We start from the raw sequence: 51,957 nt of genomic DNA, 5'->3' as shown, positions 1-51,957 counted from the left end.
GACTCGGTCCAGGTACTGCTGCTCGGCGGCGAGCTTCTGCTCGTTGGTGCTTTGCTGGTCGGCCAGGATCTGATCGCGCAGATCTGCCTGCATGGACAGCTGCTTGTCGTGCCACTTTTTGAGCGCTGCTTCAGCCTCGGCGATCTTTACAAGCTCCCCGGAGGGTCCACCTACCGAGGAGTCGATGCCGCCGAACTCTGGCGCCTCGGTAACCGTGGCTTTCGAGATGGCATCAGCGCCAGCGCGATAGTCGTCCGACGATAGCTTGCCGGCACGGTTGGCCGTTTCAAGCACCTGCATCCGCTCTTTCGTCGTTGCGAGCAGGGCTTGCTCTTTGGTTTGAAGGCTAGACATCAGGCCGTCATAGGCCTTTCTCGCGTTGAGCGCGTCGAGCTCGATGGCCTTGCCCTGAAGCATGACCTTATTCTTTTCCGAAAGCTTCGACAGTTCGCCCGTGGTGAGCTCGTAGCGAAGACGCCCTATCTCGGTGGTTTCACCGTAAAGCTCGACCTGCTGGGTAAGGTTGTCCAGGGTTTGCTTGTATGCATTGTTGAGCTGCTCAGCTTGCCGCTGGATGTCCTCCGAGGCTTTTTTGGCTTTTTGTTGGGCCTCCTCAGAAGCCTTGGCCGCCGTTTCAGAACCCTTGATCGCGCCGGCTAGGATGCGCCAGCCCTCGGCAGTACCGGGGTCAACGCCCTCCCGCTCAATCCTCCGGTTCACCTCGCCAACCAGGTCGCCGCCATCCCTGACGGAGTTCAAGCGCTCAACGAGGGTTTTGGTGTAGGTGTTCCAGCCCTCAATAGTCTTCTTGTCGGGCCCCGCGATCTTCTTCAGTCCGGCGCCAGCCTGGCCGGCTGCGGTGGCCACATCGTTCAGGCGAGCGGTGAGCATATTGGCGACGTCGCCGTAATCGCCAGAGGCTTTGATCGCTTCGCCGTACGCTGATGCAGAAGCATTGATAGCCTTGGTCATCTCCTCGTTTGGGCCGATTGCCGCGACCAACTGCTGGCTAGCCGAGTCGATATCCAGGCCGCCGGCAATGCGGCGATTGAAGTCCGTCACCGCCCTGTCGCGCTGGAATGGGTTGGCCGAGTAGGTATCGCCCCACTTGTCATTGCCTTGGGCAGCGGCGCGGATCTCGCGCAACGCCTTCTGTGCCGCCACTTGCGCATCGGCCTGCTGCTGGATAACGCCGCCGAGCTTGTATCGAGCCTGCTCTCTACCGAGTGCCGCAAACTCCTTGCGCAACTCCTCTACGGGCCGTTTGAGATCGACGGTAGCCTGGCGGGCTTTATCGCTGTTATCACTGAACAGAAGGTAGCTGGCAGCCACGGCACCGACGGTCAGTGCAAGTCCGACAGGCCCACCCATAACCCCAAGAAGAGCCGCCCCAGCACGCCCAGCCAGCGACGTCGCTGCTGATTGGGCGGACTGAGCCGCAGTTTGCGCAGCGGCGGCCTGCGCATCTGCAAGCCTGGCGATCCGCAAGCGGCTGAGAGCGGCTGCATGCCCATCAGTAAACCTTGTCGCCGCAACTTGCGCATTTGCAGCCACCGTCTCGGCTGCTGCCCGTCTGACCGCCATATTGGCGGCATCAAGCTGAGCCCTAGAGCGCCCTATTTCAGCTGAGTTTGCTTCCCGAATAGCAGTAACCTGGGCCCACAGACTCTTGATCAAATCACCCGCTTTCAGGCTGCCATACGCCGCACCAACAGTAAGCGCCGACGCCGCAAGTACGTCCATGTTTTCGGCAACAAAGGTAACGGCACGGGCAAGAATCTTGGTACTGCCGGTCGCGCCGTCCATCCCGCCCACCCAAGCCTGGAATGAGTTGCTGACGGTTGTAGTGGCTCGACTAACCGAGCCAGGTAGATCCTTGAATTCCCCCTGAAGGGTACCAAGCTGGCTAATCAGTGCCGGCACCACTTTGTCAATGGTAAGTAGGCCTTGGTCTGCCATTGCCTTGAGGTCTTTACGGGCAACGCCCATGCCGGTGGCAAGCGCCCGGATTACGCGATCACCGTTTTCGTTAACTGAGTTGAACTCCTCGCCGCGCAATACACCCTGACCCAAAGCTTGGGAGAACTGCGTGATAACAGAGGAGGCTTCTGCTGCACCAGCGCCGGAAAGCTGAAGCCCAAGGGCCAACGCTTCGGTGACACCCAAAGCCTCGCTCGATGAGTAGCCAAACTCGCGCATCGATGCGGACGAACGACTGAATAGACCCGCGTTGTCGGCAAAGGCAGTACCGGTGCGCTGACTGATCTCAAATAGCGCCTTTTGGTTTACAGAAAAATCCTCAGTGCTCGTGGAGGCCTGCTTCAGTCGAGCATTTACCTGATTCCAGCTGTCAGCCTGGTGAATGACATTGCCCACAGCAAGAGCGCCGGCCATGGCCTTTGCGTAGCCTCCCACTGAAGATGTAAGCGCCTGCATCGCAGAGCCCTGGGCTCGAACTGCTGCCTCCTGGGATCTCCACGAACTAGTCGCATCACGGTTTCCAGAAGTGATGGTTCGCAGATAGCTCTGCCCCATGCGGCCAGCCCTTGCCATTTCACGCTGATATGCGCTCGTTTCGGCTGAGACGCTGACGATCAGGGAGCGAAGGGTTTGCCCTGCCATGCTTTTCTCCAGACATTAAAAAACCCGCCTTGGCGGGTTATTTGGTTCTCTCACTACTGAGAATTTCAGAATTCTGATCGATGTAGAAACGCCATCGATTCAGGCAGTCGGCAAAAACAACTATTTTATTAGGCGGGCTACTCATCTGCTCAGAGAGCCCCACGTATTCAACTTTGTCGCATTTCATCTGTTTGGCTGACTTTATCAGCGCCGCTCGCTCAGCGACTTTTATTCGCTCAACGCCATCATCGCCCCACTGCTGATAAGTCTTCGGGTAATGCTCTTTGGAGTAAACTGAAAGAGCGGACTCATCGATCACAACTTCTGAGTCCGGCCTTTCCGAATTTCCACAGCCTGCGATAACGACAGCAACTAAAACCGCGCACTTCCTCATGACCATCTTCCTTGCAAAAGAGAGAATCTAGCATGAGGATGGGACCTCGGACGGCGGGTTACCTACGTCACTCGGATGACTTGACCATCAAGAACGCCTTGAAGAGCTGTTCTCCCTCCTCAGCCTCCGCCGCCTCATCAACCACCGCAGCCGCCTCATCCTTCCACTTAGGCATCAGGTCCACAGCAGAAACTTTCGCACCCTGGGCCTGGAACACCGAAGCGGCAATGATCGAGGCCTGAATATCGCCGCGGGTATCGCTCAGTGGAGATTCTTGGTTGTAGGCCATCCAAAGGAATAGCTCCTCCGCGCTCATCCGTGAGCGCAGGTCCTGAAGCGTCATGCCAAGCCGGAGGGCAAGAGTCAGCATAAACGCCAACTCCGGCTCCTCCGTCAGTCGTTTCCCGCGGCATCCACCGGGTCTTGCGCGCCAGCTCCGGCCGCTACGCCACTCAGTTCGAATACCTTGCCGACGAGCCGGTCATGCACTGGGCTGAAGGCATCAGCTACGGAAGGCACGTCCTCATCCTGGAACACTCGAGCATTGTTCTCATCGAGCAAGGCCCGCACCAGGACGAATGCATAGAGCGGCGAGGAATGAATCTCCACCCGCGGCTCCAGCGGCGCCTCATCAGCACTATCGGCGGCAGGAGACTGAGCCGGAAGCCCAGCATCCTGACGGGCCTCAGCAACCGCCAAAGCGGCGCGGCGGCGATACTCAACCCAGTCACCAGCGCTCAACGCCCTGACCACCACCTGGGCGCCCTCCCACTCGTCGATGGTGAGGCGCTCATGCTTGAAGTTGCGCATCGGGTCCAGTGCCATGGAGCGCAGATCCACACCGGCGCCGATCTTCGTGCGCGCCATTATGGAGTCACCGGAGGCAGGTCGAAGGATACGGCACCAGTGATACGCACGTTGAACGTGCCGTTGACGGTGCCGTTTGGCGCGGCGTCCCAGGTGAACTGGGTCACCAGACCGAGGAAGCTCGAAGATGATCCGTCCTTGAACAGCGACTTGAAGGCGCGCGGCTCACCATCATCACGAGCAGTACGCAGCACGGTCTGGGCTTCGTCGTCGGCCTTCCAGTTGCCGGACATGCTGAAGGTGCCGTTGTCGGCCAGGCCTACGGTGAACTCTTTCGCCTCACTGGCAAGCACCGTTACTTCGATCTCATCCGACTGCCCACCCTGGAACTGCGGTTGTTTGATCGTTACTGACAGATCGGCCCATTCAATGCCGACTGCCTTAGGGTCGAGCGTGGTGGCTTTGGAAACGCTGAGAGCCGTGCCCTGCGTTTTGACGAACTTCGCTTTCGTTGGAGTTTGAACGGCCATGTGGCCTCCTATGGTTGCAGGGTGTATTCCCAGCTCACGCTGAAAAGTTTGGTGTCGTTCTCGAACACATCCGCCAGGCGGTCTGCGCTGCCGGTGGTGAAGTCAGCGTCATCCGTGGTCATCGCGGTAAAGGCCTGACCAGCAAGCGTGAGCGCCTCGAGGAAGCTCTCCCCCCATGCGTCGAGCTGAATAGTGAGGTCGCTGGAGCCATCCCAGCCGGCGAGCGTGAAACCGGTGGTGGTGCCTACCGTTTGAATCACCAGGCGTGGCTGGGCGGCGTCCACCGGCGCAACGCCGAAGTACACTCGCCCGTCGACCAGAGGCGAAAGCCTGTCGATGAGGGATTTCTCAATCATTGGGGTTACCGGGTGATGGCGTTGTCGATGCCTTCGGCCAGCTTGTCAGCAACGGCCTTTTCGATCTGAGGCAGGCTGCCGTCCCAAGATGGTCGAATGAATGGATGGGCCTGCATCTTCGATGTGCCCAGTTCCAGGAACTTCCAGTAGAACGGTGATTCGTAATCCGTTTTCGAGGTGCGCCCTTTTTTGCCGGGACGCTTGAGCGCCTTGGATTGTTTGCCCGTTGGATTTTTTACGCGGATACCGGCAGTAGCGCCGCCAGGCGTGTCAGCCTGTTTCACACTGACAGCAATAATGTTCTTCTTCAGTTTGCCCGTGCGAACTGGTGCAGTGCTTCGTGCCTTGTCCCTGGCCACCCTGGCACCAGCCATAACTGCCTCCCTGGCGATCTTGTTGCCTACTGACTTGGCCAGGCGTTCGAAATCGGCCTGCAGCTCACCAAGCCCCAAAACTGTCAGCGATCCGTTGCTCATTTTGGCTTCACCGTTTTACACATGAGTTTCAGCATGTCGCGCTGGTTCGTGGCCAGCGGCGCGATGATTTCGTAGGTGGTGCCGTCGTGCACCAGGTGCTGACCCGCCACCACGTCTTTGCGGTAACGAATGTTGATCTCGGCGGTGACTGTGACCTGCATCTGGGACGCTGCCTCGTACATGCGGCCGGAAGGAATATTGATCTCCGCCCATAGCTTTCCGAGGTCACCCCAAACTTTCGAGGGCTGGCCGAGGGCATCCCTGCCGTCGATGTAGCCGCGGCGCATGCAAGAGTGTCGAAGCGGACCGGCCCTCATTACACACCCAGCCCGACGCGGTAAGGCATCAACATAGACCTGGACCCAATCGGTAACTCGGAAGAGATGGTGCCCACCACGACATCCTCACGATTGCCGTAGAGGTTGCCAGCAATCAACAGGCAAGCAGCACGGATCGACGGGTTGACTAGGATCGGATCAGTCCCCGCGTCTCCAGCCAGCACGGCGGAAGCAAGTGCATCAGCATCGGCATAGAAGCGACGATTCAGGTACTGCGCCGCACTATCCTCCGCAGCCTCTAGCACCAGCGCGACATAGGCCTGATCCTCGACCTCGGCCCGCAAGTGCTGCATTGCTACTTCAATCGGGATGACTGTCATATCAGGCGCCTTTCTTCTTTCCGCCCGGTTTGCCTGCTGCCTTTTCCCTGCTCAGCGGATCGGGTGAGTCTTCCTGCTCAGTCAGGTCCACCATGGGCTCGCCGTCGTCATCGCACTCCACGGCATAGTTTTTTTGAAGGAGCTGGCGACCGTGCTGCTCATCTGTGATGAACAGCGACCCCTCTGTCAGCGTCTTGCCGCCCAAGTAAAGCGGCTTGAGGGTCTTCAGTTTCATTTCTGACCTCCGGGGGCCGCCTATTTTTGGCGGCCCCGCTATATCAAGGGGCTGGAGTGGCGAAGGTGCCGTAGATGAAAGCTTCCGGACGCTTAACGGCCAGCGCCAGACGCTCTTCGCAACGGATCGAGATCATGTTCTTCTCGAAGTCGTCGGCGTTCTCGGTGGAGATCACCACGTTGGCGTCCTCGCGATCAAAGATCTGTGCCCCAGTCTGGAAGGCACCGGTCAGGAACTTGCCCAGGAACGCCGCCAGTTCAGTTGCAACAACTGGCAGCCCCCACAGAGTGGGACCGGCGAGGCTCAGCGGGTTGCCGATGATGTAGCGCCCCAGGGTGTCCTTGGTCAGCTCGATCTTCGCCCAGTCGGTGAAGTGGAGCACATGACCGCTGGCCGGCAAGCGCGCCAGTTGCGACTGGAGCATAGCCAGGCGAAGTTGGTCGATCTGGGTCATAGCGTCAGGCTCGAACGCTGCCGAATAAGCTTCTGCTTGCGGGACGATGCCGTGCAGGTGAACACCAGTGCCGTCGCCGAACAAGATCTCCGACTCTTCGGCGTATTTCAGGCCGTAGCGCATTTCTGCGTCGATGGTCGATTGCAGTTGGGCGAAGTCGTCCAGGATCTGCTTCGAGGCCTTGAACATATGCGCGATGGTGGTAACCGGCGTGATCTTGGTGTTGAACTGGATGTCGCTGTACGGTTTCTGGGTGTTTTCAGCGACAACGCGTGCGGCGTTGGTGAAGCCGGTCTGTTGCACCCAGAAGATCGCCGGGGAAGTGGTGCGACCCGGCGCGATCAAATCACGGATGAACAGTCGCTGCTTCGGCATCACATCGATACCTGGCAGGCGCTGTGGCTCCACTACGCCTTCGGCAACGCCGGTGCTGAGCAACGCGGCGTGAACTGGCACGCTTACGCGGCGGTTGCCTTGAATGCTCTTTGCGAACTCGGCCAGAGCTTCGCTTTTGATGACGGTGCCGCCGAGGGTTTCGCGCTGAGCGGCGGCGGCCTGGGTAGGAATCCGGGCGAACTCCTGTTCCAGTTCGCCGAGCTGAGCCTTCAGCTGCTTCTCGGCTTCGGTCAGGCTGTTGAACTTCAGGGCCATCTCATCGACAGCGGCCTTGGTTTCGGTAGAAAGCGAGCCAGCTTTCTTGGCTTCCGACAGCGCGTTTTCAGCCTGTTTGCTGAATTCGTCAGTGGCCTTCTTGAGCTCGTTGGAGACGTTCTTCAACAGCTCGGCAGTAGTGTCGCTCATGGTTTTTCTCCGGTTTGAATAGCTGCTGCCGAGAACCGCGAAAGCGCGGCCTGTAGTTCGGCAATGGGGTCGGCCAGGTTGGCCGGGGTTGCGGCAGCGTTCTGCTTGCCGGAGGTGGTAGCGCCAGGCGTACCAGCCTTGAGTTCTTGAATGAGCGCGCGGCGCTCGGAGCGCGGCATGCCCTGTTTGGCCAGGATCAGATCCATACGGCGGGCAGCGACCTGGTGAGGCGCCGAGGCGCTGGCATCCTCGACTGCTGCGTCAGACGCCAGAAGGCTGTCTGCAAACCCCGCATCGATTGCAACAGCGCCGCCCATCCAGGTCTCGACGTCCATGAGCTTGCGCATGGCGTCAATGGGGTCACCGGTGCGTACGGCGTAGATATCGGCGAGTGTTCCGTCAATCTGCTCGAGGAAGTCGGCGACCTCTCGAATGTCGTTGCGGTCACCGGCAGCCATGGTCCAGCTGTTGTGAATCATCAGGAAGCCGGCGCGCGCGATCTGGATTTCATCAGCCGCCATAGCGATGAACGAGGCGGCCGAGGCGGCGAGGCCGAGGATTTGCACCGTCACCTTGCCCTTGTGCTCGCGCAGCAGGTTGTAGATGGCCAGCCCTTCAAACACGTCGCCACCTGGGCTGTTGATCTTCACGGTCACATCGCTGTCACCGATAGAGCGAAGCGCGGCACTGATCCGCTTTGCAGTTACGCCTTCGCCCGTCCACCAATCAAACCCAATCGGGTCGTAAATCGTGATGGAGTTGTCATCCGTGCTTGACGCCTTGATCGATGGATTCCACCGCTCCAAGGCCTTCGGCGTCAGGTCGCAGTGAACCTGCGCGCGCGGCCGAGCCTCCGGCGCCGCCGGAATGGTCTTTAGGGTCATTGGTTACTCCAGGATCAAGCGGCGAGAAGCCGAGGTAGAGATATCAGTGCGTGGGCCATCATTGGCCCATCGGGGTTTCCGGCATCGAGCGCCTTGGTCGCCATGTCGAAGGCTTCCTTGATTGCCTCCTTGTCCCCGCTCTGATTTGCCGCAGTGATGCGCAACATAAAGGCGGTAGCCGCCGGCGACATGCCGGCTGACTGCTTGCCGAGCTGGTCAAGCGGCACAAGCGCCGACTGAACAGTGAACGTATCGCCGCCAGGGATTGGAGCCATGTTCTCCAGACGCCGCACCTCGTTGCGGCACATCCATCCGTTTTGCAGAGCGGTGTTGTACCAGGCGCCACGACCGGCGCTGTCGGCGCGCAGCAGGCCTTCAACAGCGAACTCAGCGAAGAACTCGTCAGCGTCAGCCTCACCGATCAGGCATCGGGTGATCTCCTGCTCAATGTTCACCAGCAGCGGGCGCAAACTGTTGGTCAGGAAGTGCAGGTTCTGCGCTTCCACCGAACTGGCCCAGCTGGACTGCTTATCCATGTGTCCGACCATGAAGGGCGGCACCCGGAACCACCGACACATCTCTTCAATGCTGAACGAACGTGACTCCAGCATTTGCGAGGCTTCGGGGTTCATGGTGATCCCCTGGTACTTCAGGCCCGCTTCAGCAACCATGATCTTGCCGGCGTTCTTGGAACCCATGAACGAACCGAGGCTGCTCCTGAGCTGCTCCCGCTGCGCCGGGGTGAGCACCTTGTCGCTGGTCAGAATGCCTGAGGCTTGCATGCCCTGAGCAAAGACCTTGGCGGCCGCCTCTTCAACCGCCATGGCAGACCCGAAGATTTCCTTGCCGGTTGAAACTGGAAGCATCCCGCAGACGCCATCCAGGCCAAAGCCACGGATGTGCATCAAAGTCTTTTCAGGAATATCGCGCTCAACTCCGTTCTCGGTGTAGGTGTACTTGAGACGGCCATTTTCCTGTCGTTTGACCCGCATGCACTGGGGCAGAAGCGGTACCAGCGCAACAATCCGATTGCCGATCATCTTCTTTTCGACGAAGGCGTTACCGCGAAGGCAGATGCTGGCCACCAACAGTAGCATGAAGCGCTGCGGGGTCATTTCTGAGTTAGGCACCCTGCAAAGCAAGCGGTAGAGAGGGTGGTCAGTTGCCGGAGCCCTTGATCCATCAGGCAGGCGGCGGTAAAGCTTCAGCGGCAAAGTCGACACCGACTCCGAAAGCAAACGGACGCAAGCCCAGACCGTTGACAGCTGCATCGCCTTGTCGACGGACACGTGCTGGCCGCTGACGGAACTGCCGAACCATTCTTTCCAGAAAGAACCATCTTTCAGGCCAATGGGAACACCAAGCCAATCTTGAAGAGCGGCCTTGATTCGCCCGGGTTTCTTTTCGCGCGCCATCAAAGCCCCACCATAATTGGATTGTCGAAAAAGCCCTGTAGATCACCGCAACCCACAGGGTTCAGCGCTATGAGCGTTGTTGCGTCGAAGGTAGCCATGAGCGGGTCAATTTTTGCCGACCCGCTCACTTGCTTGTTGATTGCAATCGCGTTGCCTACCGCCACCGTCCTGGCGTTACCGACACACCAGGCCATCAGCCGTGTCCCGCCGTGAACGAACTCACCACCGGCGACCTTTCGCTCAGTGGTCTTGATTGCACCGTTGAGGCGCCAGCCCTGGGAGATCGAAACGATCTGCTCCATCGTGATACCGCGATCTTCCGTAGTCAGCTCATCAACGATATCGCCGATACCGGCCGCATCGACGCCTATTGCCTGCTTGTCAGGAAGTAATCCAGCGTCCCGAACTTCGCAGATGATATCTGCGACCTGCAGGACATCATCACCTGGCCGCTCGACAATGGTCAGATCGCCATCAGCTTCGAAGTCGCGCAGGTTTGAAACGATATCCTTGCGGCGGTCGAGTGCGATCTGGTGGGCCCAGGCGTGCGCCCAGTGCAACCAGCGCCGAGTTTCACGCTCGCGGCCAATCAAACTCAGGCCCAACAAGTCATCAAGACCTCCGCCATCGATGCCTACCACAATCACCTCGGAGCGCCGCAGCAGCTCATCAAAGGTGAGCGACTTGTCGCCGGCGGCTTCCCAGTGATCAGCCCCCGCCCACCGGTCGGTCCTTAAGTTCAGACCAATTTCGATATTCAGATGCTTGGCCAGGAACTTCTGCAAGGATCCATCTGAAGTGCCCAGCCTCTTCTTGAGCTGGTCTTCTAGCCACTCCGCACTCACGGAGCGCCCGATGTTCGGGTTGGTGATGTAGAAGTTTTCTGGATTCAGGTATTGCTTGTTAGCGACCATCCGGACCGGGAACTCGTAAAGAACCCCCAGCGTCTTGCAATCCACCACCTTTCCATCACGAACATCGCGCCAGTAACTCAGGCGCTCCTTGAAAACCCCTGCCGGCGGCTCATCACTTTGAGTGGTGAGATAGATGACCCATCCCTCTTCGCGGGAGATCTGTCCGCCTAGGGCCTCCATGAACATCGACTCGGCATTTGCGCGCTTGCCAAACACCCAAAGCTCATCGACCAGCACCTTGCCCGACTTCTTGCCGGAAACGGTGTCAGTGTCGGCCGCAACGACCTTCAATGAGTTCAGGGTGGTTCGGTCCGTGATGGTCCTGGTGTGTTCCTGGATGTGGAACATCGCTGAAAGCTCTTCATCAGCGCGAACCATCCCGGCAGCTGGCTTGAAAGCGTTGTCCGCAACCTCCTTGGTCGGCGCCAGAATCAGATGCTCCTCTTCCTCGCGCCAGCAGAGAATCAAGGCAGTGAGCATGATGCCGGCTGCGATGGTGCTCTTCGTGTTCTTCTTGCTGATCAGTAAGCCGAACTCGCGGATCATTTGCTTGCCGGTCTCAGCATCGTAAGCGCCGAAGATGCAGCGAACGTAGTCGAGTACCCACTCATCGCAACAGTCGGCCATCCTTGGCTTGCCCGGCAGATCTGGAACGCGGAGCTCCTTGAATATTTGAAGTGCACGCTCCGCTTCTTCTACAAAAATCGGGGGAGGGATAATCGATTCATGGTCGATCAGGCGCTGCTCCCAGTCAGGACATGCGGTCGACCATTCCATAGTTAAACCTGCTTACCGTTAGCTGCTACTAATTTGGGCGGGGCCTGCCGGTTGAATTTTCCAGCAGCCTCTTCAGCCGCCTTTTGCTTCCCGTCCTTCTTGCCGCCCTCCGCTTTTTTGACGTGGGTATATTGGACTGCTGCGATCGCTGCCCTGACCTGAATGGGGCTCGCGTCGAGTTGACCGAGCGCGATCTTGGTCAGCAGGGCCAGCATATCCATCTCTGGCGCTGGCACCGGCACCGCCCTCTCGCGCTTCAACGCGCCGCCGTGAGGTTGTGCCTCAAACTCCACAGAGACCGCCGAGGAATTTGCTGATTCCGGCTCGACCTTCTTCTTCCTTCCAGCACCAGGCCGCGCGCCGCCAGAGTTGGGGCGAGCGCCCCCGCTCTTGCCTTTAACGCCTGCCATTTGCTGAATTCCTTTTTCAAAAGTGGGAGAAAATCTGCGCGTGAGAGGGGGAGTGGTGTCCGATACAAAAGGTCGTGAACTTTAGACCCTCCCTCCCCCTTGTGGCACGCCAGTGGCCCGATGTAGCACGTCACTTGCACCGTGTGGCACGCCATTGACATGCAGGACCAGCAATCAGCACCGGTGCGCAGTCGACTCGAGCGCCGTCTTGGCTTTGTGGCATGGGATGCATATCGCCTGGAGGTTGCCTTCGTCATCGGTACCGCCTTGGGCGACGTTGATGATGTGGTCGACCTCAAGGTCTTTGGTGGTCAGCCCGCACACCCGGCAGGTGTAGTTGTCACGGATCAGGATCGCTTCACGCTTTCGGCGCCATGGCCTGCCACCTCGGCCCGTGCCCCAGCTGTCAGCACCGGCGACCTCAGCAACCGACGAGACCTTGCGGGTAGTGACCGGCATGAGCCTGGGCTTGAGGCTGGATATCTTTGCCATCACCAACCTCCGACCATCTTTGCGCCGACTGCTACACCTGCAATGAACACAAGCACGATCAGAAGCGAGCCGATGCTGGGCGCAACGGATGTGTCAGGTGTTCGCATTGGCGGTGGTGGTGGCAATCCGCGTTGCTCGGTTGTAGGTGGCGGAAGCAGCGCGCGGCGGCAGTCGTGGCACATCAGGCCGCTACCGTAGTAAGGCACTACTTCAGTCTTCACAACCCTACACTTCGGACATTCGAATGTGTGATCCATCGTCAAGGCTCCAGTGAAAGCTTGATCGAGCCCAGGATCACGCCGAGCGCGGCAGCCTGGGACGACTTGGCAAGCTCAATCACCAGGGCCTCAACACGGGCGACCTCGGCCTGCTCATCTGCTGGCATGTCACTGACCATGCCTTTGATCTGGTAGTACTCGGCGCTTACTGTGCTCATGGTGTGGCCCTTGTTGCGCGCCACGATTTGACGCATTCGAAAACGTGGCGCGGATTACTTGCTCTGACTGCGAACGATCTGGGCGTCCACCTGGTCAGCGCAGGTATCCAGCAACTTGATGGCCTTGTCCTTCAGCTCCCATACATCGCCGTTGAAGCGGAGGCCGGCCTCGTCCTGGTCCACCCGCTCACATGGGATCAGTTCAGGCGCTTCAATTCTTACGGCCTGGGTCTTTGTAACCACCGCCGGCTTTGCCGCGCAGGCCGTCAGGCAGAGGCTGAGCAGCCCAGTCACGAACAGGCTTGCTGTTGCGCTTGAGTTCTTCAAAGTCTTTCCTCGCCTTCTCGGCTTTCTTCTCGCTGGCCCTGATGCGGTTTTTCAAGTCTTTCAGGTAGTCAGTATTGCGCTGGGCCTCGGCCCGCAGGGTTGTGATGGTGACCTGGCTTTCGGTGTTAGCCTTGATGGCGTCCACCTTCGCCTGGGTCTCAACGAGCTTTTCGTTTCGCAGATCCTCGACCCGCATCTGCTGGATGCCGACGAGCAACAAGCCCACCAGGGCGACGATGATTGCCACTGCTATCGCCTTCATGCTGAATCCGCCTTTCTGCCCAGGAACCTGATGATCAGGTCACGGATAGCTGTCACACCAATGAAGCCGATGGCGCCGCCGGCGGCGACTGACAAGCTCGGCGGCCATTCCATCCACTCGATGATGCTGCTGGCTGACAGGCTCAAGGCACCACACAGCAGCGCCTCGAACAAGGTGCGCCAGTAGTTCGGCTCTTTGGCGTCATACAGCACGCGCAACAGCGTGATCGTGAAGGCCATAATTGCGCCCTGCCACAGTGGGTTCGAGAGGACCAGCCACACCTGGGCCCAGAAGTCGGGGTTTTTCTCAGGCATCAGGTTCATCTCGGTATCCTCCCGGTTAGGGAGTGAAGGAATGGATTAGCGGGTCGCTGGATTCAGTGCAGCAACCAGCAGCGCTTTACCTTTCAACAGCTCGACATGAGCGAGACTGGCCAGCTTGGTATCAACGGAGGAGTGGCCGGCGAGCATCTTGTCCAGCAGCTCCATCGTGCTCCCAAGGCTATGCACCACGTTCAACACAGACTGCTCATACTCGGCGCGGGCCTTCGCGACAGCCTGGCTTACCTCGTCAATGGGTAGTCCGACACCGGCAGGATGGGCTCGCTTTGACAGGAAAGAGCCATCGGTATACATGACGCCATACACAACCCCATCAGCATGGTAGGCGTCGGGCAAACGGCCAAAGCCCATCATCGAGAACTGCTCGCGCTGATTGGTGTTGAGCAGGTCGCTGGTAATGTAGAGGAATCCCGAGGGATCACTGTTCGAGAGACGCTTCAATGCCGTGGCAAGCATGGCGAGGTCGCCACCCACTACTGCATCGATGACAGCCTGCTTGTCGCGTTTCGCTTGATCGGTCATTACTGTGCTCCAGATACGAAAAAGGCCCGCCGATATGGCGAGCCTCGAAATAGGTGCAGGTGGCTGGTGCAACTCTCCAGCTCTGGCGGGGCAGATCGCCGGGTCACGTACCCTGCCCTCTCATCGCGTAGCCGCCCATTGTCCGCACGGGATTAGACGACGCCTCTACCGACTTAGCCCAGCTGCCTGGGCGATAACCTGCATAACGTGCGTGTCTTCCCACGCTGCCCGCTTGAGCCAGCCCCAATAGCACACAGGTTTGGGCTGCTCATGCTGCCGGTGTTCTTTCGTAACGCGTGACGACCGGCGATACCGCGTCCAGGCCCTGCCCGAAGGCCCACCCTGGCTATGGCTCACGCAACAAACTTGTGTTTCGTCAACGCCTATATGGCCCCGTGCTATCGTTCAATTTCCACACCGAACAATCCATGGAGCATCAGCGATGAAGGTAAGCGTTAAGTGCAAGAAGTGCGGCAGTGACAAGTTCGAGATTCCGGCCAGGCCGACAAACTCCTCGAAGATCACCTGCGGCAAGTGCGGCGCCGTCGAAACTTACGGCAATGTCATGAAGGCTGTTGGCGACAAGGTCACGGAAGACTTGAAGCGGCAACTCGGGAAAATGTTCAAGTGACTGCATAGCCTCGACCAGTGGGCGCACCAGGTCTTGAAGGCCTTCTACGCTCACTTCCATCTCAAGCTTTGCCATGCGGCCTCCAGAAACGAAAAGCCCAACACAGTGGCCGGGCTTGCTAAATTTTGGTCACAAAAAAAGCCCGACGCAATGGCCGGGCTTTCGATGTGGTGTCGCGCTTGAAAAGCTGAACACGGTGCCATGAAAACAGGGCTATTCCGCGTGTGCAAGTTTTTTATGCGGCTTCGATGAGTTTTTCCAGTGAGCAGTCTATCCATCCTACGCCCGTTTTGATGATCTCCCTGGCCTTGGCCTCGCTCATGTCGTACTTGTTGCCAATCCGCTTGGCTGGCCACTTGGCTCCATAGTAGAGCCAAATGAAGTCGCCCATTTCTGGCGCACGCTTGCAAAGCCTGGCGACCGCACCATCAACGACGCTGGCCAGTTCATCCGTGATGACGTAGGACTTGCTAGTCGATGGGATCATATCCCTCATTATCGCCCAGGACGGTGACGCGTAGCTCGGGACGCCCATGCCATCCATGCGCCAGAAGCCCCACTGCTCAAGCATGTACTCTGTATCGCCAAGCGGCAGACGCGAAGGTTTTCTTGTGTTCATGCCGCTTTCCTCGGGGTCGGTTCGTTCAGGCCGAACAGCTCACGGAGCATCTTGTCGGCAATTTTGTTCTTGGCATGCCCTTCGGTGATCCACCGTCGGGCGTAGTCCTGGAATCCGAGGCTACCTCGATGATTCCCCCAGTCGGCGACTAGATCCATAAGCGCGGCGGCTGCAATTCTCCCGTTGGGCTTATCGAGCAGCAACCGGTTGCCCTGCTTCAGAAAATCCCGCTCGTCAGAGGTCAGGCCCTTGCGCGGCAATGCCGCCGTGACGTTAACCATGATTTTTTCTCCCCTTGTACTGTTCGGAGAAGGGGCGGTTGATCTCCACCTCTTCCTGGGTGGGCTCGCGTCCGGCGAAGTTGACGAACCGCCCGAACTGGCCTTGACGCTGTACCAGGCATGAGCCGGCTTCGGCTTGCCTACCCTTGTCCAGAATCAACTCGGTGACGCCCTGCTGGCCCATCTCGGAATCTCGGTCGTAATGCACCAGGATCACCGCGTCCGCGTCTTGCTCAATCTGGCCGCTTTCCTTGAGGTCGCTGGCCTGTGGTTTCTTGCCTGGCCGATTGGCCGGGCCTCGATTGAGTTGCGCCAGCACCAAGATCGGAATCCCAAGCTCACGGCTCAGGTTCATGATGGCGATCGATACCTTGGCCACGGCGTCAGCACGGTTCTGTGACTTGCCGTCAGTCCCGACAATCTGCACGTAGTCGATCATCAGGATGTCGAGCCCAACCTCGCGCTGGAGCTTCAACGCCTCGGCTCGGATGGCTGGCATCGTCAGGCCTGGAGTGTCGAGCAGGTAGAGCTCTGCCTCCTTGATTTTTCCGGCCGCGACGCCTATCCGGTTCCACTCTTCTTGCTCCAGGCACTTGACCTCATCCATCCGACGCAGGTCTACGCCGCCCAGGCTCGCAATGGTCCTCAGTGTCAGTTGTTCACCAGGCATCTCAAGACTTACCACCAGCCCTACGCCGTGGCCGCGAGTAGCAACGTGATTCATGATCTGCAGCCCCAGCATTGTCTTGCCTCCGCCCGGTCGACCTCCAATCACCACCATTGATTTTTGGCGCAGAAAGCCAATCAGCTTGTCCAGATCCGCCAGGCCGGTAGAGAGCTTCGGAGGCGCCTTATCGTTGAGCACGTCATCCATGTGATCCAGCACCATCGGCAAAACATCGCTCATACGCTTGTAACCTGCTTTTCCAGATGCCTTCAGGTCACGCAGGTCAGCCAGCGCCAGATCACACTGATCAAGGATTTCATCTGCTGGCAGATCGTCATAAACGCCGCTGTCAACGATTCGCCCAAGGTCGCGAAACTGACGCACCAGCGCCCACTTCCTAACCTGCTGGGCATAGCTCTTCCAGTTGGCCGCCGATGGGACGCCTCGGCATAGGTCGATGGTGTATTGCAGAGTGGATGTCCCGCTGGGCAGATAGCGCTGAATCGAGCCCAGCGTCACCGCGTCAACAGGCATACGCTGCGCATGACAGTCGCAGATCACATCGAACAGTGCCGCATTGTCCTGGTGCCAGAAGTCACCCGACTTCATCTGTGAAAGAATCTCATCCAACATCCCAGCGCTGTCGTTGAGCGAGGCGATCATGATCGCGCCTAGCACGCCCTGCTCGGATTCGAGGCGGTAATACTTGTCCTCGTGGTTCATTTGCGCCCCCGTTCCGATTCCCAGGTGAAACCGACCAGAAGCGCTTTGTTCTCGCGCAGGCGGTCAAGGGCACGCTCGCCGATATACTGGCCCAGGCTCTTGGCGTTAAGGTTGGACACCACCACCGTAGGGCGAACCAGGTTGTAGCGGCGGTCCAGCACCTCATGCAGAACCGAAAGCTCGTAGTGAGTGCCGGCCTGGGCGCCGACCTCATCAATCACAAGCAGGTCGAAGGACGCCAATTCGTCGATCACATCGCCCTCGGTATAACCGGCGTTGCGATCCATCGAGCGCTTGAACACCCGGATGATCTCGGCAGCGCTGGTGATCACTGCCACAGCCCGGTGCTGACGAATGACGTGCTGGACGATGCCGCTGGCCAGGTGCGTCTTGCCGTTACCGACGTTCCCACACAGCAACAGGTTGCGACCCGCCTGGAAGTGTTCGCCGAAGTTGTCGGCATAGCCCTGGCAAGTTTCCAGCGCCAGGGTCATGGATGGGGTGGTGGCGCGGTAGGTGGCGAGAGTGCTATCGGCAAACCGTGGCGTTATGCCGGAGCCTACAAGCGCGCTGTTGACGCTTTCGGCTTGCAGGTTGGCCAGCGCCTGCGAATGTTCGTCGCTCCCCCGTGGCGCTACGCGCAGGCCGTGGAACTGGCATTGCTTGCATGGGCGGACTGCCAGAGAGCCGTCGAACTGCTCAACCTCGGAGCGATCAACCGCGCCGTGGACCGGGCAGTCGCCGGCGAAGGTGCGCTGCTCAGGCTGGCGGCGGAAATTAGAACGCTGGGCCATCTTCGCCTCCTTGGTACATATCCGAGGTGTGGGTGGGCAGGTTGTTGAACGCCGACGGTTTACCGTTCTTGGCACCAGCACCAGCCAGCACCGATTCTGGGTAGATGTCCGACCAGCTGCTGGTGGTGGACTTATCCAGCACCGCATCGGGCTCTGGATGGTTGGCCAGCTTCTTGGCAATCAACTCACAGGCTCGCAGGGTCAGTGGTGCGCGCTTGGCCTTCCGCATTTCACAGAAGTCAGCCCAGGCTTGTTCCGATGCGTTTGCCGGCTTGGCAGTCAACGGATCGAACTTGCCCGACTTCCCTCGTGGGCCAGCAGACTTGTCTGCGCCTTCTTTTGGTTTATTAACGGATAGATGACGGGTAGATGACGTATTGGGTGCAGCTGCTGCACCCCGTTCTGTCTTCATCTGCACCCCGTTCTGTTCTGAGCTGCACCCCGTAGCGTCTTCATTTGCACCCCGTTCGGAGCGGGGTGCATCTGGTGCACCCCGTTTTTCGATAAGGTCATACACCACCGGGCGACGATCGTGACGGTCGATGTAAGCGGCCGCGATCGACTGATTACCGCGGCGAATCAGGCCAGCAGCCTCAAGGGCGTCCAGCTTGTAACGCACCGTGCGCTCGGAAAGACCGGTGTCGACCGCCAGAGTCAATGCTGAAGGGAAAGCCCCGCGCCCATCGCTGCCTGCGTAGTTGGCCAGGCACAGCAACACATGACGGCAGGTAGAGTCTTTGATCTCTTGCTGCTCCAGCGCCCACACCATGGATTGAATGCTCATAGGTTCAACTCCCGCGTGATCCGGGCGATGAACGCGTCATAGGTCTCGGTCATGACGACACCACGGTCCTCCAGCGCGACGCGTGAGGCCTTGGCCATGGCGTAGACCTCCCAGCGGTCGCGCTCAGGCAGGTGACGGCAATTGGAATAGTTGGGCCAGGGGCCGGCGACCACTTCGGCAGTGGTGGGCAAATCACCGGGATTCCGGGTATTTGATTCCATGGGAGTGGTCATTGCAGCGTCTCCCCGGGCTTGCGGCATATCCCGGCGCCCATGGCTTCCACCGAGCCGCCAGACAGGCGCAACACCAGCAGGCGCAGGGCGGTGGTGGAGTCAATGGAGAACGTGCGAGCCTCGTCGAGCGCCAGGCCAGTAGGAGAATGCTCGTTGAGCAGTCGTCGAACACGGTCGCTGTAGTTGAACGCCGCGCAAGCCAGCTGTTGATCAGTCAGGCCGTCGAACGCTTCGTCCGACAGGCACTCGGCCGGGTACACGACGACGGGAATCTTGTTTTCGGGGCGCGGCTCTCCCCCCAGCAGATGGCGACTCATTGCGTCAAAGTGGTCTTTGGCAACCTGATCTGCGTCGTGACCAGTCCTGCGGCGGAACAATACCTTCAATGCATAGAACGCACGGATCAGGTCGATGTGGGTGTCATCCTCCTTTTCGATGGAATATTCAGGTTCGTCGATCACCTCCAGCGCGTCCTTGACCACTTCGAAGCACTTCAGCAGCAGCGCGGCGTCGTTGTTTTTTTCAAAGAGCGCCTCATCAATATGCTCCATGGTCAGCGGAGCCGGAAAATCGATAACGTTGGTCATTGGGCACGCTCCAGACGCTCGACCAGATTGCGCAACTTACGCTTGAGCCGTGTGGTGAGGGCGCGCTGATCAAACCAGCGGCTGTAGGCCCCCTGGGTGAACTCCACTACCCCGCGATACGCCGGGTCTTCGAAGTCGAAGCGGGTGCGTTCGCCGTTGCCTGGGCGACCGTGGGCGCGGAAATAGGTCGCATACATCAAACTCAGCTCGCGCTTGAGCGAGTTGCGCAGGATCTCGGCTTGCTGGAAGTCAATGGCTGCCTCGGCGATCAGGGTCATGAGCTGTTCTTGGGTAGGTTTCTTTTTCATGCTTGTTCTCCGTCGGCGCCAAACAGGTCGGCCAGATCAATTTGGTAAACGGCTGCCCAGGCAGCTGCGGGCCAGGAGCGAACCCAGCCGTAACGCGGATCGTGGACTTTCGGGGCTTGCACACCGTTTTCTGCGCACCAATTCTTCAGCGGTCGGAAACCCTGCTTGCCGAACTTGCGCTTGGAGACCTTCTCCACGGCAGTGACCGTGGCCTGGCGTAGTCCGCGCCCGAGTTCTTCCTTGAGTTGGTTGGCCTGCCGAACAGCCGCCGACGCAGTGGCCATTGCAGTCGCTTCACGCCGCGAACCGATCTCAGCCTTGGTTTCGATGGCGTGGTCACGCTGCTCTATCGCCAATTTCTCGGAGCGTTTCGATGCAAGCAGGTGTTCCAGGGCGCCGATGTAGTCAGTGGGCAATGACGGGGCACGCTGGTTACGCTGCTGGACCAGCTCCCAGAACTCGCGCACCAGCTTCTTCTTGAACGCCCGGACGATGTCCGTGTTCCGCATGTAGGTCAGCAGCAGGGTTGATTGGGGCTCATTGAGGATGGCGAACTCAGTCGGTGTGCCACCGCCTTGTGGACGCGTCGCCACATGGATTTCAAATCCAACTGGTCCAAACTCCTCCAGATCGGCTTGATAGGTGCGAGCGAGCTTGATGACGCTGGCGTGGTCGTTCTGAGTGCCCTCGGCAATGGCAAGGGTGGTGGTGACGGCATCGCCGTCTTTCATGATGACGATGGTCATTTGACGCCCCCTTCAACTGTGACGCACGGGAAAGGTCGAACCTCGATAGCGGTGACCGTCCCGTCGGGGTTCCTAGTTACAAATATTTCTCGGCCAACCCGAAGGGCCTTGCTAATTGCGGCCTGTTGAACGCCAAGCTCAAGAGCCGCAGCGTGCTGACGCCGTTTTGCGAACTCAGCAAGCGGAATGCGCGCCACGTTTTCGGGTTGCGTGTTTTGTGGCGTACATTTTTCGAGGCGCAGCTTATATTCTTCGCGCAAACAGTCGTAGCCATTGCCATGATCCATGGCTGAAAACTCGCCAAGCCTTGCAAGCTTGGCCAAGTCAGAGTGTTCTTCTGCAGCACTGCCTATGGCGCGAAACAGAGCTTCAAACTCGGCAAAGTTCTTCCGGGCGGCGCCGAGAGAGAAAATTGCTTCGCCAGCAATATCCGTCGCGGCTGTAAGCGAGGTGAGAATGGATGGCCTGCTCATAGGTCACCCCCGGCATCAGGATCTACCGCAGCGTGGGCCGCATAGACCAGAGCCAGCGCGCTTTCGCAGGCGAACCACACGAGGGTTGCTTGTTGTGATACAGCCGATTCCGTCATGAGATCGCGCAAGCCTGCCGCCACCGACTCCAGCAGACTTGTCGCAGCATCCAGAGACTCATGGACGGGCACGCCACCAGCCGCTGCCAAGACAGCGTAATTCCCATGCACATGAAACTCATGCTCAAGGGTGAGAAGAGGTTCAGTTTTCATACCTGGTCCTCCTTTTCAATTTCAGAGCGAAGGCCGTAACGAGCCGACTGAATCAGAGCGCATGCAGTGGCGGAAATATGAGCCAACGCCCGCAGCTCGGCACAGGTCACCGGATCACCGTTGTTGTTGGTGCTGAAGTCCAGGCGGTCACAGAGGGAGGCCAGGGCGAGGTTGAAGTCCACGGCGAGGCCGAGTGTCTTTTCCATATCCCCGCCCGCATGGACTTGGAACAGGTTGTGATCAATGCCGCCGAAGTCGACGCGCTTGAGAACAACTGATTGCAATTGCTCTGCGGTGATCATCGGGCACCGCCTTGGCGTTTAGCCGCCATCACGGAGCTGATAGTCGAATCCATCAACGCCCTTGAGCTCTCAATCAGAAAGCGAAGGCCATAGATGGCGTTCGTCTCAAGCCCTTCGTCAGTGAGAGCGGTCATAATCTCCTCGACAGAGCCAAGCAGCATTGAGGCGGAATTCAACGCTTCCTCACAGTCCTGCCCAGGCTGAACAGCAAACAGAGGGCGCGAGTGAATGCCGTCAGCACTAACGTCTTGATGGTAGAAATCCGAGAAAGTGGTAAGCAGCACCTCTTGCGCTACAGATGGTTTGTTGCTATTTTTCGTTTGCATGTTTTGTCCCTTCGAAAGACAAAGTGGTGCCAAAGCCACCAGTTCGTACCTGGTAGCAACTAAGAAGCTCAGCTCAGCTCAGGCTGGGCTTTTTTGTGGGCGACCGAAAAGTCAGCCGCTCAGCAAAAACTGGGAGGAGTTGCGGGTGTTCATGGGGATGCCTGCTGAACACTGGATGTGTGAACAGGTACTTCTGGCGCTGAACGCAAGGTTCTCAAAGACGTATCATCTTGCTCATGGTTAGGTAGCTGATAAGCGGACGCCGAGGCATCTTTCAGCCACCCAGCTGTAAACTGGCCGCAAGAACCTTTTGCGAGATTTTCAGCGTGACGAGTCTCGCCGGTGTATTCGGTTCTAGGTAACTTGCCCGCCGCAACCCATTTGTTGATCGCTCGAGCCGAAACGCCACACAGCCTTGCTGCAACGGAGGCGCCACCCACCGCGGTGACAGCGCGTTTAATCGGGTTCATGATTCGTACCAATTGGGACTATTGGTACGCACTGTAGAAGGGACTGACAGCATCCGTCAAGCACAGGCAGAATGGACCCATGGTATCTACTAATACGAATTCTCAAGATTTTGCCGAGCGACTGCGTGTTGCCATGATGGACGCAGGGTACGGAGGCTATGGCGCCACCGCACAATTAGCGCGCCAGCTGAAGGTGACTCCTAAGGCCGTCTCGAAATGGTTGCAAGGACTGTCATTGCCTACGATGCAGAGACTGGGCGACCTATCGTATCTGCTCCGAGTGGACCCAGAGTGGCTGTTATGGGGTGAGCGGAAACGAGGCGTGTTCGATGGAGTGCAGGTGCGCCCAAAACGCACTGTTTACACAGATTCCTCCGGAGAAATAAAAGTTTTGGGGCAGACGGCACCGGGCACCATTCAGGAAGAAGCAAACGAAGAGGCTTCAGGCCTTCGTCACCCCGACATGATTCAAATCAGTGTATGGGACGACGAGACGCCCGTTGATGATGATGAGGTGGAGGTTCCGTTCTTGCGCGAGGTTGAACTTTCAGCGGGAACCGGGAGAACAGTCATCCAAGAGAGCGATCGAGCGAAGTTGCGCTTCGGGAAGTTCACCTTGCGTAAGCACAGCGTACAGTTTGACCAGGCGGTGTGCGTACCGGTGCATGGCAACTCGATGGAGCCAGTATTGCCGGATGGGTCAACCGTTGCTATCAACAAAGGCGCGACCAACATCATTGATGGCAAGATTTACGCCATAGCTCATGGCGGGCAGCTCAGGGTAAAAACGCTTTATCGTCTTCCTGGTGGCGGGGTACGGATGCGTAGCTTTAACCGTGATGAGCACCCTGATGAAGAGTACAGCTCTGCCGAAATGGCTGAGCAAGGCATCACCATCCTTGGTCGTGTATTCTGGTCCGCAGCCTTTCATTGACTTACTGAATAAGATAGCGCCGCCCGGCGCTATTATTTTGCCCAAAGAACGTACCAATGGTTCTTGACAGTACGCATTGACCAGTCCATTCTTGCGCCGACAGAACGGACCATTGGTACTTATGATGAATCAGACAGTTTGCTTCGCGGGATGGAAAGGGAATCTTGGTCTCGGTTTAGCTGAGCGCGAGCTCTCCTGTTTGCTCGCGGTGGCCGCCGGCCATACCGACAAAGAAATCGCGAAGCAGGACGGTCTATCGCCCCGCTCGATCAAAGGTCGAATTGAATCCTGCATGCACAAACTCGGCGTGTATAAGCGTCCAGCGCTCGTAGCTGAAGCATTCCGCCGCGGATTGATCAGTCCGATGATCATCACCTTGTGCGCGATTCTCGTGGGCCAGTCTGCCACCAACGACAACTCATTCAACCGAATCCGTCGCCCAGGCGAGCGCCGAATTGAAACGCGCGTAGCCGTCCGCCGAATCGAGGCCGCTCAAGCCGCCTAACCCAACCTGATTTTTGCGAAAGCCAACAACGCGGCCGGGATTCGTTCGGCCAGGAGAAAGTGAAATGAAGCTGTTCAAGTACCTGCTGTCGTTCGTGCTGTACCTGTTCGCAACGCTGATCTGGTTCTCCGAGGCCGTGCCGGTGATTTTCGATAACCCCAGCGACTTCGGGCTTATCGGCGGCGTGTTCGGCATCTGCGTCTGGATGATCGTCACCGCCTCTCTCGCGATTTACGTAATTCAACCCCCGCGCAAAAGCGCACCCACTGAAAGGAAGTAATCATGCTCGGTAAATTGTTCGGCAAGAAATCTGGTCAGGCCCGCGCTGCGGTAGCCAAGCTGGCCAACCGTGACCTGATGGAGGCTGTGGTCTACGGCTCCATTTACGTCGCTGCGGCAGATGGTGAGCTGGAAGAAAGCGAGCTCTCCAAGATCGAGACCATCCTCAGCAACAACCCGGCCCTTCAAGGGTTCGGCGCGGAACTCTCGAACACCATCGACCGCGCCAAGACCGACTTCAAGTCTGGCGCCCGCATCCTTCGCCAGAACGCGGAGAAAGAGCTGGGTGACCTGGCGCACTCGCCGGCCGAGGCGCTGACGGTTCTCAACGTGATGCTGACGGTGGCCGAGGCTGACGGTGAGATCGAACCCCAGGAAATGACCGCCCTGGAGCGTAGCGCCAAGCTGCTGGGCCTCAACCTGAAAGACCACCTGTAACCATGCTGGCCAGGTTCGGCACCCGGGCACGTTCGCTGGCGGCCTACGGGCTCGCCGGTAGCGTTGTCTTCGTCGACTCGGCCAGCCGCATCCTCTCAATGGTGGGCGACCTGGTCCTGGTTGTCCTGCTGTTGGTGGTGCTGATGGCTGGTAAGTCAAAGCCCATTTGATCGGTCCACAGTGCCGATGGAGCATATTTGCGCCATCGGCCGGGAGAACACCATGAATTCACCGAATTACGATTCCCGCACCGCCGACAAGTTTGTGGTGCGCCTGCCCGACGGCCTGCGCGCCGATATTGAAGCTGCAGCGAATACCGGCGACCGAAGCATGAACAGTGTTTTCATCCAGGCCGTGCGCCAGTACCTGGATGGGCAGAACCGCCAGCAGATCCTGCTCGACGCGCTGGCCAACACCGTCACCACTCCCATGTCAGTCAACACGATGCACATTGACGATCGCGTGAGGATGGCCGCTGATGCGCGGCGCTACGTATGGCTTCGCGATACGGCATACAACACCCCGCGCCAGGATCTGGTGCCTCGCGATAACCAAGGAACCATGCTGGTCGGTGCCGAGCTCGACGCTGATATTGAGCGGGCTATGACAGAATACCCAGGCTGGGCGGAGGTTGAGCAATGAAGCGCCGCCAGATATCCCCCTCTGCCCTCCCCGCGATCGGCCAGCCCTTCGCGGGCGGCTTCTACGCCGGCCGGATCTACTTCGATGGCGCCGAGTTCGCACTCATCGACGCCGGCCGCGAGTTCGAAACCACCGCTCACTGGTGGGATCAGGAGGGCCCCAAGCCTCGAATCCGTGGCACCCAAAGCCGTTACGACGGCATGGCCAACACCAAGGCCATGGCCGAAGAAGGCAGTGCTATCGCCCACAAGGTGCTGGGGATGAACGTGCGCGGCTCCTGGGGCTGGCACATTCCATCTATCGAGGAGCTGAACTTATTGCGCTCCAACCTGCTCCAGCTTGAGGACTGGGGACGCGATAGCTTGGGGCCGATAAAAGACGCGCCGAATGCATTCGCGTGCACCCATACCTACTGGTCCAGTACACAGAAGGAAGGGTCGGCCACGGCCTGGTGCATGCACATGCTTCCGTGGAGCTATCCGGACAGCAACTGGGTTAGCCAATGCAAGGGCATCCGCCCGGTGAAGGTGCTGCAGATCAAGGCCGACGCCTTTGTGCACGACCCGGCGAGTGATGCGCGGGCCATCGAGAAGATCGCCGCCCAGGTCGACCTGCAAGGCTTGACCGCCAGCCCGGCGGTGGCCGAGGTCCTAGGCCAGTTCATCAACGAGGACACCGGGCGATTCTACGGGCGCACGGATGACTTGCTCGCGCAACTGGCGATGATCGCCGGGGAGGCTCGACCATGAAAATCATCATCACCACGATCCTGCTGCTTATCGCTGGCCAGGCCTCGGCCGATGAGCAACTGATCGACGTTCAGCACGACAGCGTCCGTGGCGTCACCTGCTGGATATTGAATAACACCGGGATCAGTTGCCTGCCGGACAGTTCGCTCCTACAGGTGCCCGCCAGCACATCCACCGACGAAACTCAGGCGGCACGGGCCTCTCTGGCGAATACCGTGGGTAAAAAAGGGCAATTGACCGCCACCCCGCTCCCACAGGAAAAGGGGCTCCAGCTATGAGTCGCCTAAACGGAACAAAGGGCCGGCGCCTGATCGAACTGTTCAACGCCCTGCAGCGCAGGGAAACCACCTTCGGCCAGATTTACGCAATGTCGGCTTCTTGCGGTATCGACGCACGCCGGGTGCTGGCTGACCATTTTCAGCGGGGCGCAAGCAATGAGTGAAGATATGACCAGTGCAGTCATAGCAATGCCCTTTGAATTGGCAATGGGCAGCGAGATATCCCGCCGACAGTTCTACGCCAGAGCCCAGACTCTACTCGCTGATCTCGACGAAGCGCGAAATGGCATGAAGCATTCGTTTGCGATCCGCCTGAAGAAGCGAATCGAAAAACTCGAAACCGAGCGCGATCAGCTCAAAGCGTTCGCCGTCGAGATGATCAACGCCAGCTTTGAGGGCGGCGGCTTTGAGGGCGGCGATATACAAGACATCGCGGTGAAGCACGGCATTCTGCGGATCGAGCAGCGCGAGGACGAGTGTGGCGAGGCCTGCGCCTGCCGTGATTACGGATTCCCTGCTGAGTGCTATCGCAAGACTCCGATCCTTGGCGGGACTGATGAGGTAGCGACACCAACCACGGAAAACGAAAACGTGTCGCGACACGACAGGGGGTAGGTATGTTTCTGACAGCAGAGGAAGTAGCCGACCTGACCGGCTATAAGAAGCCAGGGGCGCAGATAAAGTGGCTGACCGCCGAACGCTACGGGTTCGCGGTAGGTGGTGATGGGCACCCGAAGGTGCTGCGCCAGGTTGTCATCGGGCGGCTGGGTGGTATTCAATCAAGGAAGGGGCCGGAGCTTCGGCTGAGTTGAGGTGAAGATCGATGCGTCCGCGCAAGAAGGACCGGCACCTGCCGGCGTGCATGTACCAGAAGCACGGAGCTTACTACCTGGTCCGCAAGGGCAAGTGGAAGCGCCTGGGCACTGACTTTCAGGCATCGCTGGCGGAATACGCGAAGCTCCTGGACAAGGGCAGCCAGGGTGGAATGCCAAAGCTGATCGACGATGCGCTCGAACAAATGCGCACCAGGACAAAGCCGCCCCTCAAGCCGAACACCCTGAAGCAGTACGAAGCGGCATGTGAACGCCTCAAGGAAAACTTCGCCGATTTCGAGCCCCGCGAGGTGCTACAGCGGCACGTCGTCGCGCTCAAGCTTCACATGGCGGACACGCCGAATATGTCGAACCGGGTTATTTCGGTACTGCGTGCGGTCTTCGCCTATGCACTGGAACAGCAGATCGTCGACTCGAACCCCTGCATAGGCGTGCGACGCCACTTGGAGCACAAGCGCGACCGCTACATCACCCACAGTGAATTCCAAGCGATCTGCGCCAACTCCAGTGACAACATGCGCGTCATTTACGAGATGTGCTATCTGACCGGCCAACGCATCGGCGACGTCCTGGCCATCCGCTTGGCCGATATCAGCGCGGCGGGAATCGCCTTTAAGCAGGAGAAGACGAACGCCAGACTGTTGGTGCAGATGACGCCCGACCTGGAAGAGCTGATAGCGCGGGTCAAGGCCCTGCCCCGGAAGATCCGTGGGCTCACCCTATTCTGCTCCCCGCGCGGAGGGAAGCCGGTGCACTACAGCTCGGTGAAGGACGCCTTCGCCATCAGTTGCAAGAAGGCCGGCATCGAGGATGCGAGCCTCCACGACCTGCGTGCCAAGTCGCTTTCCGATACCGACGACCAGGGCAACGACGCTCAGAAACTGGGCGGTCACACGGACGCAAAGATGACGCAGAGATATCTGCGCCTGCGTAAAATCAACGTTGGACTGCCACCCAGAATGCCGCAAAAGGCTGATTTAAAAGCATAAAAAAAGCCGCATCTCTGCGGCTTTTTTGGGCTGAGCGAAAGCTTATCCAGCTTTCAACACATTCAGTTGACGCTCGGTAGCACGCTGCAGCACAACTGCATACACACGCTTCTTCTTGTCAGTCGATGCGCTACGGAAAAACTCAGAAAACGGAGTCGAACGAGCGGCTTGTACTTTTTTCATAACATTGCCCCAGCCTTGAGGTGCTTTAGTAGGCCCTGACGGTCGTAACCGACGTGCAGGTCGCCATGGATTGAGTCTATGTCTTCCTCAGTGATCTGCAAGGAAGCATCAGTGTTTTTTATGAGCAGATTCACCTGCAAACGGTTGCGATATTTGACCTTTAAGGCGTTCACAACATCTTTTGCGGTAAAAAACTGCTCAACAAAAACTTCTGGAGGGACTCTACGGCCCTCCTTGCGCTCTCTAGCCTGTACAAACCTCCAGGCCAATTCAGGCTTTTGGTAGACAAACATGATGACGCATTTACGGTCTTTCTTAAGGGAGCGAGCTATGTTCAGATCAGCCTTATCGAAATTGCACAACGTGCTATCCAAAACGAAAGACTGACTCTGTTCTAACGCCATGTCATGAATCTTGTCAACAAGAATTGACGCAGCCCGCTGAAACATCCATGAATTCGTACCCACATAGCCTTCGAAATGATGACGTAGATCATCTGGATCGATGCGCATGGTGCGGAATCCAGAGTTGTCATCGATTTCGCTGATCAGCTCACTGGCCGCTTCGGTTTTGCCGGCGCCTGCGCATCCTGACATAAAGACTGAAACCGGTGAGCGATCAGGGAGATAGATAGCTGGGTTGGTAAACTCCCGGGCAATACGCTTCTTGTTTGCCTTAGCGAAAAGTAGCGCAGCTTCCATCTGCAAGTCTTCAAGATGACTCATGTCCGTATGACGCTCACTTTTCGGGTGCGAGATTCTATACCCTGCAATCGGAAAATCATACGCCACGTGTCGGATTTCACCCGCAGGGCGTCCCTGCGCATGGTGCTAAATCCCTGTAGTATTAGACAGATGTTAATCGTCAAATAGACAGGCAGAGCTGAAACCCCCGTATGACCGACCTCTCCAGCCACACCCCGATGATGCAGCAGTACTGGCGCCTGAAAAACCAGCACCCTGATCAGCTGATGTTCTATCGCATGGGCGACTTCTACGAGATCTTCTACGAAGACGCGAAGAAGGCCGCCAAGCTGCTGGACATTACCCTGACCGCGCGCGGGCAGTCGGCGGGGCAGTCGATTCCGATGTGTGGGATTCCTTACCACTCGCTGGAAGGCTACCTGGTCAAGCTGGTGAAGCTGGGCGAGTCGGTGGTGATCTGTGAGCAGATCGGCGACCCGGCCACGAGTAAAGGGCCAGTGGAACGCCAGGTGGTGCGCATTATTACGCCGGGCACGGTGAGTGATGAGGCGTTGCTGGATGAGCGTCGCGATAACCTGATTGCGGCGGTGTTGGGCGATGAGCGTTTGTTCGGCCTGTCGGTGCTGGATATCACCAGTGGCAATTTCAGCGTGCTGGAGATCAAGGGCTGGGAGAACCTGCTGGCGGAGCTGGAGCGCATCAATCCGGTGGAGTTGTTGATTCCGGATGATTGGCCCAAGGATTTGCCGGCGGAGAAACGTCGTGGGACCAAGCGTCGTGCGCCGTGGGATTTTGAGCGTGATTCGGCGCTGAAAAGTCTTTGCCAGCAGTTCTCGGTGCAGGACCTTAAAGGCTTTGGTTGTGAGACGCTGACTCTGGCCATCGGCGCCGCCGGTTGCCTGCTCAGCTACGCCAAGGAAACCCAGCGCACCGCCCTGCCGCACTTGCGCAGCCTGCGCCATGAGCGTCTGGACGATACCGTGGTGCTCGATGGCGCCAGCCGTCGCAATCTGGAGCTGGACACCAACCTGGCCGGTGGGCGTGATAACACCCTGCAATCGGTAGTGGACCGTTGCCAGACCGCCATGGGCAGCCGTTTGCTGACCCGTTGGTTGAACCGTCCGCTACGGGATTTGACGGTGCTGCAAGCGCGCCAGTCTTCCATTACCTGCCTGCTCGACGGCTATCGCTTTGAAAAGCTGCAACCGCAACTGAAAGAAATCGGCGATATCGAGCGCATCCTGGCGCGGATCGGCCTGCGCAATGCGCGGCCCCGTGACTTGGCGCGCCTGCGTGATGCCTTGAGCGCGCTGCCGCAGTTGCAAGTGGCGATGACCGAACTGGACACGCCGCACCTGCAACAGCTTGCCGTCACCGCTGGCACTTACCCGGACCTCGCGGCGCTGCTGGAAAAGGCCATCATCGACAACCCACCGGCGATCATTCGTGACGGCGGCGTGTTGAAAACCGGCTATGACAGCGAGTTGGATGAGCTGCAATCGCTGAGCGAAAACGCCGGGCAGTTCCTGATCGATCTGGAAGCCCGCGAAAAAGCCCGTACGGGCCTGGCTAACCTGAAAGTCGGCTACAACCGTGTGCATGGCTACTTTATTGAGCTGCCGAGCAAACAGGCCGAGTCGGCGCCTATCGATTATCAACGTCGCCAGACCCTCAAAGGCGCCGAGCGTTTTATCACCCCCGAGCTCAAAGCGTTCGAAGACAAGGCGCTGTCGGCCAAAAGCCGCGCCCTGGCTCGGGAAAAGATGCTCTACGAAGCTTTGCTCGAAGACTTGATCAGCCGCCTGGCGCCGTTGCAAGACACCGCCGCCGCCCTGGCGGAGCTGGATGTGTTGAGCAACCTCGCCGAACGTGCGCTGAACCTGGACCTCAATTGCCCACGGTTTGTCAGCGAACCGTGCATGCGCATCGTGCAAGGTCGTCACCCGGTGGTGGAGCAAGTGCTGACCACGCCGTTCGTCGCCAATGACCTGTCGCTGGACGACGATACCCGCATGCTGGTGATCACCGGTCCGAACATGGGCGGTAAATCCACCTACATGCGTCAGACCGCGTTGATCGTGCTGTTGGCGCATATCGGCAGCTTCGTACCGGCAGCCAGTTGCGAGTTGTCCCTGGTGGACCGCATTTTCACGCGGATCGGCTCCAGCGATGACCTGGCCGGTGGCCGTTCGACCTTTATGGTGGAAATGAGCGAGACCGCCAACATCCTACACAACGCCACCGAGCGCAGCCTGGTGCTGATGGACGAAGTGGGCCGCGGCACCAGCACCTTCGACGGCCTGTCCCTGGCCTGGGCGGCGGCTGAACGCTTGGCGCATTTGCGTGCGTACACGTTGTTTGCCACGCACTACTTCGAGCTGACGGTGCTGCCGGAAAGCGAGCCGCTGGTGGCCAACGTGCATCTCAATGCCACCGAGCACAACGAGCGCATCGTGTTCCTGCACCATGTGCTGCCAGGGCCGGCAAGCCAGAGCTACGGCCTGGCCGTAGCGCAATTGGCCGGAGTGCCGAACGAGGTGATCACCCGCGCCCGTGAACACTTAAGCCGCCTGGAAACCACGGCGCTGCCCCATGAAACTGTGGTCACCAGCCCTGCCAAGGCCAGCAAGAAACCTGCCGCGCCGCATCAGAGCGATATGTTCGCCAGCCTGCCCCATCCGGTGCTGGATGAGTTGGCAAAGCTTGACCTGGATGACTTGACGCCGCGTAAAGCGCTCGAAATGTTATATGCACTGAAGACTCGGATATAACGCAGACGCTTGCAAGCTGATAGAATCTCGCGCGGTTTGGGATGCTGCGGGCTTTTAGCCTGGTCCGCAGACTATCGCTCTCAAACCTCGCGAACCCCACCATAAGGGGTTTCGCTGCCGCCGCCTGAGGAGAAAATTAGAAATGACCTTCGTCGTCACCGACAACTGCATCAAGTGCAAGTACACCGACTGCGTAGAAGTCTGTCCGGTGGACTGCTTCTACGAAGGCCCGAATTTCCTGGTTATCCACCCGGATGAGTGCATCGACTGCGCCCTGTGTGAACCAGAATGCCCGGCCGTCGCGATTTTCTCCGAGGACGAAGTGCCTGCGGGCATGGAGCAATTCATTCAGTTGAACGTCGAACTGGCCGAAGTGTGGCCAAACATCACCGAGCGCAAAGATCCGATGCCGGATGCCGCTGAATGGGATGGCAAGCCCAACAAAATTGAGCAACTAGAGCGCTAAAGCGCCGCTGCCCAACAAAAAAAGGCCCCTTGAGGGCCTTTTTTGCGTTCGGGTGCCTGCGTTCACTTTTCTACAGGCAAAAAAAGGGGCGGTATGACCCGCCCACATTTTTTCCCTAGTCCCTGTATTCCTTTTCATCATCCTGATGAATCGCATCCTGCGACGTTCCTTCAAACCATCGTTCCTTGATGGCTGTGCCAATCCGTGGACACAGGGCTGATGTTAGAGCGTTCCGGGGGAAGTTCAACGCGATGCCCTCAGCGGTCTGACAAACTCTACCGCTCTCACTCTTGAAAATAATCGTTATCTTTCAATAAGATAGATAATAGCCTCGTCATTTCAAGACGTACGCAACCGCTAAAAAAACCAAACACTTACGAAAAAGTAAGCGAATGCTTACACGCCCATTACGCAAAATAGCAACAAGCCCTATTGCCCCCCACCTGTAGGAGCGAGCTCGCTCGCGAAAAACCCGAGACCACCACTGGTCGTCAGGCTTTTCGCGTATCCGTTAAAGCCTAATCAATCGTCGCTCACGGTAATGGTCGGCATCGCCGGCGCCGCCGCTTCCTGCAATACAATCCGCGCCCCCACATGACGGGCCAATTCCTGATAGATCATCGCAATCTGCCCATCAGCCTCGGCCGCTACGGTAGGTTTGCCACCATCGGCCTGCTCACGAATCTCCATCGCCAATGGCAACGATGCCAGCAGTTCAACGCCATACTGAGTAGCGAGCTTCTCGCCCCCGCCCTCACCGAACAGATGCTCGGCATGCCCGCAGTTGGAACAGATATGCACCGCCATGTTTTCCACCACGCCCAGCACCGGGATGTTGACCTTGCGGAACATCTCCACACCTTTGCGGGCATCCAGCAGCGCCAGGTCCTGGGGCGTGGTGACGATCACCGCACCGGCCACCGGCACTTTCTGCGCCAGGGTCAGTTGGATATCGCCGGTGCCTGGCGGCATGTCGATCACCAGGTAGTCAAGGTCGCCCCACGCTGTTTGTGTGACCAGTTGCAGCAACGCACCCGAGACCATCGGCCCGCGCCAGACCATCGGCGTGTTGTCATCGGTAAGGAAGGCCATGGACATCACTTCCACACCCAGCGACTCGATGGGCACAAACCATTTCTGATCCTTGACCTTCGGCCGTGTGCCTTCGGCGATGCCGAACATCACGCCCTGGCTCGGCCCGTAGATGTCGGCATCGAGAATACCCACGCGCGCACCTTCCCGCGCCAGGGCCAGGGCCAGGTTGGCCGCGGTGGTGGATTTACCCACGCCGCCCTTGCCGGAAGCCACCGCCACCACATTCTTGACGTTGGCCAGGCCCGGGATCTGCGCCTGGGCCTTGTGCGGTGCGATCACGCATTGGATGTCGACCTTGGCCGAACTCACGCCGTCGAGGCCCTCGATGGCCATTTGCAGCATCTGCGCCCAACCGCTTTTGAACAGGCCCGCGGCATAACCCAGTTGCAACTGCACCGACACCTGGTCGCCTTGGACCTCGATGGCACGCACACAGCCGGCACTGACCGGGTCCTGGTTCAAATAAGGGTCGGTGTACTGGCGAAGAACGGCTTCCACCGCTGCGCGATTGACGGCGCTCATGGGCTACTCCCGAAAAAAGACTGACTGAAACAGGCGGCTATCCTAACCGTTCCAGCCGCTGAACGGCATGCTTTCGAAGACGTGGAAGATTCTGAAACAGCGTCACGGGGTGAAATAAATTTCCCGGCGCTTTATAGTGGCCGACCTCCGTTTCATCAAGTAGCCGAGCCCCATGTCCGAGCCACGCAAGATCCTCGTCACCAGCGCCCTGCCCTATGCCAATGGTTCTATCCATCTTGGCCATATGCTTGAGTACATCCAGACCGATATGTGGGTGCGCTTCCAGAAGCATCGCGGCAATCAATGCATTTATGTCTGCGCGGACGACGCCCACGGTTCGGCCATCATGCTGCGCGCCGAAAAGGAAGGCATCACCCCGGAACAACTGATCGCCAATGTGCAGGCTGAACACAGCGCCGACTTTGCCGAGTTCCTGGTGGACTTCGACAACTTCCACTCGACCCACTCCGATGAAAACCGCGAGCTGTCGAGCCAGATCTACCTGCGGTTGAAAGAAGCCGGGCACATCGACCAACGTTCGGTGACCCAGTATTTCGACCCGGAAAAGAAAATGTTCCTGGCCGACCGCTTCATCAAGGGCACCTGCCCGAAATGCGGCACCGAAGACCAGTACGGCGACAACTGCGAAAAATGCGGCGCGACCTACGCACCAACCGACTTGAAGGACCCCAAGTCAGCGATCTCCGGTGCCACGCCGGTACTCAAGGACTCGCAGCACTTCTTCTTCAAGCTCCCGGATTTCCAGCAAATGCTGCAAACCTGGACGCGCAGCGGCACTTTGCAGGACGCCGTGGCCAACAAACTCTCCGAATGGCTCGACAGTGGCCTGCAGCAGTGGGACATCTCCCGCGACGCGCCGTACTTCGGCTTCGAAATTCCGGGCGAGCCGGGCAAGTACTTCTATGTGTGGCTGGACGCGCCGATCGGTTACATGGCCAGCTTCAAGAATCTGTGCGACCGCACCCCAGAGTTGGACTTCGACGCGTTCTGGGGCAAGGACTCCACCGCCGAGCTGTACCACTTCATCGGCAAGGACATTGTCAACTTCCACGCGCTGTTCTGGCCGGCAATGCTTGAAGGCTCGGGCTACCGCAAGCCGACCGGCATCGCCGTACACGGCTACCTGACGGTCAACGGCCAGAAAATGTCCAAATCCCGTGGCACCTTTATCAAGGCGCGCACCTACCTGGACCACCTGTCGCCGGAATACCTGCGCTATTACTACGCGTCCAAGCTGGGCCGTGGCGTCGACGACCTGGACCTGAACCTGGAAGACTTCGTACAGAAGGTCAACTCGGACCTGGTGGGTAAAGTCGTCAACATCGCCAGCCGTTGCGCCGGCTTTATCCACAAGGGCAACGCCGGTGTACTGGTAGCCGAGAACGCCGCACCGGAGTTGACCGACGCCTTCCTGGCCGCCGCACCGAGCATCGCCGACGCTTATGAAGCCCGCGACTTTGCCCGCGCCATGCGCGAGATCATGGGCCTGGCCGACCGTGCCAACGCCTGGATCGCCGACAAGGCACCGTGGTCGCTGAACAAGCAGGAAGGCAAGGAAGCCGAGGTGCAGGCTATCTGTGCCACAGGCGTCAATCTGTTCCGCCAGTTGGTGATCTTCCTCAAGCCGGTGCTGCCATTGCTGGCCGCCGATGCCGAGGCGTTCCTCAACGTGGCGCCGTTGACCTGGAATGATCACGCCACCTTGCTCGGTAATCATCAGTTGAACGCCTTCAAGCCCCTGATGACCCGTATTGACCCGGTGAAAGTCCAGGACATGACCGACGCTTCGAAAGAAGACCTGGTCGCCAGCCAGACCGATACCGGCCAATCTGCGCCGGCGGGTAATGGCGAGCTGGCCAAGGACCCGATTTCCCCGGAAATCGATTTCGACGCCTTTGCCGCCGTGGATTTGCGCGTGGCACTGATCATCAAAGCCGAAGCCGTGGAAGGTGCCGACAAGCTGCTGCGCCTGACGCTGGATATCGGCGACGAACAGCGCAACGTGTTTTCCGGCATCAAGAGCGCTTACCCGGACCCGTCCAAGCTCGATGGCCGCCTGACCATGATGATCGCCAACCTCAAGCCACGGAAAATGAAGTTCGGCATTTCCGAAGGCATGGTGATGGCGGCCGGCCCTGGCGGCGAAGAAATCTACCTGCTGAGCCCGGACAGCGGCGCCAAGCCGGGTCAACGCATCAAGTAACCTCTGCAAAATGCCCCGCTGTCGCTACGGCGGGGCCTCTCAGCTTGCCCTTCTCCCTGGGCCGGGCGTCAACGCTATGATCACAGCATGAACCTCATTCAACGTATCGACGCGCTGCTGCCGCAGACTCAATGCGGCAAGTGCGGGCACCCGGGTTGCAAACCTTACGCAGAAGGCATCGCTAAAGGCGAAGCCATCAACAAGTGCCCGCCCGGTGGGCAGGAAACCATTGCCGGGCTTGCGCAACTGCTGCGCCTGCCGGTACTGGACCTGGACACCAGTCGTGGAGATGCGCCTGCGCAAGTCGCCTATATCCGCGAGGCCGAATGCATCGGTTGTACCAAATGCATCCAGGCTTGCCCGGTGGACGCCATTGTGGGCGCCGCCAAGCTGATGCACACCGTGATTGTCGATGAGTGCACCGGGTGCGACCTGTGTGTGGCGCCCTGCCCGGTTGACTGCATCGAGATGCGTCCGCTCGCTGAGGTTTTGCCTATCGTCGGTGACTTGGCCCGCAATGATGACGAACGGCGTGCACGCGACCTCAAACGCGACCGGGCGCGGCGGCGCTTCGAGCAACGTAACGCCCGCCTGCAACGTGAAGAGGCTTGCAAGCTCGCCGAACGCGTGGCACGAGCCAAGCGCACAGCGCCGATGGAGGTAGCCCCGGTCAATAACCCTCAGGCCGCTCAGGACGCCGCGATCAAGCAGGCCAAAACCAACGTCGCCATGAGTCGCGCTCAGTTGCACAAATCCTTGAAAGCGTTTGGGCATCCGCCGACCTTTGAGCAGCAGTCGCAATTGATTATGCTGCAGCGACAGTTCGAGGCATCCGAGCAGGCGCTTGCCGCACTGGAGGCCAACAGCTCACCACAGCCACCAAAGACGGCCGCTAAAAGCGCCGAGTTCAAGCGCGCAAAGATCCAGTTGGCCATGCGCCGGGCCGCGTTGAAAAAGGCTCAGGATCAGCAAGCTGACGCGCATGAAATCGCAACCTTGAAAACCGCCTTGAACGCCGCCGAGCAAACGCTGCAGGATGCCGAGGCCAACGGCTGACCCACTGCACTGTGTATTGCCAACATCACGCCGACCGCCTGCAAGGAAACCCCTGCCCCTATGAATGCCGCAAAACGCCTGGAAATTTTCCGCAGGTTTCACGAAGACAATCCGGAACCGAAAACCGAATTGGCCTACTCCTCACCGTTCGAGTTACTGATTGCGGTGATCCTCTCGGCTCAATCCACGGACGTTGGCGTCAACAAGGCAACGGCCAAGCTGTATCCCGTAGCCAATACACCCGCTGCGATTTACGCCCTGGGTGTGGAAGGCCTGTCCGAATACATCAAGACCATCGGCCTGTATAACAGCAAGGCCAAGAACGTGATCGAGACGTGCCGCCTGTTGCTGGAGCTGCATGGGGGTGAGGTGCCACAAACCCGCGAAGCCCTGGAAGCCTTGCCAGGCGTGGGCCGCAAAACGGCGAACGTGGTGCTCAATACGGCCTTCCGGCAGTTGACCATGGCAGTGGACACGCACATTTTCCGCGTCAGCAACCGAACCGGCATTGCACGGGGCAAGAATGTGGTTGAGGTAGAAAAGCAATTGATGAAGTTCGTGCCCAAGCCCTATTTGCTCGACTCCCATCATTGGCTGATCCTGCACGGACGCTACGTTTGCCAGGCCCGCAAGCCGCGCTGTGGCAGCTGCCGTATCGAAGACTTGTGCGAATACAAGGACAAGACCTCCGACGATTGAGCGATTATTGATTTTTGTGATCAGGCGATTGAAAAAATCTTTTTTACCCGTCCGCGGATTATCGCTATAAGGAGCCCCAACGGCAGTCTTAGCCTGGAGTTGACCTTATGAGCGCTGGCAGCAAAGAAGACCTGGTAGTGGAAGACGACCTCGTTGAGTCGGAGGACGATGATCTAGAGGCACCTGCACCAGAGGTGGCCAAGACCAATTTGAGCAAACGCCGCACTATCGACAATCTTCTGGAAGAGCGACGCTTGCAAAAACAGCTGGCCGATTACGACTTCGATTTCTGATCGAGCCGTTGACGGCCGGAAGCCTCCCTGACGGAGGCTTTTTTCTGCCGGTTACACGGGTATTCAAAGGGTGCAATATCCTCCCTAGACCAGGCCGTTGCGTTGGGCCAGTTCGATCAGGTCCACAAGGGATCGGGCATTGAGCTTGAGCAGCAAGCGCGTCTTGTAGGTACTGACGGTTTTGTTGCTGAGGAACATGCCATCGGCAATCTCCTTGTTGGTTTTGCCACGGGCCAGTTGCTGCAGCACCATCATCTCCCGCCCCGATAAGCGTTCGACCATGTCGGCTTCACTGGCATTGCCCATGGTTGAGCGCACCGAATTGAGCGCCTGGTTCGGGAAATAGCTATAGCCGGAAAGCACTGCCTTGATGGCACTGAGCAACTCTGTCAGATCCTGCTGCTTGCACACATAGCCGGCGGCGCCCGCCTGCATGCAGCGCATGGAAAAATGGCCGGGGGCCTGGGACGTCAGTACCAGCACCTTGAACGAGACGGCTTGCTTGGTTGAAGCCAGCCGGCAAATAACTTCCAGGCCGTCGAGCTTGGGGATTCCGATATCCAATATCACGATATCCGGCATATGTTCCCGTGCAAGTTGCAACGCATCGACACCGTTATCGGTCTCGGCAACGACCTCATAACCATGACGCTCCATTAGCATGCGCACAGCAAGACGAATGACGGGATGATCATCCACGATCAGCACTTTATTCATGAGAAAGTCCAATTTCGCTGTTCGAATTATTTAGAGCAAACACAATAGCCTAGTCGATTACTAGTTGGCATAGCATTCCACCCCGAGCAAGAGCAGGCAGAGACCCAACCCACAAGAAGATAGGAATTAACCTACAAAAAATCGCCAACTTAGATGCTTGGAGCTTTATGGTTGCTTTCAGACCTTTCTCGGCGCGCACATATTTTGAGTGAAATATCGTGCCCATCAGCCCCTGAAAGTAAACGTGCCGCACAAGACTTTCAGGAAATGCCCCTTGCTTGTCGCCATGACGCGCACAAACCAACCCGGAACAACCGTTCCCATTAGTTCCATTTAACATATTTCAGCACTTCCATAATTCCTACAGAAAATTCAACAATTCACATATCCGTTGCAACTACATGAGTGAATTTTCTGTCAGACATAGTTCCTCCCCAGATGTAAAAAATCATTCAAACTTAAAAACAAATGACAAAAACGGAAAATAATTGCGCAAGTTACGAAAAAAAATCCTTAAACACAGGCTAAACATTAATAAACAGCTCTGCTTTTAAAGCGCCCATAAAAACCCAGGCAAAAAAATGGCCCCTTGCGCAAGGGGCCATTTTCACAACAGGCGCACGACTCAGAACAACGAGCGGCCCTTGTTGGCAGCAATGCGCATGCGCAGTGCGTTCAACTTGATGAAGCCTGCCGCGTCCGCCTGATTGTAGGCCCCGCCGTCTTCTTCGAAGGTGGCGATGTTGGAGTCGAACAGCGACTCATCGGACTTGCGGCCGGTGACGATCACGTTGCCCTTGTACAGCTTCAGGCGTACGACACCGTTCACGTGAGCCTGGGAGGCGTCGATCATCTGTTGCAGCATCAGACGCTCTGGGCTCCACCAGTAACCTGTGTAGATCAGGCTGGCGTACTTGGGCATCAGCTCGTCTTTGAGGTGAGCGACTTCGCGGTCCAGGGTGATGGATTCGATGGCGCGGTGCGCGCGCAACATGATGGTGCCGCCTGGGGTTTCGTAGCAGCCACGGGACTTCATGCCCACGTAACGGTTCTCGACGATGTCGAGACGGCCGATACCATGCTGGCCGCCGATACGGTTCAAGGTCGCCAGTACGGTGGCCGGGGTCATTTCAACGCCGTCCAGCGCGACGATATCGCCGTTGCGGTAAGTCAGTTCCAGGTACTGCGCCTTGTCTGGAGCGTTCTCCGGGGAGACGGTCCATTTCCACATGTCTTCTTCGTGCTCGGTCCAGGTGTCTTCCAGCACGCCGCCTTCATAGGAAATGTGCAGCAGGTTGGCGTCCATCGAGTACGGCGACTTCTTCTTGCCATGACGCTCGATCGGGATGGCGTGCTTTTCAGCGTAATCCATCAGTTTTTCACGGGACAGCAGGTCCCATTCACGCCACGGCGCAATGACTTTCACGCCTGGCTTGAGTGCGTAGGCACCCAGTTCGAAACGGACCTGGTCGTTGCCCTTGCCGGTGGCGCCATGGGAAATGGCGTCGGCGCCGGTTTCGTTGGCGATCTCGATCAGACGCTTGGCGATCAATGGACGTGCGATGGAGGTACCCAGCAGGTACTCACCTTCATAGACAGTGTTGGCGCGAAACATCGGGAAGACGAAATCGCGGACGAACTCTTCGCGCAGGTCGTCAATGTAGATCTCTTTCACGCCCATGGCTTGCGCCTTGGCACGTGCAGGTTCGACCTCTTCACCCTGACCCAGGTCAGCGGTGAAGGTCACCACTTCACAGTTATAAGTATCCTGCAGCCACTTGAGGATCACCGAAGTGTCCAGGCCGCCGGAATACGCGAGAACGACCTTGTTTACGTCGGCCATGCCATCACTCCACGGGGTTGTACGGAAAGGCGACGATTCTACCGATCAAAACCGTGAAATTACAGGGGCGCGACAGCAAATGAAGATAAAGCGACAGATTATGTCGAGTGGGCGACCGATGGTCGCCTCGATGGAGCATAGGTATTTACACACCCTGGTAGCGTTCAACGGTAACCACGATGCGAAGCGAGTCGCTCTTGATCTTGCTCTTGATCTGCTTTTGATCTCAGGCGCCCCGTTAAACCACGCTGGCCGAACGCAGGCTTGAATTCGTGGGTAACCCGGCAGGACGCCGGGTTAGCCGCCCCGCGCCATGGATGGCGCGTGGCGGCGGCCCACGGATTCAAGACTGTGTTCGGGCACACCGAGCCTAGGCGAGGTGCCGAGTGGTGGGGCAAGAGCGTTTTGCTTACTTTTGCGCTTTTCAAAAGTGAGCCGCCGTCAGGGCGGAACCCTAAGTGGCCGTTACCTAAATAATGGATATGTACCCGGTCCAACTGTGTTGACTATTAGGCCGCCTTCGCAGGCAAGCCAGCTCCCACATTTGGATCGCAGTGCCTCAGGTAGATAGGCGCCGGCTGACAGGTCTTCGCGGGAGCAAGCTCCCTCGCCACAGTTTCGGCGTCATACCGAAGTTGCGTAGTTACCCATGCTCTTACGAGGTAGCCGCCGGGTTGCTAGGCGCAGTGGCCTGGGGCGCCGGCTTCTCAGGGGCAGCCACGCGCTCAAGCTGAATATTCACACGGCGGTTACGCGCACGGTTGGCAGCATTGGTGTTGGGCGCCAAGGGATAGCTTTCACCATGAAAACGCATGGTGATCTGCGATTCCTGAATGCCGTTGGCCTTGAAGTAGTCCATCACCGCCAGGGCACGGCGGCGCGACACGTCGCGGTTGGTCAGACGGTTGCCACTGTTGTCGGAATGGCCATTCAACTCGACATGATTGACCGTGGGATCGGCCTTCATGAAGGCCAGAATCACAGACAACTTCTTCTTGGCCGCCGCGTCCAGCTCAATGCCACCACCGGGGAAGCCGACTTCGGTCTGTTTGACCTGATCGTAATTCATGGGCAGCAGCTTGGTGGTGCACAGCTGATAATCGTTATAGGCCTTGTTGAACTTCACCGGCAACAGGCGAATTTCCGAGTAACCGCCTTCACGCCCGTAATGCCGCACGGTCGGGCTGCGCCCTTCGAGCAAGCCGGTGAACAGGCGACCGGCCTGGGCCTGGGAGCTATTGAACAGCACGTCGCCGCTGCCGACACGCACGGCCCCCAGGTTGATATCACCTCGGCCCGGTTGCCACGGCGCAGCAGCGGCCAACAGGGTTGCCGAGCCGGCGCCGAGGCTGCTGCCATAGGTTTTCAGACGAAACGTCGCCTGTTCGCCGGCCCGGCGTACGAATTCACCGGAACCGAAATCGGTGATCGGCTGGGTCAAGCGGCACTCGAACTGATCGCCCTCTACCTTCCACTCAATATTCTCCAGACGTGTCTGGAACGTGAGGGCCGCCGCAGGCAGGCTGGCGAACACACTGAGCAGGGCTAGATAATACTGGCGCACGGGAGGCTCCATGGGTTTCTACAACACTTCACAGCGTCATACATCGTTAAGGCATACCCGGAGATATCGGTAGCATCCGGCAAAACTTGATAGCGAGTGCCTGCAAGAGTCTTTTCCGGTAGCATTCCCACCAGATTGACCCGCCTGGAATCCCCAATGTCCGACCGCCTGACCCTGCTGCGTCCCGACGACTGGCATATTCATCTTCGCGATGGTGCTGCGTTACCCCAAACCGTGGCCGACGTGGCCCGCACGTTTGGCCGTGCCATCATCATGCCTAACCTGGTACCTCCGGTGCGCAATGCCGCAGAGGCCGACGCCTATCGCCAGCGCATCCTCGCTGCACGACCGGCCGGCAGCCGCTTCGAACCGTTGATGGTGCTCTACCTCACCGACCGCACCCAGCCTGAAGAAATCCGCGAAGCCAAGGCCAGCGGTTATGTGCACGCCGCCAAGCTGTACCCGGCAGGCGCAACCACCAACTCCGATTCCGGTGTAACCAGTATCGACAAGATCCTGCCGGCGATCGAAGCCATGGCGGAAGTCGGCATGCCGTTGCTGATCCACGGGGAAGTCACCCGTGGCGATGTGGACGTGTTCGATCGCGAAAAAATCTTCATCGATGAACACATGCGTCGTGTGGTCGAGCTGTTCCCCACGCTCAAAGTGGTGTTTGAACACATCACCACCGCCGATGCCGTGCAGTTCGTCAGCGAGGCGTCGGCCAACGTTGGCGCGACCATCACCGCCCATCACCTGCTCTACAACCGCAACCACATGCTGGTGGGCGGGATTCGGCCGCACTTCTACTGCCTGCCGATCCTCAAGCGCAACACCCATCAGGTAGCCCTGCTGGATGCCGCCACCAGCGGCAGCCCGAAGTTCTTCCTCGGTACCGACTCGGCGCCCCACGCCCAGCACGCCAAGGAAGCCGCATGCGGCTGCGCCGGCTGCTACACCGCGTTTGCCGCCATCGAGTTGTACGCCGAAGCGTTTGAACAGCGTAACGCGCTGGACAAGCTCGAAGGTTTCGCCAGCCTCAACGGCCCGCGTTTCTACGGCCTGCCGGCGAATACCGACCGCATTACCCTGGTTCGTGAAGACTGGACCGCCCCTGCCAGCCTGCCCTTTGGCGAGCTGACCGTTATCCCGCTGCGCGCCGGTGAAACACTGCGCTGGCGCCTGCTGGAGGAAAGCAAGTGAGTGAAGACCATTACGACGACGAACAAGAGCACGGCGGTGGCGGCTCGCGCCATCCGATGGCCGAGCGTTTTCGCGGCTATCTGCCGGTCGTCATCGACGTAGAAACCGGTGGTTTCAACTGCGCCACCGATGCCTTGCTGGAAATTGCCGCAACCACCATCGGCATGGACGAACAAGGCTTTGTGTACCCGGAGCACACGCATTTCTTTCGCGTAGAGCCCTTCGAAGGCGCCAATATCGAAGCCGCTGCCCTGGAGTTCACCGGGATCAAGCTCGACCACCCCCTGCGCATGGCGGTGAGTGAAGAAGCGGCGCTGACCGATATCTTCCGTGGCGTGCGCAAGGCGTTGAAGGCCAATGGCTGCAAACGCGCGATCCTGGTCGGCCACAACAGCAGTTTCGACCTGGGCTTCCTGAACGCCGCCGTGGCGCGACTGGACATGAAGCGCAACCCATTTCACCCGTTCTCCAGCTTCGACACCGCCACCCTTGCCGGCCTGGCCTACGGTCAGACCGTTCTGGCCAAAGCCTGCCAGGCCGCCGGTATCGACTTTGACGGGCGTGAAGCCCACTCGGCCCGCTACGACACCGAGAAGACTGCCGAGCTGTTCTGCGGCATCGTCAATCGCTGGAAACAGATGGGTGGCTGGGAAGACTTCAACGACTGAGCCCCCGATGAGCATAGGTACCTACACAATTTTGTAGGTTGTCGCAGCCCACGGTAACCACGATGCGAAGCGAGCCGCTCTTGATCTGCTTTTGATCTTGATCTCAGGCGCCCCGTTAAACCACGCTGGCCGAACGCAAGCGAGGTGCCGAGTGGTGGGGCAAGAGCGCTTTGCTTACTTTCGCGCTTTTCGAAAGTGAGCCGCCGTCAGGGCGGAACCCTAAGTGGCCGTTACCGCAGCAATGGATATGCACACAATCCAACTGTGTTACCTGCCAGGCCGCCTTCGCGAGCAAGCCCGCTCCCACAGTTGGATTGTGGGGTGTCAGGTGGAAAAGTGTCGGCTGGTAGGCCGTCATCGCAGGCAAGCCAGCTCCCACATTTAGAACGCGGCGCGTCAGTTAGATCAGCGTCGGCTGTCAGGCCGTCATGGGAGCAAGTCCCCACCCACAAAAAAACCGGCCTTCTCAGGCCGGTTTTTTTATACCGTGACGTTGGCTTACAGCTTGCCAGCGTTCTCGGTCAGGTAAGCCGCAACGCCTTCTGGCGAAGCGTTCATGCCTTTGTCGCCTTTTTTCCAGTTGGCAGGGCAGACTTCGCCGTGCTCTTCGTGGAATTGCAGCGCGTCGACCAGGCGGATCAGCTCTTCCATGTTACGACCCAGCGGCAGGTCGTTGATGATCTGCGAGCGCACAACGCCCTTGTCATCGATCAGGAACGCGCCACGGAACGCCACGCCGCCTTCGGACTCAACGTCGTAGGCCTTGGCGATGTCGTGCTTCATGTCGGCAGCCATGGTGTATTTGACTTTACCGATGCCGCCATCATTGATGGCGGTGTTGCGCCAGGCGTTGTGGGTGAAATGGGAGTCGATGGAAACCGCGACCACTTCAACGTTGCGCGCCTTGAAATCGTCCATGCGGTGGTCCAGGGCGATCAGCTCCGAAGGGCAGACGAAGGTGAAGTCCAGCGGGTAGAAGAACACCAGGCCGTATTTGCCTTTGATGGCTTCAGACAGTTTGAAGCTGTCAACGATTTCGCCATTGCCGAGGACGGCTGGTACGTCGAAATCCGGGGCTTGTTTACCGACGAGTACGCTCATTGGATATCTCCTGATGTAGGGGGTGACGATTGAAGTAAAAGGACAGGTCGAGTCTGCCGGTCAAAATCGACAGAAACATGACGCAATCACGCTTCGTAAAGACCGACCATCATACACCGAAAAAACCGTTCGTCAGCGCATGGGCGATGCGCGCTGGATTGTCGATGAAACTATTTTGACAATCATTCTCGTTAACATTAAGATCCATCGCACTTAAGCCATAAACCCGCGACGGTTCTCACTTATGTATGTCTGCCTCTGCACTGGCGTCACCGACGGACAAATCCGCGAAGCAATCTACGAAGGTTGCTGCAGCTATAAGGAAGTACGTGAGACCACCGGCGTTGCCAGCCAGTGTGGCAAATGTGCTTGCCTGGCCAAGCAAGTGGTACGGGAAACCCTGACGCAGCTGCAGACAGCCCAGGCCGCGCTCCCCTACCCAGCAGAATTTAAACACGCCTGAATAGGCATGTTTTGAAGAACCGGACCTAGTGTCCGGTTTTTTTATGCCATTAATTCAACTAGTTAGCGCTTAGACGCGGAACACAAACATTCTTATTCCGATTAATTTTCATTTATTATTCAATAACTTAGGTTTGACACTAGGATTTTCACCGCTCAGACTCTGCCCTATACACAGCTATTACAGGGCAGGACCCCAGTCATGAAAGGCGACATCTCAGTCATCCAGCAACTCAACAAAATCCTTGCCAATGAACTGGTCGCGATCAATCAGTACTTTCTGCATGCACGCATGTACGACGATTGGGGCCTGGAAAAGCTCGGCAAGCGTGAATACAAAGAATCGATCAAAGCCATGAAGGACGCCGACGCGCTGATCAAGCGCATCCTGTTCCTGGAAGGCCTGCCGAACGTGCAAGACCTGGGCAAGCTGAACATCGGCGAGCACACCCAGGAAATGATCAGCAGCGACCTGGGCTTTGAGCGCAAGAGCCACAGCGACCTGAAAGCCGCGATTGCCCACTGCGAAACCAAGGGCGATTTCGGCAGCCGTGAACTGCTGGAAGATATCCTGGAAGACCAGGAAGAGCATATCGACTGGCTGGAAACTCAACTGGGCCTGATCGACAAGGTCAGCCTGGAGAATTACCTGCAATCGCAGATGGGCGAATAACTGCGTTTGTTATCACTGTAGGAGCGAGCTTGCTCGCGAAGAACGTCAACGATCACGCAGCGCATCTGATTTAACGCGTTGCCTGGGCGACCTTCGCGAGCAAGCTCGCTCCTACAGAAAAGCTCAAAAAAAGCCCCGCTCTCTTGTGAGAAGCGGGGCTTTTTATTGCTCGCCAATCAGGCGTCAGTCTTGGCCGCTGCTTTTTGCGCCGCGTCCTTGATCAGCTCTTGAAGCGAACCATCAGCTGCCATTTCAGTGATGATGTCGCTACCGCCAACCAGCTCACCGGCTACCCACAGCTGCGGGAAAGTCGGCCAGTTGGCGTACTTTGGCAGGTTGGCGCGGATTTCAGGGTTTTGCAGGATATCCACGTAAGCGAACTTCTCGCCGCATTGCATGACGGCCTGGGACGCTTTTGCGGAGAAACCGCACTGAGGCGCGTTAGGTGCGCCCTTCATGTAAAGCAGAATGGTGTTGTTGGCAATCTGCTCTTTGATCGTTTCGATGATATCCATGGAACACCTCTGCAGGAACTTTGCGACTCACGGGTCGGCACGGTGGCGCATTGTAACGCAAAAATCCAGCAGGATGCTCAGGCCGCCGCCACCTTCACCGGTACGCCGTTGAGCGCCGCATTACCCGACAACTCATCCAATTGCCGCTCGTCGGTCAAGTCATTGGCACTCGCGCCCGGCTGGCTGTTCGCGATGCTCATCTGCACGCCCGGGCGACCGTGGCCCCAGCCGTGAGGCAGGCTGACCACGCCCGGCATCATGTCCGCACTGGCCACCACTTCCACTTCGATCATGCCGGTGCGCGAACTCACTCGCACCCGCTGGCCATCGCTCAACTGCCGACGGGTCAGGTCGTCGGGGTGCATCAACAGTTGATGGCGTGGCTTGCCCTTCACCAGCCGGTGATAGTTATGCATCCAGGAATTATTGCTGCGCACATGCCGTCGGCCAATCAGCAACAGTTCGTCGGCCACCGGCACCGGCTGCGCGGCGAAACGCGCCAGGTCTGCCAGGATCACCGTCGGTGCCGCTTGCACCTTGCCATCCGCGGTTTTCAAACGTGCCGCGAGGTTGGGCTTGAGCGGCCCCAGGTCCACGCCATGGGGATGATCCGCCAGCATGGCCACCGAGAGTTTATGACTGGATGCGTCGCCATAGGCACCCGCTCGCAGCCCGAAGTCGATCATCTGCGCCGGTGGCACGGTGGGCTTGAGCACCGCACCAGTGTGCGCCGCAAATGCCTTGGCCAGGCCGACAAAGATCTCCCAGTCATGCAACGCGCCCTCAGGCTTGGGCAGGATGGCACGATTGAAGCGCGTGACATTGCGCACCGCGAACAGATTGAAAGTGGTGTCGTAGTGATCGTTTTCCAGCGCCGAGGTGGAAGGCAGGATCAGGTCGGCATAACGCGTGGTCTCGTTGATATACAGATCGATGCTGACCATGAACTCCAACCCGTCCAGGGCTTGCTCCAATTGGCGACCGTTAGGCGTGGACAGCACCGGGTTGCCGGCCACCGTCACCAGGGCGCGGATCTGGCCCTCCCCCTCGGTGAGCATTTCTTCAGCCAGCGCCGACACCGGCAGTTCTCCACCGTACTCCGGGAGCCCGGACACGCGGCTCTGCCAGCGGTTGAAATGGCCGCCGCCGGTGGAGGCCACCAGGTCCACCGCTGGGCTGGTGCAGAGCGCGCCGCCGACGCGATCCAGATTGCCGGTCACCAGGTTGATCAGTTGCACCAGCCAATGGCACAGCGTACCGAACGCCTGGGTCGAGACGCCCATGCGGCCATAACAGACAGCCTTATCAGCGCCGGCGAAGTCCCTGGCCAACTGGCGAATCTGTTCGGCAGGCACCGCACACTGGCGGCTCATGGCCTCAGCATCGAAGCCGGCAATCGCATTGCGTACATCATCCAGGCCTTGCACCGGCAAATGGCTGTCGCGTGTCAGCCCTTCGGAGAACAAAGTGTTGAGCACCCCAAACAACAACGCCGCATCGCCGCCGGGGCGTACGAACAGGTGCTGGTCGGCGATGGCCGCCGTTTCACTGCGCCGAGGGTCGACCACCACCACTTTACCGCCCCGTGCTTGGATGGCCTTGAGGCGTTTCTCCACATCGGGCACGGTCATGATGCTGCCATTGGAGGCCAGCGGGTTGCCGCCGAGGATCAACATAAAATCGGTCTGGTCGATGTCTGGGATGGGCAGCAATAGGCCGTGGCCGTACATCAGGTGACTGGTGAGGTGATGAGGCAACTGGTCTACCGAGGTCGCGGAGAAACGATTGCGCGTCTTCAACAGCCCTAGAAAGTAGTTGCTGTGGGTCATCAACCCATAGTTATGCACGCTGGGGTTGCCCTGATACACCGCCACCGCGTTCTGGCCATGCCGCGCCTGGATGCCCGCCAGCCGTTCGGCCACCAGGGCAAAGGCGTCATCCCAGGCAATCGGCTGCCATTGGCTGCCCACCCGCAGCATGGGTTGGTGCAGACGGTCCGGGTCGTTCTGGATGTCCTGCAGGGCCACGGCCTTGGGGCAGATGTGGCCGCGACTGAAACTGTCCAGAGGGTCGCCCTTGATCGAGGTGATCGCCAAGCTGCCGTCTTCGGCTTGGGTGGTTTCCAAGGTGAGGCCGCAGATGGCTTCGCACAGGTGGCAGGCACGGTGGTGGAGAGTCTTGGTCATGGCCAGTCTCTTTTATAGGGGCTTTGGCTCAACTATGGGCCGCACGCCCGTGGGGCGCCAGCAACCTTCGCGTTGTGAATCGACGGGCATAGGCCAGGGCATGGCTAAGCATGAGCAAATATTTCAGAAACCTTGCCCACAGGCGCTGAAACCGACGCGACCTGGCCCAAGCCCGCCCCCGCGCATTGCAAAAGGCCTGGACGCCAGTGTACAAATGGCTCGCTGCTGTCAGGAAATCGTCTTCAAACGCGCGCCAGCGCCCTGCTTGAACACCCCTAAAACCGTAGCCCTATTGGTAAAACGCGACATTTAATGTCAATATCGCGTCTTCCCCTATTTCGTCGCCCCGTGCGGCTTTCGCCGCAGGTCTCGCCCGTTGTCGCAATAAACAAGGCTTTGAGTATCTGCGGTCTGTTGCAAAAGGTAGTTAATGATGAGCGCAAGGCACTTTCTCTCCCTGATGGATTGCACGCCCGAAGAGCTGGTCAGCGTGATCCGTCGAGGCATTGAGCTTAAAGACCTGCGTAACCGCGGCGTACTGTTTGAGCCTTTGAAAAACCGTGTACTGGGGATGATTTTTGAAAAGTCCTCGACCCGCACACGCCTGTCGTTCGAGGCCGGCATGATCCAGCTGGGTGGCCAGGCGATCTTCCTGTCACCGCGCGACACCCAATTGGGCCGTGGTGAGCCGATCAGCGATTGCGCCATCGTGATGTCGCGCATGCTCGACGCCGTGATGATCCGTACCTTCGCCCACAGCACCCTGACCGAATTTGCCGCCAACTCCCGTGTGCCCGTGATCAACGGCCTGTCCGATGACCTGCACCCCTGCCAGTTGCTGGCCGACATGCAAACCTTCCTCGAACACCGTGGCTCGATCCAAGGCAAGACCGTGGCCTGGATCGGCGATGGCAACAACATGTGCAACAGCTATATAGAAGCGGCGATCCAGTTTGACTTCCACCTGCGTATCGCCTGCCCTGAAGGCTACGAGCCCAGCGCCGAGTTCATGGCCAAGGCCGACGGTCGAGTGCAACTGCTGCGCGATCCAAAAGACGCAGTGATCGGCGCGCACCTGGTCAGCACCGACGTCTGGACCTCCATGGGCCAGGAAGACGAAACCGCCAAGCGCCTGGCCCAATTCGCGCCGTTCCAGGTGACTCGCGCGTTGCTCGACCTGGCCGCGCCGGACGTGCTGTTCATGCACTGCCTGCCCGCCCACCGGGGCGAAGAAATCAGCCAGGACCTGCTCGACGATCCGCGCTCAGTCGCGTGGGATCAGGCCGAGAACCGCCTGCATGCGCAAAAAGCCTTGCTCGAATTCCTCGTACCACCGTCGTACCACCACGCATGAGCCAGCCATTACTGCTGAACCTGCGCAATCTGGCATGCGGCTATCAAGACCAACGCGTGGTGCAGAACCTCAACCTGCACCTCAACGCCGGCGATATCGGTTGCCTGCTCGGCTCTTCGGGCTGCGGCAAGACCACCACCCTGCGCGCCATTGCGGGCTTTGAGCCGGTGCATGAAGGCGAAATCAGCCTGGCGGGCGACGTCATCTCCCGTGCCGGTTTCACCCTGGCACCGGAGAAACGTCGCATCGGCATGGTGTTCCAGGACTACGCGTTGTTCCCGCACCTGAGCGTGGCTGACAACATCGCCTTTGGCATTCGCAAACACCCGCAAAAAGAGCGCGTGGTCGCCGAGTTGCTCGAACTGGTCAACCTGAAGAACCTGGGCAAGCGCTTTGCCCATGAGCTTTCCGGTGGCCAGCAACAACGTGTCGCCCTCGCCCGCGCCCTGGCGCCGGAGCCGCAACTGCTGTTGCTGGATGAACCCTTTTCCAACCTCGATGGCGAACTGCGCCGCAAGCTCAGCCATGAAGTTCGCGACATCCTCAAAGCTCGCGGCACCAGCGCGATCCTGGTGACCCATGACCAGGAAGAGGCCTTCGCCGTCAGCGATCACGTGGGGGTCTTCAAGGAAGGCCGACTAGAGCAGTGGGACACGCCCTACAACCTCTATCACGAACCGCAAACGCCTTACGTCGCCAGTTTCATCGGCCAGGGGTATTTCATCCGTGGCCGGCTGAACTCGCCGGAATCGGTCAGCACTGAACTGGGCGACCTGCGCGGCAACCGAGCCTATACCTTGCCAACCGGTGCTGCGGTGGATGTACTGCTGCGCCCGGATGACATCGTGTATGCGCCGGACAGCGCGTTGAAAGCCCGGATCGTCGGCAAGACTTTCCTCGGCGCCTCGACCTTGTACCGATTGCAACTGCCGACCGGCGCGCAATTGGAATCGATTTTCCCCAGCCATGCCGATCACCAAGTGGGCGCAGAGGTGGGGATTCGTGTGGCGGCTGAACACCTGGTGTTGTTCCAGGCATCCGGCAGCACAGCGGCGCAGATTCCCGCCGTTGAGTCAGGCGTGCGCCGCCACAGCGTCGCTCACTGATAAAGCCGGATCAAACTGTGGGAGCTGGCTTGCCTGCGATAGCAGCCGACGGTAACCACAATGCGAAGCGAGCCGCTCTTGATCTTGATCTGCTTTTGATCTCAGGCGCCCCGTTAAACCACGCTGGCCGAACGCAGGCTTGAATTCGTGGGTAACCCGGCAGGACGCCGGGTTAGCCGCCCCGCGCCATGGATGGCGCGTGGCGGCGGCCCACGGATTCAAGCCTGTGTTCGGGCACACCGAGCCTAAGCGAGGTGCCGAGTGGTGGGGCAAGAGCGTTTTGCTTACTTTTGCGCTCTTTTCAAAAGTGAGCCGCCGTCAGGGCGGAACCCCAGGTGGCCGTTACCGCAGAAATGGATATGTACGCTGTATAACTGTGTTGACTGTCAGGCCGCCTTCGCGAGCAAGCCCGCTCCCACAGTTTGATCTCTGAGTGTCAGGTAGAGAAGTGTCGGCTGGGAGGGCGTCATCGCAGGCAAGCCAGCTCCCACAATTGGATAGCAGTGTGCCAGGTAGTTCAGCGTAGGTTGGCAGGCCGTCACGGGAGCAAACTCCCTCGCCACAGGTTCAGCGTCACTC

General features: G+C 58.6%; 70 protein-coding genes (1 of these 70 only partly in view). 26 read left to right on the top strand and 44 right to left on the bottom strand.

Features of this window, described 5'->3' with window-relative positions; translation table 11 throughout:
• The 21 genes from ACWHXD_RS06625 to ACWHXD_RS06525 all read right to left on the bottom strand — a co-directional run.
• Positions 1–2,622: the 5' portion of a tape measure protein gene (locus ACWHXD_RS06625; protein WP_499083702.1), read on the bottom strand. The gene continues 756 nt to the left of window position 1, outside the view; 2,622 of the gene's 3,378 nt are visible here — the first part of the coding sequence; it begins with the start codon at positions 2,620–2,622; its stop codon lies off the left edge, out of view.
• A gap of 37 nt (positions 2,623–2,659) precedes the next feature.
• The gene (locus ACWHXD_RS06620; protein WP_078467603.1) at positions 2,660–3,016 is read right to left on the bottom strand and encodes a hypothetical protein; all 357 of its coding nucleotides are present in this window, start codon (positions 3,014–3,016) and stop codon (positions 2,660–2,662) included.
• A gap of 67 nt (positions 3,017–3,083) precedes the next feature.
• Positions 3,084–3,386, bottom strand: coding sequence for a phage tail assembly protein T (locus ACWHXD_RS06615; protein ID WP_184316602.1), 303 nt, complete (start codon positions 3,384–3,386; stop codon positions 3,084–3,086).
• A 23-nt stretch (positions 3,387–3,409) separates the two neighbouring features.
• Positions 3,410–3,883, bottom strand: coding sequence for a phage tail assembly chaperone (locus ACWHXD_RS06610; protein WP_499083699.1), 474 nt, complete (start codon positions 3,881–3,883; stop codon positions 3,410–3,412).
• A complete protein-coding gene (locus tag ACWHXD_RS06605; protein ID WP_105225946.1) occupies positions 3,883–4,353 on the bottom strand; it encodes a phage tail tube protein in 471 nt (156 codons plus the stop codon). Before ACWHXD_RS06605 ends, ACWHXD_RS06610 begins: the two co-directional genes overlap by 1 nt.
• Positions 4,354–4,361: 8 nt before the next feature.
• Positions 4,362–4,709 carry a tail completion protein gp17 gene (gene gp17 / locus ACWHXD_RS06600; protein WP_068966480.1) on the bottom strand — a complete coding sequence of 116 codons (348 nt, stop codon included), beginning with the start codon at positions 4,707–4,709 and terminating at the stop codon, positions 4,362–4,364.
• Positions 4,710–4,714: 5 nt separating this feature from the next.
• Positions 4,715–5,185: an HK97-gp10 family putative phage morphogenesis protein gene (locus ACWHXD_RS06595; protein WP_499083696.1), complete on the bottom strand. Its 471-nt coding sequence runs from the start codon at positions 5,183–5,185 to the stop codon at positions 4,715–4,717.
• Complete coding sequence (locus tag ACWHXD_RS06590) at positions 5,182–5,502, bottom strand: phage head closure protein (RefSeq protein WP_499083693.1); 321 nt, start codon at positions 5,500–5,502, stop codon at positions 5,182–5,184. Before ACWHXD_RS06590 ends, ACWHXD_RS06595 begins: the two co-directional genes overlap by 4 nt.
• The gene (locus ACWHXD_RS06585; RefSeq protein WP_499083690.1) at positions 5,502–5,843 is read right to left on the bottom strand and encodes a head-tail connector protein; all 342 of its coding nucleotides are present in this window, start codon (positions 5,841–5,843) and stop codon (positions 5,502–5,504) included. Before ACWHXD_RS06585 ends, ACWHXD_RS06590 begins: the two co-directional genes overlap by 1 nt.
• 1 nt (position 5,844) lies before the next feature.
• Complete coding sequence (locus ACWHXD_RS06580; RefSeq protein WP_499083688.1) at positions 5,845–6,078, bottom strand: hypothetical protein; 234 nt, start codon at positions 6,076–6,078, stop codon at positions 5,845–5,847.
• A 43-nt stretch (positions 6,079–6,121) separates the two neighbouring features.
• Complete coding sequence (locus ACWHXD_RS06575; RefSeq protein WP_499083686.1) at positions 6,122–7,333, bottom strand: phage major capsid protein; 1,212 nt, start codon at positions 7,331–7,333, stop codon at positions 6,122–6,124.
• Positions 7,330–8,217, bottom strand: coding sequence for a head maturation protease, ClpP-related (locus ACWHXD_RS06570; RefSeq protein ID WP_499083684.1), 888 nt, complete (start codon positions 8,215–8,217; stop codon positions 7,330–7,332). Before ACWHXD_RS06570 ends, ACWHXD_RS06575 begins: the two co-directional genes overlap by 4 nt.
• A 14-nt stretch (positions 8,218–8,231) precedes the next feature.
• A complete protein-coding gene (locus tag ACWHXD_RS06565) occupies positions 8,232–9,632 on the bottom strand; it encodes a phage portal protein (protein ID WP_499083683.1) in 1,401 nt (466 codons plus the stop codon).
• Positions 9,632–11,323, bottom strand: a complete 1,692-nt coding sequence (locus tag ACWHXD_RS06560; RefSeq protein ID WP_499083680.1) for a terminase large subunit — start codon at positions 11,321–11,323, stop codon at positions 9,632–9,634. The genes ACWHXD_RS06565 and ACWHXD_RS06560 overlap by 1 nt, the downstream gene beginning before the upstream one ends.
• Positions 11,324–11,325: 2 nt before the next feature.
• On the bottom strand, positions 11,326–11,733 hold the full coding sequence (locus ACWHXD_RS06555) for a hypothetical protein (RefSeq protein ID WP_122489761.1): 408 nt from the start codon (positions 11,731–11,733) through the stop codon (positions 11,326–11,328).
• Positions 11,734–11,907: 174 nt separating this feature from the next.
• A complete protein-coding gene (locus tag ACWHXD_RS06550; protein WP_499083678.1) occupies positions 11,908–12,225 on the bottom strand; it encodes an HNH endonuclease in 318 nt (105 codons plus the stop codon).
• A 259-nt stretch (positions 12,226–12,484) separates the two neighbouring features.
• Positions 12,485–12,661, bottom strand: a complete 177-nt coding sequence (locus tag ACWHXD_RS06545) for a hypothetical protein (RefSeq protein WP_499083677.1) — start codon at positions 12,659–12,661, stop codon at positions 12,485–12,487.
• Positions 12,662–12,715: 54 nt separating this feature from the next.
• Complete coding sequence (locus tag ACWHXD_RS06540; protein WP_499085080.1) at positions 12,716–12,844, bottom strand: hypothetical protein; 129 nt, start codon at positions 12,842–12,844, stop codon at positions 12,716–12,718.
• Between the two features lie 28 nt (positions 12,845–12,872).
• Complete coding sequence (locus ACWHXD_RS06535; protein ID WP_499083676.1) at positions 12,873–13,250, bottom strand: hypothetical protein; 378 nt, start codon at positions 13,248–13,250, stop codon at positions 12,873–12,875.
• On the bottom strand, positions 13,247–13,573 hold the full coding sequence (locus ACWHXD_RS06530) for a phage holin, lambda family (RefSeq protein ID WP_168220165.1): 327 nt from the start codon (positions 13,571–13,573) through the stop codon (positions 13,247–13,249). Before ACWHXD_RS06530 ends, ACWHXD_RS06535 begins: the two co-directional genes overlap by 4 nt.
• Positions 13,574–13,609: 36 nt before the next feature.
• Positions 13,610–14,113 (bottom strand): hypothetical protein, encoded by a 504-nt coding sequence (locus ACWHXD_RS06525; RefSeq protein WP_105225932.1) that lies wholly within the window; start codon positions 14,111–14,113, stop codon positions 13,610–13,612.
• A gap of 442 nt (positions 14,114–14,555) precedes the next feature.
• Between ACWHXD_RS06525 and ACWHXD_RS06520 the strand changes: the two genes are divergently transcribed.
• Entirely contained in the window at positions 14,556–14,744 is a 189-nt protein-coding gene (locus ACWHXD_RS06520) for an ECs_2282 family putative zinc-binding protein (protein ID WP_057711980.1), read from the top strand.
• Between the two features lie 235 nt (positions 14,745–14,979).
• Here ACWHXD_RS06520 and ACWHXD_RS06515 read toward each other — a convergent pair whose 3' ends face one another.
• The 14 genes from ACWHXD_RS06515 to ACWHXD_RS06450 all read right to left on the bottom strand — a co-directional run bounded on the left by ACWHXD_RS06515 (position 14,980) and on the right by ACWHXD_RS06450 (position 22,326).
• The gene (locus ACWHXD_RS06515) at positions 14,980–15,363 is read right to left on the bottom strand and encodes an antiterminator Q family protein (RefSeq protein ID WP_499083672.1); all 384 of its coding nucleotides are present in this window, start codon (positions 15,361–15,363) and stop codon (positions 14,980–14,982) included.
• A complete protein-coding gene (locus ACWHXD_RS06510; protein WP_499083670.1) occupies positions 15,360–15,644 on the bottom strand; it encodes a hypothetical protein in 285 nt (94 codons plus the stop codon). Before ACWHXD_RS06510 ends, ACWHXD_RS06515 begins: the two co-directional genes overlap by 4 nt.
• The gene (locus tag ACWHXD_RS06505) at positions 15,637–17,034 is read right to left on the bottom strand and encodes a replicative DNA helicase (RefSeq protein WP_499083668.1); all 1,398 of its coding nucleotides are present in this window, start codon (positions 17,032–17,034) and stop codon (positions 15,637–15,639) included. The genes ACWHXD_RS06510 and ACWHXD_RS06505 overlap by 8 nt, the downstream gene beginning before the upstream one ends.
• A complete protein-coding gene (locus ACWHXD_RS06500; protein ID WP_499083667.1) occupies positions 17,031–17,828 on the bottom strand; it encodes an ATP-binding protein in 798 nt (265 codons plus the stop codon). Before ACWHXD_RS06500 ends, ACWHXD_RS06505 begins: the two co-directional genes overlap by 4 nt.
• Positions 17,812–18,612, bottom strand: a complete 801-nt coding sequence (locus tag ACWHXD_RS06495; RefSeq protein WP_499083666.1) for a helix-turn-helix domain-containing protein — start codon at positions 18,610–18,612, stop codon at positions 17,812–17,814. The genes ACWHXD_RS06500 and ACWHXD_RS06495 overlap by 17 nt, the downstream gene beginning before the upstream one ends.
• The gene (locus tag ACWHXD_RS06490; protein ID WP_499083663.1) at positions 18,609–18,833 is read right to left on the bottom strand and encodes a hypothetical protein; all 225 of its coding nucleotides are present in this window, start codon (positions 18,831–18,833) and stop codon (positions 18,609–18,611) included. The genes ACWHXD_RS06495 and ACWHXD_RS06490 overlap by 4 nt, the downstream gene beginning before the upstream one ends.
• 8 nt (positions 18,834–18,841) lie before the next feature.
• Positions 18,842–19,432 carry a hypothetical protein gene (locus ACWHXD_RS06485; RefSeq protein WP_498348186.1) on the bottom strand — a complete coding sequence of 197 codons (591 nt, stop codon included), beginning with the start codon at positions 19,430–19,432 and terminating at the stop codon, positions 18,842–18,844.
• Positions 19,429–19,740, bottom strand: coding sequence for a hypothetical protein (locus ACWHXD_RS06480; protein ID WP_499083661.1), 312 nt, complete (start codon positions 19,738–19,740; stop codon positions 19,429–19,431). Before ACWHXD_RS06480 ends, ACWHXD_RS06485 begins: the two co-directional genes overlap by 4 nt.
• A complete protein-coding gene (locus ACWHXD_RS06475; protein ID WP_499083660.1) occupies positions 19,737–20,486 on the bottom strand; it encodes a Rha family transcriptional regulator in 750 nt (249 codons plus the stop codon). Before ACWHXD_RS06475 ends, ACWHXD_RS06480 begins: the two co-directional genes overlap by 4 nt.
• Positions 20,483–20,959 (bottom strand): Cro/CI family transcriptional regulator, encoded by a 477-nt coding sequence (locus tag ACWHXD_RS06470; RefSeq protein WP_499083658.1) that lies wholly within the window; start codon positions 20,957–20,959, stop codon positions 20,483–20,485. The genes ACWHXD_RS06475 and ACWHXD_RS06470 overlap by 4 nt, the downstream gene beginning before the upstream one ends.
• On the bottom strand, positions 20,956–21,228 hold the full coding sequence (locus tag ACWHXD_RS06465) for a hypothetical protein (protein WP_499083657.1): 273 nt from the start codon (positions 21,226–21,228) through the stop codon (positions 20,956–20,958). The genes ACWHXD_RS06470 and ACWHXD_RS06465 overlap by 4 nt, the downstream gene beginning before the upstream one ends.
• On the bottom strand, positions 21,225–21,530 hold the full coding sequence (locus ACWHXD_RS06460) for a hypothetical protein (RefSeq protein WP_499083655.1): 306 nt from the start codon (positions 21,528–21,530) through the stop codon (positions 21,225–21,227). Before ACWHXD_RS06460 ends, ACWHXD_RS06465 begins: the two co-directional genes overlap by 4 nt.
• Positions 21,527–21,856 (bottom strand): DUF3077 domain-containing protein, encoded by a 330-nt coding sequence (locus tag ACWHXD_RS06455; protein WP_499083653.1) that lies wholly within the window; start codon positions 21,854–21,856, stop codon positions 21,527–21,529. Before ACWHXD_RS06455 ends, ACWHXD_RS06460 begins: the two co-directional genes overlap by 4 nt.
• Positions 21,857–22,005: 149 nt before the next feature.
• Positions 22,006–22,326, bottom strand: a complete 321-nt coding sequence (locus ACWHXD_RS06450; protein WP_499083652.1) for a helix-turn-helix domain-containing protein — start codon at positions 22,324–22,326, stop codon at positions 22,006–22,008.
• 79 nt (positions 22,327–22,405) lie between these two features.
• On the opposite strand from ACWHXD_RS06450, the gene ACWHXD_RS06445 reads away from it, so the two are divergent.
• The 12 genes from ACWHXD_RS06445 (at position 22,406) to ACWHXD_RS06390 (ending at position 27,973) form a co-directional block, all read left to right on the top strand.
• Complete coding sequence (locus ACWHXD_RS06445; RefSeq protein ID WP_499083651.1) at positions 22,406–23,260, top strand: XRE family transcriptional regulator; 855 nt, start codon at positions 22,406–22,408, stop codon at positions 23,258–23,260.
• A 124-nt stretch (positions 23,261–23,384) separates the two neighbouring features.
• Positions 23,385–23,765 (top strand): LuxR C-terminal-related transcriptional regulator, encoded by a 381-nt coding sequence (locus ACWHXD_RS06440; protein WP_499083650.1) that lies wholly within the window; start codon positions 23,385–23,387, stop codon positions 23,763–23,765.
• Positions 23,766–23,829: 64 nt separating this feature from the next.
• Positions 23,830–24,045, top strand: coding sequence for a hypothetical protein (locus tag ACWHXD_RS06435; RefSeq protein WP_499083648.1), 216 nt, complete (start codon positions 23,830–23,832; stop codon positions 24,043–24,045).
• Between the two features lie 2 nt (positions 24,046–24,047).
• On the top strand, positions 24,048–24,482 hold the full coding sequence (locus tag ACWHXD_RS06430) for a tellurite resistance TerB family protein (protein ID WP_054898049.1): 435 nt from the start codon (positions 24,048–24,050) through the stop codon (positions 24,480–24,482).
• A gap of 2 nt (positions 24,483–24,484) precedes the next feature.
• The gene (locus ACWHXD_RS06425; RefSeq protein ID WP_168220164.1) at positions 24,485–24,652 is read left to right on the top strand and encodes a DUF3927 family protein; all 168 of its coding nucleotides are present in this window, start codon (positions 24,485–24,487) and stop codon (positions 24,650–24,652) included.
• Between the two features lie 52 nt (positions 24,653–24,704).
• Entirely contained in the window at positions 24,705–25,124 is a 420-nt protein-coding gene (locus tag ACWHXD_RS06420; protein WP_256595292.1) for an Arc family DNA-binding protein, read from the top strand.
• Positions 25,121–25,873 carry a hypothetical protein gene (locus ACWHXD_RS06415; protein WP_105225916.1) on the top strand — a complete coding sequence of 251 codons (753 nt, stop codon included), beginning with the start codon at positions 25,121–25,123 and terminating at the stop codon, positions 25,871–25,873. The genes ACWHXD_RS06420 and ACWHXD_RS06415 overlap by 4 nt, the downstream gene beginning before the upstream one ends.
• The gene (locus tag ACWHXD_RS06410) at positions 25,870–26,151 is read left to right on the top strand and encodes a hypothetical protein (protein ID WP_491785027.1); all 282 of its coding nucleotides are present in this window, start codon (positions 25,870–25,872) and stop codon (positions 26,149–26,151) included. Before ACWHXD_RS06415 ends, ACWHXD_RS06410 begins: the two co-directional genes overlap by 4 nt.
• A complete protein-coding gene (locus ACWHXD_RS06405; RefSeq protein WP_168220163.1) occupies positions 26,148–26,315 on the top strand; it encodes a hypothetical protein in 168 nt (55 codons plus the stop codon). The genes ACWHXD_RS06410 and ACWHXD_RS06405 overlap by 4 nt, the downstream gene beginning before the upstream one ends.
• Before the next feature lie 4 nt (positions 26,316–26,319).
• Entirely contained in the window at positions 26,320–26,766 is a 447-nt protein-coding gene (locus ACWHXD_RS06400) for a hypothetical protein (protein ID WP_499083644.1), read from the top strand.
• Between the two features lie 2 nt (positions 26,767–26,768).
• Positions 26,769–26,963, top strand: a complete 195-nt coding sequence (locus tag ACWHXD_RS06395) for a DUF4224 domain-containing protein (protein ID WP_105225913.1) — start codon at positions 26,769–26,771, stop codon at positions 26,961–26,963.
• Between the two features lie 11 nt (positions 26,964–26,974).
• Entirely contained in the window at positions 26,975–27,973 is a 999-nt protein-coding gene (locus tag ACWHXD_RS06390) for a tyrosine-type recombinase/integrase (protein ID WP_499083642.1), read from the top strand.
• Between the two features lie 42 nt (positions 27,974–28,015).
• Here the strand turns inward: ACWHXD_RS06390 and ACWHXD_RS06385 are convergent, their stop codons facing one another.
• Together ACWHXD_RS06385 and ACWHXD_RS06380 are read right to left on the bottom strand one after the other, a co-directional pair.
• Positions 28,016–28,156: a hypothetical protein gene (locus ACWHXD_RS06385; RefSeq protein ID WP_167348439.1), complete on the bottom strand. Its 141-nt coding sequence runs from the start codon at positions 28,154–28,156 to the stop codon at positions 28,016–28,018.
• Positions 28,153–28,881 (bottom strand): zeta toxin family protein, encoded by a 729-nt coding sequence (locus tag ACWHXD_RS06380; protein ID WP_057712003.1) that lies wholly within the window; start codon positions 28,879–28,881, stop codon positions 28,153–28,155. The genes ACWHXD_RS06385 and ACWHXD_RS06380 overlap by 4 nt, the downstream gene beginning before the upstream one ends.
• Before the next feature lie 170 nt (positions 28,882–29,051).
• On the opposite strand from ACWHXD_RS06380, the gene mutS reads away from it, so the two are divergent.
• A complete protein-coding gene (gene mutS / locus ACWHXD_RS06375) occupies positions 29,052–31,631 on the top strand; it encodes a DNA mismatch repair protein MutS (RefSeq protein ID WP_499083639.1) in 2,580 nt (859 codons plus the stop codon).
• A 142-nt stretch (positions 31,632–31,773) separates the two neighbouring features.
• Positions 31,774–32,097 carry a ferredoxin FdxA gene (gene fdxA / locus ACWHXD_RS06370; RefSeq protein WP_003172109.1) on the top strand — a complete coding sequence of 108 codons (324 nt, stop codon included), beginning with the start codon at positions 31,774–31,776 and terminating at the stop codon, positions 32,095–32,097.
• A gap of 522 nt (positions 32,098–32,619) precedes the next feature.
• Here the strand turns inward: fdxA and apbC are convergent.
• Positions 32,620–33,714, bottom strand: coding sequence for an iron-sulfur cluster carrier protein ApbC (gene apbC, locus ACWHXD_RS06365; RefSeq protein WP_138761405.1), 1,095 nt, complete (start codon positions 33,712–33,714; stop codon positions 32,620–32,622).
• 172 nt (positions 33,715–33,886) lie between these two features.
• Here apbC and metG point away from each other — a divergent pair, with 172 nt between their 5' ends.
• The 4 genes from metG (at position 33,887) to ACWHXD_RS06345 (ending at position 37,986) form a co-directional block, all read left to right on the top strand.
• Entirely contained in the window at positions 33,887–35,938 is a 2,052-nt protein-coding gene (gene metG / locus ACWHXD_RS06360; RefSeq protein WP_138761404.1) for a methionine--tRNA ligase, read from the top strand.
• Between the two features lie 87 nt (positions 35,939–36,025).
• A complete protein-coding gene (gene rsxB / locus ACWHXD_RS06355; protein ID WP_138761403.1) occupies positions 36,026–36,994 on the top strand; it encodes an electron transport complex subunit RsxB in 969 nt (322 codons plus the stop codon).
• A 60-nt stretch (positions 36,995–37,054) separates the two neighbouring features.
• Complete coding sequence (gene nth, locus ACWHXD_RS06350; RefSeq protein WP_003188989.1) at positions 37,055–37,693, top strand: endonuclease III; 639 nt, start codon at positions 37,055–37,057, stop codon at positions 37,691–37,693.
• 107 nt (positions 37,694–37,800) lie between these two features.
• Positions 37,801–37,986: a PA3496 family putative envelope integrity protein gene (locus ACWHXD_RS06345; protein ID WP_032893316.1), complete on the top strand. Its 186-nt coding sequence runs from the start codon at positions 37,801–37,803 to the stop codon at positions 37,984–37,986.
• A gap of 84 nt (positions 37,987–38,070) precedes the next feature.
• Here ACWHXD_RS06345 and ACWHXD_RS06340 read toward each other — a convergent pair whose 3' ends face one another.
• From ACWHXD_RS06340 to ACWHXD_RS06330, 3 genes are all read right to left on the bottom strand, one after another.
• The gene (locus ACWHXD_RS06340; RefSeq protein WP_003188986.1) at positions 38,071–38,703 is read right to left on the bottom strand and encodes a response regulator transcription factor; all 633 of its coding nucleotides are present in this window, start codon (positions 38,701–38,703) and stop codon (positions 38,071–38,073) included.
• A gap of 625 nt (positions 38,704–39,328) precedes the next feature.
• Positions 39,329–40,546: an argininosuccinate synthase gene (locus ACWHXD_RS06335; RefSeq protein WP_003188984.1), complete on the bottom strand. Its 1,218-nt coding sequence runs from the start codon at positions 40,544–40,546 to the stop codon at positions 39,329–39,331.
• Between the two features lie 655 nt (positions 40,547–41,201).
• On the bottom strand, positions 41,202–42,110 hold the full coding sequence (locus tag ACWHXD_RS06330; RefSeq protein WP_044272152.1) for a flagellar protein MotY: 909 nt from the start codon (positions 42,108–42,110) through the stop codon (positions 41,202–41,204).
• Positions 42,111–42,266: 156 nt separating this feature from the next.
• Between ACWHXD_RS06330 and pyrC the strand changes: the two genes are divergently transcribed.
• Both pyrC and rnt read left to right on the top strand, forming a co-directional pair.
• Positions 42,267–43,313, top strand: coding sequence for a dihydroorotase (gene pyrC, locus ACWHXD_RS06325; RefSeq protein WP_032893318.1), 1,047 nt, complete (start codon positions 42,267–42,269; stop codon positions 43,311–43,313).
• Positions 43,310–43,981 (top strand): ribonuclease T, encoded by a 672-nt coding sequence (gene rnt / locus ACWHXD_RS06320; RefSeq protein WP_003188980.1) that lies wholly within the window; start codon positions 43,310–43,312, stop codon positions 43,979–43,981. Before pyrC ends, rnt begins: the two co-directional genes overlap by 4 nt.
• 498 nt (positions 43,982–44,479) lie before the next feature.
• On the opposite strand, the gene ACWHXD_RS06315 is transcribed toward rnt, so the two are convergent.
• Positions 44,480–45,082: a peroxiredoxin gene (locus tag ACWHXD_RS06315; protein ID WP_003172097.1), complete on the bottom strand. Its 603-nt coding sequence runs from the start codon at positions 45,080–45,082 to the stop codon at positions 44,480–44,482.
• A gap of 22 nt (positions 45,083–45,104) precedes the next feature.
• Between ACWHXD_RS06315 and ACWHXD_RS06310 the strand changes: the two genes are divergently transcribed.
• The 3 genes from ACWHXD_RS06310 to bfr all read left to right on the top strand — a co-directional run bounded on the left by ACWHXD_RS06310 (position 45,105) and on the right by bfr (position 46,217).
• Positions 45,105–45,299, top strand: a complete 195-nt coding sequence (locus ACWHXD_RS06310; RefSeq protein ID WP_138183488.1) for a hypothetical protein — start codon at positions 45,105–45,107, stop codon at positions 45,297–45,299.
• Positions 45,300–45,326: 27 nt separating this feature from the next.
• A complete protein-coding gene (locus ACWHXD_RS06305; RefSeq protein WP_003188977.1) occupies positions 45,327–45,545 on the top strand; it encodes a bacterioferritin-associated ferredoxin in 219 nt (72 codons plus the stop codon).
• Positions 45,546–45,746: 201 nt separating this feature from the next.
• Complete coding sequence (gene bfr / locus ACWHXD_RS06300) at positions 45,747–46,217, top strand: bacterioferritin (protein ID WP_012722487.1); 471 nt, start codon at positions 45,747–45,749, stop codon at positions 46,215–46,217.
• Between the two features lie 176 nt (positions 46,218–46,393).
• Here bfr and grxD read toward each other — a convergent pair whose 3' ends face one another.
• On the bottom strand, positions 46,394–46,732 hold the full coding sequence (gene grxD, locus ACWHXD_RS06295; protein ID WP_138761401.1) for a Grx4 family monothiol glutaredoxin: 339 nt from the start codon (positions 46,730–46,732) through the stop codon (positions 46,394–46,396).
• Positions 46,733–46,809: 77 nt separating this feature from the next.
• A complete protein-coding gene (locus ACWHXD_RS06290; RefSeq protein WP_499083635.1) occupies positions 46,810–48,918 on the bottom strand; it encodes a molybdopterin oxidoreductase family protein in 2,109 nt (702 codons plus the stop codon).
• 433 nt (positions 48,919–49,351) lie between these two features.
• On the opposite strand from ACWHXD_RS06290, the gene argF reads away from it, so the two are divergent.
• Both argF and ACWHXD_RS06280 read left to right on the top strand, forming a co-directional pair.
• On the top strand, positions 49,352–50,272 hold the full coding sequence (gene argF, locus ACWHXD_RS06285) for an ornithine carbamoyltransferase (protein ID WP_032893323.1): 921 nt from the start codon (positions 49,352–49,354) through the stop codon (positions 50,270–50,272).
• Complete coding sequence (locus ACWHXD_RS06280) at positions 50,269–51,378, top strand: ABC transporter ATP-binding protein (protein ID WP_032893324.1); 1,110 nt, start codon at positions 50,269–50,271, stop codon at positions 51,376–51,378. Before argF ends, ACWHXD_RS06280 begins: the two co-directional genes overlap by 4 nt.
• Positions 51,379–51,957: the final 579 nt, after the last annotated feature.

Source organism: Pseudomonas fjordensis (genome assembly GCF_976987115.1).
This window is presented reverse-complemented; position numbering and strand designations above follow the sequence as displayed.

What these genes read in the sequence shown, in the direction of transcription:
- ACWHXD_RS06615 (WP_184316602.1), bottom strand. Translation starts at nt 3,386, where the DNA reads ATGCTGACTCTTGCCCTCCGGCTTGGCATGACGCTTCAGGACCTGCGC.
- ACWHXD_RS06535 (WP_499083676.1), bottom strand. Translation starts at nt 13,250, where the DNA reads ATGAAGGCGATAGCAGTGGCAATCATCGTCGCCCTGGTGGGCTTGTTG.
- ACWHXD_RS06585 (WP_499083690.1), bottom strand. Translation starts at nt 5,843, where the DNA reads ATGACAGTCATCCCGATTGAAGTAGCAATGCAGCACTTGCGGGCCGAG.
- ACWHXD_RS06530 (WP_168220165.1), bottom strand. Translation starts at nt 13,573, where the DNA reads ATGAACCTGATGCCTGAGAAAAACCCCGACTTCTGGGCCCAGGTGTGG.
- ACWHXD_RS06340 (WP_003188986.1), bottom strand. Translation starts at nt 38,703, where the DNA reads ATGAATAAAGTGCTGATCGTGGATGATCATCCCGTCATTCGTCTTGCT.
- bfr (WP_012722487.1), top strand. Translation starts at nt 45,747, where the DNA reads ATGAAAGGCGACATCTCAGTCATCCAGCAACTCAACAAAATCCTTGCC.
- nth (WP_003188989.1), top strand. Translation starts at nt 37,055, where the DNA reads ATGAATGCCGCAAAACGCCTGGAAATTTTCCGCAGGTTTCACGAAGAC.
- ACWHXD_RS06415 (WP_105225916.1), top strand. Translation starts at nt 25,121, where the DNA reads ATGAAGCGCCGCCAGATATCCCCCTCTGCCCTCCCCGCGATCGGCCAG.
- ACWHXD_RS06465 (WP_499083657.1), bottom strand. Translation starts at nt 21,228, where the DNA reads ATGAAAACTGAACCTCTTCTCACCCTTGAGCATGAGTTTCATGTGCAT.
- fdxA (WP_003172109.1), top strand. Translation starts at nt 31,774, where the DNA reads ATGACCTTCGTCGTCACCGACAACTGCATCAAGTGCAAGTACACCGAC.
- ACWHXD_RS06280 (WP_032893324.1), top strand. Translation starts at nt 50,269, where the DNA reads ATGAGCCAGCCATTACTGCTGAACCTGCGCAATCTGGCATGCGGCTAT.
- ACWHXD_RS06435 (WP_499083648.1), top strand. Translation starts at nt 23,830, where the DNA reads ATGAAGCTGTTCAAGTACCTGCTGTCGTTCGTGCTGTACCTGTTCGCA.
- ACWHXD_RS06430 (WP_054898049.1), top strand. Translation starts at nt 24,048, where the DNA reads ATGCTCGGTAAATTGTTCGGCAAGAAATCTGGTCAGGCCCGCGCTGCG.
- ACWHXD_RS06335 (WP_003188984.1), bottom strand. Translation starts at nt 40,546, where the DNA reads ATGGCCGACGTAAACAAGGTCGTTCTCGCGTATTCCGGCGGCCTGGAC.
- ACWHXD_RS06545 (WP_499083677.1), bottom strand. Translation starts at nt 12,661, where the DNA reads ATGAGCACAGTAAGCGCCGAGTACTACCAGATCAAAGGCATGGTCAGT.
- ACWHXD_RS06395 (WP_105225913.1), top strand. Translation starts at nt 26,769, where the DNA reads ATGTTTCTGACAGCAGAGGAAGTAGCCGACCTGACCGGCTATAAGAAG.
- ACWHXD_RS06485 (WP_498348186.1), bottom strand. Translation starts at nt 19,432, where the DNA reads ATGACCAACGTTATCGATTTTCCGGCTCCGCTGACCATGGAGCATATT.
- ACWHXD_RS06420 (WP_256595292.1), top strand. Translation starts at nt 24,705, where the DNA reads ATGAATTCACCGAATTACGATTCCCGCACCGCCGACAAGTTTGTGGTG.
- apbC (WP_138761405.1), bottom strand. Translation starts at nt 33,714, where the DNA reads ATGAGCGCCGTCAATCGCGCAGCGGTGGAAGCCGTTCTTCGCCAGTAC.
- pyrC (WP_032893318.1), top strand. Translation starts at nt 42,267, where the DNA reads ATGTCCGACCGCCTGACCCTGCTGCGTCCCGACGACTGGCATATTCAT.
- ACWHXD_RS06575 (WP_499083686.1), bottom strand. Translation starts at nt 7,333, where the DNA reads ATGAGCGACACTACTGCCGAGCTGTTGAAGAACGTCTCCAACGAGCTC.
- ACWHXD_RS06345 (WP_032893316.1), top strand. Translation starts at nt 37,801, where the DNA reads ATGAGCGCTGGCAGCAAAGAAGACCTGGTAGTGGAAGACGACCTCGTT.
- ACWHXD_RS06525 (WP_105225932.1), bottom strand. Translation starts at nt 14,113, where the DNA reads ATGACCGATCAAGCGAAACGCGACAAGCAGGCTGTCATCGATGCAGTA.
- ACWHXD_RS06620 (WP_078467603.1), bottom strand. Translation starts at nt 3,016, where the DNA reads ATGAGGAAGTGCGCGGTTTTAGTTGCTGTCGTTATCGCAGGCTGTGGA.
- ACWHXD_RS06385 (WP_167348439.1), bottom strand. Translation starts at nt 28,156, where the DNA reads ATGAAAAAAGTACAAGCCGCTCGTTCGACTCCGTTTTCTGAGTTTTTC.
- ACWHXD_RS06560 (WP_499083680.1), bottom strand. Translation starts at nt 11,323, where the DNA reads ATGGAATGGTCGACCGCATGTCCTGACTGGGAGCAGCGCCTGATCGAC.
- ACWHXD_RS06400 (WP_499083644.1), top strand. Translation starts at nt 26,320, where the DNA reads ATGACCAGTGCAGTCATAGCAATGCCCTTTGAATTGGCAATGGGCAGC.
- ACWHXD_RS06515 (WP_499083672.1), bottom strand. Translation starts at nt 15,363, where the DNA reads ATGAACACAAGAAAACCTTCGCGTCTGCCGCTTGGCGATACAGAGTAC.
- ACWHXD_RS06555 (WP_122489761.1), bottom strand. Translation starts at nt 11,733, where the DNA reads ATGGCAGGCGTTAAAGGCAAGAGCGGGGGCGCTCGCCCCAACTCTGGC.
- ACWHXD_RS06500 (WP_499083667.1), bottom strand. Translation starts at nt 17,828, where the DNA reads ATGGCCCAGCGTTCTAATTTCCGCCGCCAGCCTGAGCAGCGCACCTTC.
- ACWHXD_RS06305 (WP_003188977.1), top strand. Translation starts at nt 45,327, where the DNA reads ATGTATGTCTGCCTCTGCACTGGCGTCACCGACGGACAAATCCGCGAA.
- ACWHXD_RS06405 (WP_168220163.1), top strand. Translation starts at nt 26,148, where the DNA reads ATGAGTCGCCTAAACGGAACAAAGGGCCGGCGCCTGATCGAACTGTTC.
- mutS (WP_499083639.1), top strand. Translation starts at nt 29,052, where the DNA reads ATGACCGACCTCTCCAGCCACACCCCGATGATGCAGCAGTACTGGCGC.
- ACWHXD_RS06510 (WP_499083670.1), bottom strand. Translation starts at nt 15,644, where the DNA reads ATGGTTAACGTCACGGCGGCATTGCCGCGCAAGGGCCTGACCTCTGAC.
- ACWHXD_RS06315 (WP_003172097.1), bottom strand. Translation starts at nt 45,082, where the DNA reads ATGAGCGTACTCGTCGGTAAACAAGCCCCGGATTTCGACGTACCAGCC.
- ACWHXD_RS06605 (WP_105225946.1), bottom strand. Translation starts at nt 4,353, where the DNA reads ATGGCCGTTCAAACTCCAACGAAAGCGAAGTTCGTCAAAACGCAGGGC.
- ACWHXD_RS06610 (WP_499083699.1), bottom strand. Translation starts at nt 3,883, where the DNA reads ATGGCGCGCACGAAGATCGGCGCCGGTGTGGATCTGCGCTCCATGGCA.
- ACWHXD_RS06455 (WP_499083653.1), bottom strand. Translation starts at nt 21,856, where the DNA reads ATGCAAACGAAAAATAGCAACAAACCATCTGTAGCGCAAGAGGTGCTG.
- ACWHXD_RS06440 (WP_499083650.1), top strand. Translation starts at nt 23,385, where the DNA reads ATGAATCAGACAGTTTGCTTCGCGGGATGGAAAGGGAATCTTGGTCTC.
- ACWHXD_RS06520 (WP_057711980.1), top strand. Translation starts at nt 14,556, where the DNA reads ATGAAGGTAAGCGTTAAGTGCAAGAAGTGCGGCAGTGACAAGTTCGAG.
- metG (WP_138761404.1), top strand. Translation starts at nt 33,887, where the DNA reads ATGTCCGAGCCACGCAAGATCCTCGTCACCAGCGCCCTGCCCTATGCC.
- grxD (WP_138761401.1), bottom strand. Translation starts at nt 46,732, where the DNA reads ATGGATATCATCGAAACGATCAAAGAGCAGATTGCCAACAACACCATT.
- ACWHXD_RS06590 (WP_499083693.1), bottom strand. Translation starts at nt 5,502, where the DNA reads ATGAGGGCCGGTCCGCTTCGACACTCTTGCATGCGCCGCGGCTACATC.
- ACWHXD_RS06410 (WP_491785027.1), top strand. Translation starts at nt 25,870, where the DNA reads ATGAAAATCATCATCACCACGATCCTGCTGCTTATCGCTGGCCAGGCC.
- ACWHXD_RS06475 (WP_499083660.1), bottom strand. Translation starts at nt 20,486, where the DNA reads ATGACCATCGTCATCATGAAAGACGGCGATGCCGTCACCACCACCCTT.
- ACWHXD_RS06470 (WP_499083658.1), bottom strand. Translation starts at nt 20,959, where the DNA reads ATGAGCAGGCCATCCATTCTCACCTCGCTTACAGCCGCGACGGATATT.
- ACWHXD_RS06290 (WP_499083635.1), bottom strand. Translation starts at nt 48,918, where the DNA reads ATGACCAAGACTCTCCACCACCGTGCCTGCCACCTGTGCGAAGCCATC.
- argF (WP_032893323.1), top strand. Translation starts at nt 49,352, where the DNA reads ATGAGCGCAAGGCACTTTCTCTCCCTGATGGATTGCACGCCCGAAGAG.
- ACWHXD_RS06495 (WP_499083666.1), bottom strand. Translation starts at nt 18,612, where the DNA reads ATGAGCATTCAATCCATGGTGTGGGCGCTGGAGCAGCAAGAGATCAAA.
- ACWHXD_RS06595 (WP_499083696.1), bottom strand. Translation starts at nt 5,185, where the DNA reads ATGAGCAACGGATCGCTGACAGTTTTGGGGCTTGGTGAGCTGCAGGCC.
- ACWHXD_RS06570 (WP_499083684.1), bottom strand. Translation starts at nt 8,217, where the DNA reads ATGACCCTAAAGACCATTCCGGCGGCGCCGGAGGCTCGGCCGCGCGCG.
- ACWHXD_RS06445 (WP_499083651.1), top strand. Translation starts at nt 22,406, where the DNA reads ATGGTATCTACTAATACGAATTCTCAAGATTTTGCCGAGCGACTGCGT.
- rsxB (WP_138761403.1), top strand. Translation starts at nt 36,026, where the DNA reads ATGAACCTCATTCAACGTATCGACGCGCTGCTGCCGCAGACTCAATGC.
- ACWHXD_RS06490 (WP_499083663.1), bottom strand. Translation starts at nt 18,833, where the DNA reads ATGGAATCAAATACCCGGAATCCCGGTGATTTGCCCACCACTGCCGAA.
- ACWHXD_RS06390 (WP_499083642.1), top strand. Translation starts at nt 26,975, where the DNA reads ATGCGTCCGCGCAAGAAGGACCGGCACCTGCCGGCGTGCATGTACCAG.
- ACWHXD_RS06380 (WP_057712003.1), bottom strand. Translation starts at nt 28,881, where the DNA reads ATGAGTCATCTTGAAGACTTGCAGATGGAAGCTGCGCTACTTTTCGCT.
- ACWHXD_RS06565 (WP_499083683.1), bottom strand. Translation starts at nt 9,632, where the DNA reads ATGGCGCGCGAAAAGAAACCCGGGCGAATCAAGGCCGCTCTTCAAGAT.
- ACWHXD_RS06480 (WP_499083661.1), bottom strand. Translation starts at nt 19,740, where the DNA reads ATGAAAAAGAAACCTACCCAAGAACAGCTCATGACCCTGATCGCCGAG.
- ACWHXD_RS06425 (WP_168220164.1), top strand. Translation starts at nt 24,485, where the DNA reads ATGCTGGCCAGGTTCGGCACCCGGGCACGTTCGCTGGCGGCCTACGGG.
- gp17 (WP_068966480.1), bottom strand. Translation starts at nt 4,709, where the DNA reads ATGATTGAGAAATCCCTCATCGACAGGCTTTCGCCTCTGGTCGACGGG.
- ACWHXD_RS06550 (WP_499083678.1), bottom strand. Translation starts at nt 12,225, where the DNA reads ATGGCAAAGATATCCAGCCTCAAGCCCAGGCTCATGCCGGTCACTACC.
- ACWHXD_RS06450 (WP_499083652.1), bottom strand. Translation starts at nt 22,326, where the DNA reads ATGAACCCGATTAAACGCGCTGTCACCGCGGTGGGTGGCGCCTCCGTT.
- ACWHXD_RS06460 (WP_499083655.1), bottom strand. Translation starts at nt 21,530, where the DNA reads ATGATCACCGCAGAGCAATTGCAATCAGTTGTTCTCAAGCGCGTCGAC.
- ACWHXD_RS06580 (WP_499083688.1), bottom strand. Translation starts at nt 6,078, where the DNA reads ATGAAACTGAAGACCCTCAAGCCGCTTTACTTGGGCGGCAAGACGCTG.
- ACWHXD_RS06505 (WP_499083668.1), bottom strand. Translation starts at nt 17,034, where the DNA reads ATGAACCACGAGGACAAGTATTACCGCCTCGAATCCGAGCAGGGCGTG.